This is a genomic window from Brevibacterium sp. ZH18, from assembly GCF_022748595.1.
In the GTDB taxonomy this organism is placed as follows: domain Bacteria; phylum Actinomycetota; class Actinomycetes; order Actinomycetales; family Brevibacteriaceae; genus Brevibacterium.
In genome coordinates, this window is sequence record NZ_JALDSX010000006.1 from 1 (window position 1) to 57,671 (window position 57,671).

45 protein-coding genes and 2 tRNA genes (1 of these 47 running past the window's edge) are annotated in these 57,671 nt (G+C 62.8%); 29 read left to right on the forward strand and 18 right to left on the reverse strand.

What is annotated here, in order from left to right; genetic code table 11:
* The first annotated feature begins 364 nt into the window (after positions 1-364).
* Genes MPN20_RS03695 through MPN20_RS03710 form a run of 4 tightly spaced genes read left to right on the forward strand, consistent with a single transcriptional unit; the run spans position 365 to position 6,138 of the window.
* Complete coding sequence (locus MPN20_RS03695; protein WP_242779661.1) at positions 365-1,348, forward strand: ABC transporter permease; 984 nt, start codon at positions 365-367, stop codon at positions 1,346-1,348.
* A gap of 1 nt (position 1,349) precedes the next feature.
* Positions 1,350-2,267 (forward strand): ABC transporter permease, encoded by a 918-nt coding sequence (locus tag MPN20_RS03700; protein ID WP_242779663.1) that lies wholly within the window; start codon positions 1,350-1,352, stop codon positions 2,265-2,267.
* Positions 2,260-4,401 (forward strand): ABC transporter ATP-binding protein, encoded by a 2,142-nt coding sequence (locus MPN20_RS03705; RefSeq protein WP_242779665.1) that lies wholly within the window; start codon positions 2,260-2,262, stop codon positions 4,399-4,401. The genes MPN20_RS03700 and MPN20_RS03705 overlap by 8 nt, the downstream gene beginning before the upstream one ends.
* A 39-nt stretch (positions 4,402-4,440) precedes the next feature.
* Entirely contained in the window at positions 4,441-6,138 is a 1,698-nt protein-coding gene (locus MPN20_RS03710) for an ABC transporter family substrate-binding protein (protein WP_242779667.1), read from the forward strand.
* An 80-nt stretch (positions 6,139-6,218) separates the two neighbouring features.
* Here the strand turns inward: MPN20_RS03710 and MPN20_RS03715 are convergent, their stop codons facing one another.
* On the reverse strand, positions 6,219-6,782 hold the full coding sequence (locus tag MPN20_RS03715; RefSeq protein ID WP_242779669.1) for a hypothetical protein: 564 nt from the start codon (positions 6,780-6,782) through the stop codon (positions 6,219-6,221).
* A 75-nt stretch (positions 6,783-6,857) separates the two neighbouring features.
* Here MPN20_RS03715 and MPN20_RS03720 point away from each other — a divergent pair, with 75 nt between their 5' ends.
* Positions 6,858-7,799 (forward strand): D-2-hydroxyacid dehydrogenase family protein, encoded by a 942-nt coding sequence (locus MPN20_RS03720; RefSeq protein WP_242779671.1) that lies wholly within the window; start codon positions 6,858-6,860, stop codon positions 7,797-7,799.
* Between the two features lie 163 nt (positions 7,800-7,962).
* Here the strand turns inward: MPN20_RS03720 and MPN20_RS03725 are convergent, their stop codons facing one another.
* Entirely contained in the window at positions 7,963-8,784 is an 822-nt protein-coding gene (locus MPN20_RS03725) for an aldo/keto reductase (RefSeq protein ID WP_242779673.1), read from the reverse strand.
* A gap of 248 nt (positions 8,785-9,032) precedes the next feature.
* Between MPN20_RS03725 and MPN20_RS03730 the strand changes: the two genes are divergently transcribed.
* Entirely contained in the window at positions 9,033-10,004 is a 972-nt protein-coding gene (locus MPN20_RS03730; protein ID WP_242779675.1) for a hypothetical protein, read from the forward strand.
* 87 nt (positions 10,005-10,091) lie between these two features.
* On the opposite strand, the gene MPN20_RS03735 is transcribed toward MPN20_RS03730, so the two are convergent.
* The 4 genes from MPN20_RS03735 to MPN20_RS03750 all read right to left on the reverse strand — a co-directional run bounded on the left by MPN20_RS03735 (position 10,092) and on the right by MPN20_RS03750 (position 14,795).
* Positions 10,092-10,610: an adenine phosphoribosyltransferase gene (locus MPN20_RS03735; RefSeq protein ID WP_242779677.1), complete on the reverse strand. Its 519-nt coding sequence runs from the start codon at positions 10,608-10,610 to the stop codon at positions 10,092-10,094.
* A gap of 142 nt (positions 10,611-10,752) precedes the next feature.
* The gene (locus tag MPN20_RS03740) at positions 10,753-11,109 is read right to left on the reverse strand and encodes a hypothetical protein (RefSeq protein ID WP_242779679.1); all 357 of its coding nucleotides are present in this window, start codon (positions 11,107-11,109) and stop codon (positions 10,753-10,755) included.
* Between the two features lie 117 nt (positions 11,110-11,226).
* The gene (locus MPN20_RS03745; RefSeq protein WP_242779681.1) at positions 11,227-13,077 is read right to left on the reverse strand and encodes an ABC transporter ATP-binding protein; all 1,851 of its coding nucleotides are present in this window, start codon (positions 13,075-13,077) and stop codon (positions 11,227-11,229) included.
* Positions 13,074-14,795 (reverse strand): ABC transporter ATP-binding protein, encoded by a 1,722-nt coding sequence (locus MPN20_RS03750; RefSeq protein ID WP_347566793.1) that lies wholly within the window; start codon positions 14,793-14,795, stop codon positions 13,074-13,076. The genes MPN20_RS03745 and MPN20_RS03750 overlap by 4 nt, the downstream gene beginning before the upstream one ends.
* Positions 14,796-15,237: 442 nt before the next feature.
* Here MPN20_RS03750 and MPN20_RS03755 point away from each other — a divergent pair, with 442 nt between their 5' ends.
* From MPN20_RS03755 to ilvC, 3 genes are all read left to right on the forward strand, one after another.
* Positions 15,238-17,175 (forward strand): acetolactate synthase large subunit, encoded by a 1,938-nt coding sequence (locus MPN20_RS03755; protein ID WP_242779685.1) that lies wholly within the window; start codon positions 15,238-15,240, stop codon positions 17,173-17,175.
* Positions 17,172-17,684 (forward strand): acetolactate synthase small subunit, encoded by a 513-nt coding sequence (gene ilvN / locus MPN20_RS03760; RefSeq protein ID WP_242779687.1) that lies wholly within the window; start codon positions 17,172-17,174, stop codon positions 17,682-17,684. The genes MPN20_RS03755 and ilvN overlap by 4 nt, the downstream gene beginning before the upstream one ends.
* A 128-nt stretch (positions 17,685-17,812) precedes the next feature.
* Positions 17,813-18,844 carry a ketol-acid reductoisomerase gene (ilvC, locus tag MPN20_RS03765; protein ID WP_242779689.1) on the forward strand — a complete coding sequence of 344 codons (1,032 nt, stop codon included), beginning with the start codon at positions 17,813-17,815 and terminating at the stop codon, positions 18,842-18,844.
* Positions 18,845-18,957: 113 nt separating this feature from the next.
* On the opposite strand, the gene MPN20_RS03770 is transcribed toward ilvC, so the two are convergent.
* The 4 genes from MPN20_RS03770 to MPN20_RS03785 form a co-directional block, all read right to left on the reverse strand.
* Entirely contained in the window at positions 18,958-20,706 is a 1,749-nt protein-coding gene (locus MPN20_RS03770; RefSeq protein WP_242779691.1) for an ABC transporter ATP-binding protein, read from the reverse strand.
* 3 nt (positions 20,707-20,709) lie between these two features.
* Positions 20,710-22,386 (reverse strand): ABC transporter substrate-binding protein, encoded by a 1,677-nt coding sequence (locus MPN20_RS03775; protein WP_242779693.1) that lies wholly within the window; start codon positions 22,384-22,386, stop codon positions 20,710-20,712.
* A gap of 142 nt (positions 22,387-22,528) precedes the next feature.
* Positions 22,529-23,527 (reverse strand): ABC transporter permease, encoded by a 999-nt coding sequence (locus MPN20_RS03780; RefSeq protein WP_242779695.1) that lies wholly within the window; start codon positions 23,525-23,527, stop codon positions 22,529-22,531.
* The gene (locus MPN20_RS03785) at positions 23,524-24,510 is read right to left on the reverse strand and encodes an ABC transporter permease (protein ID WP_347566794.1); all 987 of its coding nucleotides are present in this window, start codon (positions 24,508-24,510) and stop codon (positions 23,524-23,526) included. The genes MPN20_RS03780 and MPN20_RS03785 overlap by 4 nt, the downstream gene beginning before the upstream one ends.
* A 315-nt stretch (positions 24,511-24,825) precedes the next feature.
* On the opposite strand from MPN20_RS03785, the gene MPN20_RS03790 reads away from it, so the two are divergent.
* Positions 24,826-26,118, forward strand: coding sequence for a GNAT family N-acetyltransferase (locus tag MPN20_RS03790; protein WP_242779699.1), 1,293 nt, complete (start codon positions 24,826-24,828; stop codon positions 26,116-26,118).
* A gap of 111 nt (positions 26,119-26,229) precedes the next feature.
* Positions 26,230-27,822 (forward strand): phosphoglycerate dehydrogenase, encoded by a 1,593-nt coding sequence (serA, locus tag MPN20_RS03795; protein ID WP_242779701.1) that lies wholly within the window; start codon positions 26,230-26,232, stop codon positions 27,820-27,822.
* Between the two features lie 30 nt (positions 27,823-27,852).
* Here serA and MPN20_RS03800 read toward each other — a convergent pair whose 3' ends face one another.
* Positions 27,853-28,659, reverse strand: a complete 807-nt coding sequence (locus tag MPN20_RS03800; RefSeq protein ID WP_242779703.1) for a phosphatase PAP2 family protein — start codon at positions 28,657-28,659, stop codon at positions 27,853-27,855.
* 9 nt (positions 28,660-28,668) lie between these two features.
* A complete protein-coding gene (locus MPN20_RS03805; RefSeq protein ID WP_242779705.1) occupies positions 28,669-29,520 on the reverse strand; it encodes a CoA ester lyase in 852 nt (283 codons plus the stop codon).
* A gap of 189 nt (positions 29,521-29,709) precedes the next feature.
* On the opposite strand from MPN20_RS03805, the gene MPN20_RS03810 reads away from it, so the two are divergent.
* The 12 genes from MPN20_RS03810 to MPN20_RS03865 all read left to right on the forward strand — a co-directional run bounded on the left by MPN20_RS03810 (position 29,710) and on the right by MPN20_RS03865 (position 43,197).
* The gene (locus MPN20_RS03810; protein ID WP_242779706.1) at positions 29,710-30,747 is read left to right on the forward strand and encodes a 3-isopropylmalate dehydrogenase; all 1,038 of its coding nucleotides are present in this window, start codon (positions 29,710-29,712) and stop codon (positions 30,745-30,747) included.
* A gap of 183 nt (positions 30,748-30,930) precedes the next feature.
* A complete protein-coding gene (locus MPN20_RS03815) occupies positions 30,931-32,022 on the forward strand; it encodes a branched-chain amino acid aminotransferase (RefSeq protein ID WP_242779709.1) in 1,092 nt (363 codons plus the stop codon).
* Between the two features lie 190 nt (positions 32,023-32,212).
* Complete coding sequence (locus MPN20_RS03820; protein ID WP_242779711.1) at positions 32,213-33,607, forward strand: MFS transporter; 1,395 nt, start codon at positions 32,213-32,215, stop codon at positions 33,605-33,607.
* A gap of 144 nt (positions 33,608-33,751) precedes the next feature.
* Positions 33,752-35,404, forward strand: a complete 1,653-nt coding sequence (locus MPN20_RS03825) for an HNH endonuclease signature motif containing protein (RefSeq protein ID WP_242779713.1) — start codon at positions 33,752-33,754, stop codon at positions 35,402-35,404.
* A gap of 129 nt (positions 35,405-35,533) precedes the next feature.
* Positions 35,534-36,184, forward strand: coding sequence for a hypothetical protein (locus MPN20_RS03830; protein ID WP_242779715.1), 651 nt, complete (start codon positions 35,534-35,536; stop codon positions 36,182-36,184).
* Positions 36,185-36,255: 71 nt separating this feature from the next.
* Positions 36,256-38,520, forward strand: a complete 2,265-nt coding sequence (locus MPN20_RS03835; RefSeq protein WP_242779717.1) for a prolyl oligopeptidase family serine peptidase — start codon at positions 36,256-36,258, stop codon at positions 38,518-38,520.
* Positions 38,521-38,566: 46 nt separating this feature from the next.
* Complete coding sequence (locus MPN20_RS03840) at positions 38,567-39,655, forward strand: biotin/lipoate A/B protein ligase family protein (RefSeq protein ID WP_242779719.1); 1,089 nt, start codon at positions 38,567-38,569, stop codon at positions 39,653-39,655.
* Positions 39,652-40,146 carry a hypothetical protein gene (locus MPN20_RS03845; protein WP_242779721.1) on the forward strand — a complete coding sequence of 165 codons (495 nt, stop codon included), beginning with the start codon at positions 39,652-39,654 and terminating at the stop codon, positions 40,144-40,146. Before MPN20_RS03840 ends, MPN20_RS03845 begins: the two co-directional genes overlap by 4 nt.
* The gene (locus tag MPN20_RS03850; RefSeq protein ID WP_242779723.1) at positions 40,143-41,033 is read left to right on the forward strand and encodes a peptidase E; all 891 of its coding nucleotides are present in this window, start codon (positions 40,143-40,145) and stop codon (positions 41,031-41,033) included. The genes MPN20_RS03845 and MPN20_RS03850 overlap by 4 nt, the downstream gene beginning before the upstream one ends.
* A 219-nt stretch (positions 41,034-41,252) precedes the next feature.
* Positions 41,253-42,038, forward strand: a complete 786-nt coding sequence (thyX, locus tag MPN20_RS03855; RefSeq protein WP_242779725.1) for an FAD-dependent thymidylate synthase — start codon at positions 41,253-41,255, stop codon at positions 42,036-42,038.
* Between the two features lie 102 nt (positions 42,039-42,140).
* Positions 42,141-42,719 carry a hypothetical protein gene (locus MPN20_RS03860; protein WP_242779727.1) on the forward strand — a complete coding sequence of 193 codons (579 nt, stop codon included), beginning with the start codon at positions 42,141-42,143 and terminating at the stop codon, positions 42,717-42,719.
* 43 nt (positions 42,720-42,762) lie between these two features.
* The gene (locus MPN20_RS03865) at positions 42,763-43,197 is read left to right on the forward strand and encodes an HIT family protein (protein ID WP_242779729.1); all 435 of its coding nucleotides are present in this window, start codon (positions 42,763-42,765) and stop codon (positions 43,195-43,197) included.
* Between the two features lie 45 nt (positions 43,198-43,242).
* Here the strand turns inward: MPN20_RS03865 and MPN20_RS03870 are convergent, their stop codons facing one another.
* The 3 genes from MPN20_RS03870 to MPN20_RS03880 all read right to left on the reverse strand — a co-directional run bounded on the left by MPN20_RS03870 (position 43,243) and on the right by MPN20_RS03880 (position 48,295).
* Positions 43,243-44,295: an alcohol dehydrogenase catalytic domain-containing protein gene (locus MPN20_RS03870; protein WP_242779731.1), complete on the reverse strand. Its 1,053-nt coding sequence runs from the start codon at positions 44,293-44,295 to the stop codon at positions 43,243-43,245.
* Positions 44,296-44,414: 119 nt separating this feature from the next.
* A complete protein-coding gene (locus MPN20_RS03875) occupies positions 44,415-45,206 on the reverse strand; it encodes a 3-methyladenine DNA glycosylase (RefSeq protein WP_242779864.1) in 792 nt (263 codons plus the stop codon).
* A gap of 146 nt (positions 45,207-45,352) precedes the next feature.
* Positions 45,353-48,295: an ATP-dependent helicase C-terminal domain-containing protein gene (locus MPN20_RS03880; protein ID WP_242779733.1), complete on the reverse strand. Its 2,943-nt coding sequence runs from the start codon at positions 48,293-48,295 to the stop codon at positions 45,353-45,355.
* A 73-nt stretch (positions 48,296-48,368) separates the two neighbouring features.
* Between MPN20_RS03880 and MPN20_RS03885 the strand changes: the two genes are divergently transcribed.
* The 6 genes from MPN20_RS03885 to MPN20_RS03910 all read left to right on the forward strand — a co-directional run bounded on the left by MPN20_RS03885 (position 48,369) and on the right by MPN20_RS03910 (position 54,492).
* On the forward strand, positions 48,369-49,175 hold the full coding sequence (locus MPN20_RS03885) for a fumarylacetoacetate hydrolase family protein (RefSeq protein WP_242779735.1): 807 nt from the start codon (positions 48,369-48,371) through the stop codon (positions 49,173-49,175).
* 45 nt (positions 49,176-49,220) lie between these two features.
* Positions 49,221-50,687, forward strand: a complete 1,467-nt coding sequence (gene gltX / locus MPN20_RS03890; protein WP_347566795.1) for a glutamate--tRNA ligase — start codon at positions 49,221-49,223, stop codon at positions 50,685-50,687.
* Positions 50,688-50,773: 86 nt separating this feature from the next.
* On the forward strand, positions 50,774-52,054 hold the full coding sequence (locus tag MPN20_RS03895; protein WP_242779737.1) for an alpha/beta hydrolase: 1,281 nt from the start codon (positions 50,774-50,776) through the stop codon (positions 52,052-52,054).
* A gap of 160 nt (positions 52,055-52,214) precedes the next feature.
* Positions 52,215-52,286: transfer RNA gene (locus MPN20_RS03900), tRNA-Gln, on the forward strand.
* 40 nt (positions 52,287-52,326) lie between these two features.
* Positions 52,327-52,399 (forward strand) — tRNA-Glu (locus MPN20_RS03905).
* A 1,541-nt stretch (positions 52,400-53,940) separates the two neighbouring features.
* Positions 53,941-54,492, forward strand: coding sequence for a hypothetical protein (locus MPN20_RS03910; protein ID WP_242779739.1), 552 nt, complete (start codon positions 53,941-53,943; stop codon positions 54,490-54,492).
* 391 nt (positions 54,493-54,883) lie between these two features.
* Here the strand turns inward: MPN20_RS03910 and MPN20_RS03915 are convergent, their stop codons facing one another.
* The 3 genes from MPN20_RS03915 to MPN20_RS03925 form a co-directional block, all read right to left on the reverse strand.
* Complete coding sequence (locus MPN20_RS03915; protein ID WP_278189637.1) at positions 54,884-55,135, reverse strand: DUF3263 domain-containing protein; 252 nt, start codon at positions 55,133-55,135, stop codon at positions 54,884-54,886.
* A gap of 770 nt (positions 55,136-55,905) precedes the next feature.
* On the reverse strand, positions 55,906-56,883 hold the full coding sequence (locus MPN20_RS03920) for a DUF4282 domain-containing protein (RefSeq protein WP_242779742.1): 978 nt from the start codon (positions 56,881-56,883) through the stop codon (positions 55,906-55,908).
* A gap of 166 nt (positions 56,884-57,049) precedes the next feature.
* Positions 57,050-57,671: the 3' portion of an aldose 1-epimerase family protein gene (locus tag MPN20_RS03925; protein WP_242779744.1), read on the reverse strand. It continues 305 nt past the right edge of the window; the window shows 622 of its 927 coding nt (coding positions 306-927); the start codon falls outside the window, past its right edge; it ends in the stop codon at positions 57,050-57,052.

Consider the following 57,671-nt stretch of genomic DNA (forward strand, 5'->3'; position numbering starts at 1 on the left):
CCGCCTCGGCTCTTCTCTGCCTCACTGGGCGACAAGACGCCTGTTGTTACCCAAATGTAACCACGGCGTGTCGCCCGAGATTCTGCGGGTCGATCCCCGCCAATCAAAAAAATCGCACAAGGTTCTTTGTGGGGAGGGTCACAACTGGATACAGTTCAACTTACGTTCAGTCGTTTGTGATGGTCCGTTGAGGAATCACGCAAAGTCGCTGAATAACGGCACTTGACGAAAAGGAAATTTGATCGCAGATGATTCGTAAACCCCTCGAGATTCGCAAAGAGATCTATTCCCTCATCCCCGGGCCGATGCGCCAGTCTGAGAATCATCACGGAAGTCCTCGCGTCACAGTCATTTAGGTCGCGGCATGGGCAAATACGTTCTCCGGCGGTTCGTCAACTATTTCATCCTGGCCTTTATCGCCACCGTCACCGCCTACATCACCTCCAGCGCCTTCATGGATCCGGCAGCCCGGTACCGGGGACAGAATCCGCCGCTCTCAGAGGCTTCGATCAAGTCCATCCTCAATGGACACGGGACCAACCCAGATGTTCCGATCCTCGAGCGAACGTGGACCTGGCTGACGAAGATCTTCTTCCACGGAGACTTCTCTACGACGGTCCACAACAACCCGGTCTTCCACGAGATCATGACCCGCGCAGGGGTCAGCCTCAAGCTTCTGCTCATCGGTTCCATCCTCGGGGCTATCCTGGGCGTCGTCCTCGGTGTGTGGGGCGCAGTAAAGCAATACAAGGCCTCTGACCAAACCGTGACTTATGCGTCCTATCTGATCATTGCCACCCCTACATTTGTCATTGGTGTGGTGCTGATGATCATCGCCACCGCTTTCAACGGCCTCATCGGCACAAGTCTCATTCGCTTCTCCGGTGAATATACGGCGGACATACCGCCGGGCTTCTTCCCCTGGCTCACCGACCAGCTCTCACATATGTTGTTGCCGACTTTGGCATTGGTAATGATGGGCGCTGCCACATATTCGCGTTATCAGCGTTCAGTGATGCTCGACGTGCTGGCGTCCGATTTCATTCGCACCGCGCGGTCGAAGGGGCGCACCCGCAAGACCGCCTTGGTCAAACACGGCGTTCGCGTGGCGCTTATCCCGATGTCGACCTACTTCGCCTACGCGTTCGGAACTCTCGTCGCGGGATCGGCGATGCTCGAAGTGGTGTTCTCCTGGCACGGCATGGGGGAGTTCACGATCAACTCGATCCTGCAATCCGATATCAATGCCGCCGCCGGGTCCGTCCTTTTCATCGCAGTGCTGACTTTGATCTCCTCGACCCTCTCGGAGATCCTCTACGCTGCCCTCGACCCGCGAGTGAGGATCTGACATGGCGACTGACCTCCCCATCTCCACGACGCCCGACACCGAGGTTGTGCCTCGTCGATCGAAGCCCACGTCGCGTCTGTCCCTGGTCTGGCGTCGGCTGCGCTCGACTCCGCGGTTCTGGGTCGGGGGCATCATGCTGGCGTTTTTCGTCCTCTTCGCACTCTTCGGCAACACGATCAACATCTATACGCCCACCGACCAAGACATCTACGCCCTCAACAAAGCACCCAGCGCACAGCACTGGTTCGGCACGAACACCATCGGCCAGGACATCTACGCCCAAACTGTGGCGGGGCTGCAGAAGTCCCTGCTCATCGGCATCATCGCCGGGCCCGCTGCGAGTCTGCTGGCGGCGATCATCGGATCGACGGCGGGTTACTTCGGTGGTCGCGTCGAGGTGGTCATCGTGTGGTTCATCAACCTCCTGCTCGTGCTGCCCTCGTTCTTCATCCTCGTCCTCTTGGCTCCGATGCTGCGCCAGCTGTCGTGGATGGCGATCGTCGTCTTCCTCGCTCTGTTCGGGTGGATGATCATGGCGCAGGTCGTGCGGAACCAGACGAAGGCCATCAAGGACCGTGACTTCGTCAAGGCGGCGCGGTACATGGGTGTGTCCACTCCACGGATACTGAGCCGGCACATCATTCCGAACGTCGCATCGATCCTCATCGTCGATGCCACCTTGGGTGTGGTCTCGGCGATACTGACCGAAACCTCGCTGAGCTACTTCAACCTCGGAATACAGAAGCCCGATGTCTCCATCGGCACACTTCTGGCTGAGGGGTCCGGGGCGGCTGTGACCCGTCCGTGGCTCTTCGTCTTTCCCGCAGGCGTCCTCGTGCTCATGCTCTTCGCCATCAGCCTGATGGCCGATGCACTCCGCGACGCCATCGATCCCACCTCAGGAGCCAACCGTGACTGAGACTCTCAGCACCAACCAATCCAGCACCAACCAGTCCACCCCACCTGCACAGGCTCCGATCCTCGAAGTTCGGGACCTGACCGTCACGTTCCCGAACCCCAAAGGCGATGTGACGGCGGTTCGCGGCGTCAACTACGAAGTGATGCCCGGCGAGTTCCTGGGCATCGTCGGCGAATCCGGTTCTGGCAAGTCCGTGTCGTCGATGGCCGTGATGGGTCTGCTGCCCTCGACGGCCCGGATCAACGGCTCGATCAGATACCGGGGTCGTTCTCTGCTGGACATGGATGATCATGAGATGTCGAAGCTGCGTGGTTCCGAGATCGCCATGGTGTTCCAGGACCCGCTGTCGGCACTGACCCCGGTCTACACGATCGGCGAGCAGATCTCAGAGGGTCTTCTCCTCCACGATCCGCAGCTGTCGAAGGACGCCGCACACAGCAGGGCGATCGAGCTGCTGCGCGTCGTCGGCATTCCGGGACCCGAACGTCGGGTCAGGGCATACCCGCACGAGTTCTCCGGAGGTATGCGCCAACGTGCCATGATTGCAATCGCGATCGCCAACGATCCGGACCTCATCATCGCCGATGAGCCCACTACTGCCCTCGACGTCACGATTCAGGCCCAGATCCTCGACGTCCTGCAGAAGGCCCGTGAGATCACCGGAGCTGCGATTGTGCTCATCACGCACGACCTCGGCGTGGTGGCGGGCAACGCGGATCGCATCGCGGTCATGTATGCCGGTCGTCTCGTCGAGACCGGGCCCGTTGATCAGGTCTTCGCCCGCCCGCAGATGCCTTATACGACTGGGTTGCTGCGCTCGGTGCCGAACCTGGCGACAGCCGGAACTCAGCGACTTGTTCCCCTTGAAGGGAAACCGCCCTCGCTGTCGAACATGATCCCGGGGTGTCCTTTCGCACCTCGGTGCCCGATCGCCCTTGACATCTGCCATGAAGTCGAACCCGAACTGGTCTCCCATGGAACGCCGGATGTCGCCGCTGCCTGCCACCGGGCCGATGAGATCGCCTCGGGACATCTGACCGCCGGCACGATCTTCCCTCGGCCCGAACCTGTCGAGAAGCGAGTGAAGAAGGAAGACGCCGACAGAGTCCTCGAGGTCACCGGACTGCAGAAGCACTTCCCCCTGCTCAAGGGCGCCGTCTTCAAACGGCAGATCGGAACCGTGCGCGCAGTCGACGGCATCGATCTGGAGATCAGAGAGGGACAGACTCTCGGCCTGGTCGGGGAGTCGGGCTGCGGCAAGTCGACGACCATCGGCGAGGTTCTGGAGATGGTGGCGCCGCAGAAGGGCACGATCGTCATCAATGGGGTCGACGTATCCGAGCTGTCGAAGCGGGACCGTCTGGCCATGCGCAAGGACGTTCAGGTTGTGTTCCAGGATCCGATGGCCGCGATCGACCCGCGGCTGCCGATCGGAGAGGTGATCGCAGAACCTCTGACGGTCCACAAAGTTCCAGCCAGGCAGCGCAATGACACTGTGGCCGAGATGCTCGAACTGGTGGGACTCGACGCGAGTATGGCCGATCGGTATCCGCACGAGTTCTCCGGCGGTCAACGCCAGCGCATCGGCATCGCCCGAGCGCTCGTGACCAACCCAAAGCTGCTCGTCCTCGACGAACCGGTCTCCGCCCTCGACGTGTCCGTGCAGGCCGGTGTCATCAATCTGCTCGAGGACCTGCGTGATTCACTCGGACTGTCCTACCTCTTCGTCGCCCACGACCTGGCAGTCGTGAGGCAGATCGCCGATCACGTTGCGGTGATGTACCTGGGCCGAATCGTCGAATTCGGCTCCTCCGAAGATCTCTACGACAATCCTCAGCACCCCTACACCAGGGCGCTGATGTCAGCGATCCCGGTACCCGATCCGAAGGTCGAACGCTCGCGTGAGCGAGTGCTCCTCTCCGGTGACCTCCCAAGCCCGACCGACGAGATCTCCGGGTGCAGCTTCCGCACCCGGTGCCCGCTCTTCTCACTGTTGCCCGAGAGCGACCAGAGCAGATGCACTCGGGACGATCCCCAGCCTCGGCAGGTGGAGGCGACCCTGGTGGCCTGCCATTTCTCCGAACGAATCAGCGAGCTCGAGCACTCGGGGCGACCGAGGCCGACACAGCACTGACCCATCGATGACCACACAGTGAACAGGAAAGAGGAACTCATGACAATAAGGAAAAAGGCGACAATGGTTGTCGCCGCAACCGCAGCCCTGGGGCTCGCCCTCTCCGGTTGCCAACAGGACAACAAGGACTCCGCGGGAGTCGACAGCGATAAGGCGAACGAAGAAATCGCGGGCCTGCCGACCATCGACTACCAGAAGGCCGGCTACGACGAGATCGCCGATGGGGGAACTCTCACCTATCCGATGACCGAGATCCCAGCCAGTCTCAACTATTATCACGCTGACGGCGCGCATGTGGACAACAACAACCTCTACGGCACTTCGCTGGGAGGACCAATCCGCATCAAGGACGATGGCACCTGGGAAGTCGACAAGAACTACGCCGAGAGTGTGGAGATCACCACTGAAGATCCACTCGTCATCAACGTCAAACTCAACAAGGACGCAGTCTGGGAGGACGGCACTCCGATCGATGTTGAGGATTACAAAGCCTTCTGGGAGACCCGAGACGGAAAGCACAAGGAATTCGAGGTCGCCTCGACCAAAGGCTACGAGGACATTAAGAGCATCGAGTCTGGTAAAGATAAATACGACGTCAACGTGACGTTCAAGACCCCGAACATCGACTGGCCCAACTACATCGGCGCCATGGTCCCGAACGAGATCGCAGAAGACCCCAAGGTGTTCAACAAGGACTACGTCAAGAAGGTCCTGCCCTCGAACGGACCGTTCAAAGCCAAGAAAGTCGACAACAAATCGGGCGTCATCACCATGGTCAAGAACGACAAATGGTGGGGTCAGGAACCCAAACTGGACAAGGTGATTTTCAAGGTCGTCTCCCAGGCGCAGCAGGCTCAGGCCTATGCGAACAAGGAGATCGACCTCGTCGATATCGGCACGGACGGCGACTCCTATGAGACGGCCGGAAAGCGCAAAGACGGCGAGATCTACAAGTCACAAGGCATGCAGTGGACGCACGTGACCTTGAATGCTGAGAAGGGCGCCCTCAAGGAGCAGGAAGTCCGGGACGCGGTCGGTCACGCCATCAACCGCGAGGCCATCGCCCAGGCAGCCATCGGTCCCGTCGAAGCACCGGTGACACTGGTCAACAACGTCACCTTCATGCCGGGCCAGGATGGTTACCAGGACAACACGGACGGCAGCCTCGACTTCGATCCGGAAGCCGCGAAGAAGATCCTCGACGACGCGGGCTGGAAGGCAGGCGATGACGGAGTGCGTGAGAAGGACGGCGAGAAGCTGACATTCAATATCGTCGTCCCCGCCGACACCGCCTCGAATGCCCAGCGCGCGGAGCAGATCATGAAGGATCTCAACGAGATCGGCTTCAAGATCAAACTCGAGACCGTCCCGGTCGCCGCGTATTTCGCTGATCACGTGCTCAACGGCAACTTCGACATGGCCACATTCACCTGGGAGGGCACGGCATTCCCGATTTCGTCCGGGTCGAACCTGTTCTACCCGGCTGATTCCGAGCAGAACCATTCGAAGATCTCCAGCGACGCGATCGGGGAGAAGTTCAAGGCCGCAACAAAGACCCTAGACCCAGCCGAGTCGAAGAAGCTGGCGAACGAGGGAGATGCAGAAGTGCTCAAACTCAAGCCGCTCATCCCGTTCTACCCGACCCCGTACGTTTGGGGCGTCAAGTCCGACGTGATGAATCTCGGGCCGCGCCAGCTCGAGAGCCCGGATTGGACGACGATCGGGTTCAAGAAGTGATGTGATCGTCACGATCCCCCTCAGTCGCCGGCCCCGTGGACTCACGTTCTCCCACGGGGCCGGCTCCTTTTGCCCAAGCTCTACAGCCTGCTGACGATGTCGAGCAGAATGAGGACGAGACTGACGCCCACGACGCCGAGGTTCCACACCGTTGTGGTGGTGTCGGTTGAATCGGTCGCGGTGCTCGAATCCTGCTGGTGGTTCTCCCAGCGGCGGAGCAGATCGAAGGATGGGTGGTTGTCCACCGACTCCGGTCGTGTGCCACCGGTGAGGCCCGAGTCGACTTTGCGGCGGGGCATCCCGGGCGCGTTCCACGGCCGGTATGTGCGTGCAGTCCCGTTCGGTGCGATCGCCATGATGGAGACGACCGTGCTCAGCCTGATATCTGTGACATTGGAGAAGGGCACAGTGGTGGTGCGCAGGATCTCGCGGATCACGACTTGCTCGGATCCGACGATCACGGCCGGTCGCCACAGGAGGATGAAGACGAGCCATCCCGCCAGTGCCAGCGGTGGGAGGAACGTTCCGACGGTGTCCCAGGAGCCGCGCACGATCGCGTCGATCAGGAGCAGTGCGAGGAATGCCCAGACGATGATGGTGATGATGGGGCCGCTGCGTTGTCTGAGAATGATCGGTGCGCTCACCGGCCCAGCCTATCGGCTATACGATAAAAGACAGGGATCATTCCCGATTCCCGCTACCTCCGAGGAAGGATAGCCATGCGAATCATCGTGCTCGACGACTACCAGAACGTGGCGGCAGGCTACGCGAACTGGGAGGCGCTGGGGGCTGAGATCGAATTCGTCTCCCGCCCGATCCGTGACACCGAGGATCTCGTGGCGACTGTGGCCGGCGCCGAGGTTGTCGTCGCCATGCGTGAGCGCACCCTTTTCTCTGCCGACCGTTTGTCACGCCTGCGTGATCTGAAGCTGCTGGTGACCACCGGCCGGGTCAACGCCTCCATCGATCTGGACGCCGCCCGAGCGCGGGGGATCACGGTCTGCGGAACCGAGTCGACCACCTCGGCGACCCCGGAGCTGACCTGGGGGCTCATCCTCTCCGTCCTGCGCAGCATCCCGTCCGAGGATGCCGGCATGCGGGTCGGCGGTTGGCAGTCCACCGTAGGTGGTGACCTCTTCGGCCACCGACTCGGGATCATCGGTCTGGGCCGTTTGGGCACGCAGGTGGCCAGGGTCGGGGCCGCCTTCGGGATGGACGTCGTGGCTTGGAGCCAGAACCTCGATGAGGCGCGGGCCGCCGATGTCGGGGCACATGCGGTGAGCAAGGAGGAGCTCTTCGCCACCTCCGACGTGCTGAGCCTGCACTACAAGCTCAGCGAGCGCAGCCGCGGACTCGTCTCTGCCGGTGACCTGGCGCGGATGAAGCCGACGAGCATCTTCATCAATACTTCGCGAACAGGCCTCGTCGACATGGAAGCGTTGCAGGATGCATTGGCGGAAGGTCGGATTCGCGGCGCGGGAATCGACGTGTATGACACCGAACCGCTGCCAGTCGACCACCCTCTGCGCAGCACTCCGAGGACCGTGCTGACCCCGCACCTGGGCTACGTCACGGACGACACGTATCGGATCTTCTTCACCCAGGTCGTCGAAGACATCGCCGCGTGGATGGCGGGGGAGCCGGTTCGCACCCTGAAGTGACGCGCAGGAAGACAGAACTGCGTCAGCTGAATAACCACTCATGCGAGAGCCGCTGACGACGAAGCCGCCGCTGACGACGAAGCCGCCGGAGAGAAGATTCTCTCCGGCGGCTTCTCAGTCTCTTGAGCGATGAAGTCTCACATCGCTGAAGAATCTGTCAGGCTCAGTTCACCTCGGCGGGGTCGCCGGACACGCGACCGCCGTTTTCCAGCGCATCGATGGATGCCATCTCAGCATCGGTGAGTTCGAAGTCGAAGACGTCGAAGTTCTGGCCCATACGGTCACGGTTGTTCGACTTCGGGAAGACGACGTGACCCTTCTGCAGGTGCCAGCGGATGATGGCCTGTGCCCAGGACTTGTCGTGGCCTGCGGCGATCTCTCCGATGACCGTGTTCGCATAGTCGACCTGGCCCTGGCCGAGTGGACCCCAGGCTTCGATCTTGATGTCGTTCTTCTCAAGCAGCGGACGGGTCTCGATCTGCTGGAACTGCGGGTGGCATTCGATCTGGTCGACGGCCGGGATGATGCCGGTGTCGAGGATCTCGGGCAGGTAGCGGTGGTCGAAGTTCGACACACCGATCGAGGTGGTCAGGCCCTCATCGCGGTAGGAAGGGAAGGCCTCCCAAGTCTCGACCGAGTTGTTGTTCTTCGGTGTCGGCCAGTGGATGAGGTAGAGGTCGACATGGTCGAGTCCCAGCTTCTCCAGGCTCTCGCCCAGGGCGCGCTTCGATTCGTCGGCACCGTGGCGGTCATTCCACAGCTTCGTGGTGACGAAGAGTTCATCGCGGGCGATGCCGGACTTGGCGATCGCGCGGCCGACACCCTCCTCATTGCCATAGATGGCAGCTGTGTCGATGTGGCGGTAGCCGACCTCGAGAGCGTCGGTGACGATGCGCTCGGTCTCCTCGGGATCGACCTTGAAGACGCCGAAGCCCAGCTGGGGAATGGTCTTGCCGTCATTGAGTGTGAGTGTGGGAACCGTCAAGGTGCCGCCTTTCGTCACGGGTGAATGGTCTGATGTGTCGCAAGCGAAGGGCACCACGGTGGTGGTGCCCCTCCGTACCTACAACGCGGCGACCACAGAGTTGTATTCCCAGTTGCCAGGTGCGGTCCTCAGACAAGAAGCCCGAGCAACCTATCAACATGAGCGCTGGTCAAGGATCCGGACCGGGCGTGACGAGACTGCCACAGCAGGAATGCCTCGGGTGAGTGAAACACGGTTAGATTGGGACGATGCGCACCACACCTTCTGCACACAGAATCACTCTGGTCGCGATCACCCTCGCAGCGTTGATCATCGGACTGTCAGGGTGCATCGGTCGGGCAGACCTCAGCGACCGTGCAGACGAGATCGAGGCTGCGCTCTCCGCACTGCCCGGAGTCGAAAAGATCAGTGGCGAATATCAGAACGGCTTCGATTCAGGCCGGCGGCTTGTCTACAGGGTAGATATGGCACCTGGAGCGACCGACGGCGACCTGGTCAACGTGGCAGAGACTCTCAACAGTGAAGCCGGGGACGACTTCGTCAACTTTGAGCGAGATCTGACGTTGAGGTTGCCCCACATTTCTGTCGCACTCAACGGCAAACCAGACATCGGCCAGCTGAGGCAGCAATTGCCGCGACTGAGGAGCCTGACGTCAGCGCTGAGCGCAGAGACGCTGAGCTGGGAGGCCAACAACGACAATGATCTCGACGATTCGCTGACGATCCGGGATAGCGATGGGGACGCTTTCACCGTGCTGTCCGCTGTCAGAGATGTGTTCGGGTCGCAACAGATGCGAGTCAATTATGGAAACTCCGGGACCTCGGCATGGGAGGTGGAGTTTCCCTATTCTCTGCAGGCACAGAACACACTGGCTGCCGCGCTTCATTCGGGCACCAGGGAGATGAACAAGATCGAGATCGATGATGACCATGTGACCTTTGCCTCCGCGCGTCTCACCACCGAGGCGAATGCCACGACGAAGCTCACGACGCTCATCGATCAGATCAATGGCGGCACGTCAGAGCCATGGAGATTTACCTGGTTGGCGGAGCAGCCCGGCGGACGTCAGAACAATAAGACGCCGGGAGGAACGGTGAGCGTTGGTGCCTGCACCTATGACATGAAGAGCAACAGTGAACGGGAACCGGCACGCTTCCTGACGTCGAATGCGCTGAAGATTCAGGACACATTGCGCGCGAAATACGATACCTGCCCCTAGCCGACGCTTCCTGGCCAGTGATGTGTTTCAGCCTGGCAGAGTGCAGGGCAGCTGAAGTTTCGTCATTGCCGATTCAGCTGCTGAGGATCAATCTGCGAAGACGGTGTGCACATCCCCGGTCAGCGACCGACCGCTGAGAGCTGTGAGCTCGAGAACGACTGCCGAGCCGACCACTTCTGCGCCGAGCTCCTTCACGAGAGCCTGCGCAGCAGATAGGGTGCCGCCCGTGGCCAGGATGTCGTCGACGAGGAGGACGCGCTCGCCCTCTTTGAGCACATCGGGGCCTTCGATCGTTGCTGTCCCGTATTCGAGTGAGTACGACACTGCTGCTGCCGGGCGGGGGAGTTTGCCTGCTTTGCGGATCGGCAGAATGCCCACACCGGTCATCGCCGCGATCGTTCCGGCGAAGAGGAAGCCGCGAGCCTCCAGGCCGCCGACGATATCGAACTGTCCCTCAAAGGGCGCGATGAGCGCCTCGGTGACGGCACGCAGCGCGGGACCGTCAGCAATCAGTGGTGAGATATCGCGAAAGTTCACTCCCGGCTGGGGGTAGTCGGGAATCGAAGTGATCAGGGTCTGTGCGCGTTCAAGATCGGTATTCGTCACGGGTCAACGATACTCGGTGGGCAGGTCACCACGGCGAGTGCATCATCCACGATTGGAGTCGGACGTGTTGAGGGCTGTTCACGTGGGCACTGCGACGATGGCGTCACCGTCTCGGGGCACGGGCTCTACCGGGGCACGGGCTCTACCGGGACACTGCGTCAGCCGATTGCTCAGCTGTTGCCTCCAACTTTGCCCGATACCTTCTGCGCCGGAGAACCCAACCGATCGTCCCGCCGATCAATGCGCCGACGAATATTGAGACTGCGGTGCCATCAGAATTGGAAAAATCGACGTGCCACGACCACATCAGCAGAGGATGCCCAAAAGTTGCATCGAATGCGATGAGACCAGAGATCGCCACGATGATCAGAACATCGAGAACGAGGCCCAGCACTGAAGTCTCCTTGCGGGCGACGTCAGACTGCCAATAGAGATCGACCCCGCGTTTGCGGGCATAGCGCCTCGCCACCGCGCCGGGAAGCACTACCACCAGTGCCACGGCAATTGCGGTCCTCCCTACGGGCTACAGCGGCGCTCAAATGGCAACTTGTGTTGTCCCGGGACTAGGGAGATCGAACTCTTGAAGTCAAGACTGAGGCCCGCGACCGCAGCCGTCCTACGCCAGCGAGTCCCGCCACGCCTTGTGGAGTTGGGCGAACTTGCCTGCCCCAGAGATCAGCTCATCCGGTGTGCCGTCCTCGATGATGCGCCCGGCATCCATGACGAGGACACGGTCGGCGATCTCCACAGTCGACAGCCGGTGGGCAATGATGATCGCGGTCCGGCCTTCGAGGACTGTCGCCAGCGCCTTCTGCACCAGCCGTTCGGAGGGAATGTCGAGGTGGGCGGTCGCCTCGTCGAGGACGACGATGTCCGGGTTCGCCAAGAACACGCGGGCGAAGGACACGAGCTGGCGCTGTCCCGAACTCAGTCGACCGCCGCGCTTCTTGACATCCGTCTCGTAGCCGTCGGGCAGATTGCGGATATAGGGATCCAGGCCGACGGCCGTGGCCGCGGCGAGTACCTCGTCATCACCGGCATCGGGATTGCCGATCCTGATGTTGTCCGCAATCGTGCCCGCGAACAGGAACGACTCCTGGGTGACCATGACCACGCTCTGACGCAGCTGAGCATCGTCAAGATCACGCAGATCCACCTCGTCGATGGTGATCCGACCTTCGCTGGGATCGTAGAACCGCGTGACCAGCTTGACCAGGGTCGACTTGCCCGCCCCGGTGGCGCCGACGAGCGCCACGATCTCTCCTGCGGGGATGCGCAGGTCGAACCGGGGGAGGACATCGGGGCCGTCGCCGTAGGAGAAGCGGACATGGTTGAGGTCGATCGAGCGCCCGCTGGGTGCTTGAGCCGATCCCTCCGCCGAGGCGTGCGCTGACTGGCCGGAGGCATGCGCGGGCAGGGTCTTCGGTGCGTCCGGGGGAACCACCTCGGGGTCGGTGTCGAGGACTGCCGCGATCTTCTCCAGCGCCGCCGAGGCGGACTGATAGAGGTTGAACGCCTGCACGAGTTCGTCGAGCGGGCCGTAGAACCGGCGCAGATAGAGGATGAACGCAGCCAGGACGCCGATCTGCGTCCAGCCCTCGATGACGAGCCAGGCGCCGACGACGATGATCACGGTCTGCGTGACGTTGCCGACCAGCCGGGTCCAGCCGGCGAAGCGCGCGACTCCGCGCAGCGCGTCGGTATTCGCGTCCCGGTACTGGGTGTCCTCGGTGCGCAGAGTGTTCCGTCGGTCGGGCTGCCTGCGGTAGGCCTGGACGGCGCGAATGCCGCCCATGGTCTCGACGAAGTGGACGATGACTTTCGCGATCGAGGTCCGCGTGCGCCGGTAGGCATTGCGCTGGGAGGTGTGCGCGGCCTTCGTAATGAAGAACAGAGGAATGAACCCGGCGAAGACGATGAGCGCCAGTGGCACGTCGAGGACGACGAGGGTCACGGCGATGAAGACCATCTGCAGCAGCGCCAGCGCCGTGTCGAAGAGCGAATACGACAGGAACTGCTGGACCGACTCCATGTCCGAGGTCTGCCGCGACACCAGCCGACCGGATGTCGACTTCTCGTGATAGCTGAGGTCGAGCCATTGGATGTGGGTGAATACTCGGGCCCGCAGCGCATAGATGATCTTCTGCGCCGTGATGCCCACGAGCCTCGTCGAGGTGAAGGCGAACACCGCCGATGCCACCGCTGATGCGATGAACAGCACCACCGCCCGCAGCAGCGGCCCGGTGTCGCCGGCGACCGCGCGTGGGACCCCGTTGTCGAGGGCATCGGCAATGAAGATCGGGCCGATGACCAGCGCGGCCGCGGTGAGGATGACGATGACGAGCAGGAAGATCGACATGGCCATGTGCGGCCTGACTAAGGAGAACAGGAGCGATCGAGCTTTTTTGGCGATGTCGTCGGGCAGCTGTTCGACCTCGTCGTCGCGATCGAGACGTGGGATGCTCATTCCTCTCCTCCTCTCGTTGTCGTTGCGCTGCCCACGGTGGCGCTCGCCCCCATGAGTTCGCGGTAGAGCGCCGAGGTCTCAAGCAGCTCGTCATGCGTGCCGCGGGCTGCGATGCGGCCCTCATCGAGGACGGCGACGACATCAGCCAGTGCCGCAGTCGACGGTCGGTGGGCGATGATCAGGGTCGTCGAATCCGGCAGGATCTCCCGCAGCGCCCGCTGCACCCGATCCTCGGTGTCGACGTCGACTGCCGAGAGCGGATCATCGAGGACGAGGATGCGGGGTTCGCCGATGACGGCCCGGGCCAGGGCGAGACGTTGGCGCTGCCCACCGGAGAGCGACAGCCCCTGTTCGCCCACCTCGGTGTCCAGGCCCTCAGGCAGGCGGGAGACGAAGTCCTTTGCCGCGGCGATGTCGAGAGCAGCCCAGATCGCCTCGTCGTCGACGCCGGGGGAGCCCATGCCCACGTTCTCGGCCACCGAGGCGGAGAAGAGGATCGGGTCCTCAAAGGAGACGGACACGAGGTGGCGCAGCTCGTTGACGGGCAGGTCGCGGATGTCGGTGCCGTCGATGCGCACGGTCCCGCCCGTGACGTCTTGGAGTCGGGGGACGAGCGATGCCAGAGTCGTCTTGCCAGATCCGGTCGTTCCCACGAGCGCCAGAGTCTGACCCGGTTCGATGCGCAGGTCCAGACCGCTCAGCGTCTCCTGCTCTGTGTCCGCGAAGTGGAAGGAGACGTCGTCGAAGACGAGCTCACCGCGATACCGACCGACGTCAGGGTCGTCAGCGATCCCACCACTGGCATCGGTGATGTCCTGCCGAATGTCGATGACCTCCCAATAGCGGGCCGCCGCAGTCAGCGACATGAGCGCATCGGCGAGGAGGAATCCGAGCATCTCGATGGGCATGCGCAACACCATCGAGATCGTCACGCCGGCGACGACCGTGCCGATCGTCGTCCATCCCTGCACCACACCCCAGGTGCCGACTGCGACGATTGCCGCCTGCGCGAGAGTCGGTAGGAAGATGAGGAAGCTCCAGAACCACGAATCGAGCTTGGCTTTGCGGACCTCGAGTCCTTTGAACTTCGCCGACAGGAGGGAGAAGCGCTTCGCGGCCCAGGGGGAGCGGCCGAATGACTTGAGGATGCGGATGCCCTGGATCGACTCCTCGACCTCGGTTGTGATCTCACCGACCGTGTCCTGCGACAGCCGGGAGACCAGCCGGTAGTTCTTCTCGAAGATCGCCACGGATGCGATCGTCGGTACCGCCATCACGAGCATGATGAGCCCGAAGATCGGCTGGAGGACAGTGAGCATGATCGTGCCGACGACGATGACGATCGGAGTGACCATGAGGAAGGGGAGTCCGAACGCGAAGAAGCGCCGCAGCTGGGACAGGTCGTTGGTCGCGCGTGAGAGGAGCTGCCCCGACTCCCAGGAATCGTGGACGGCCACGGAGGTGTACTGCAGACGATCGAAGAGACGTGCGCGCCACACGATCTCCCAGTTCGACACCACAGGGGCAACGATCATCCGCCGCGCCCACATCGCGACCGCCTCGGCGATGCCGATGACGAGGACCCCGATGACCGGCCACCACAGGCCCGGCAGGTCGCGGTGGGCAATCGGTCCGTCGATGATGTAGCCGGTGATCAACGGCACAACGAGTTGGATCCCGTTGGCCATGAGAGTGAGGACGAGTACAAGGATGTACACGCCGATACGGGAGCGGAGATCGGGCCAGAATCGAAGAAGGGGACGCACGAATATCAACATTAGTCGTGTGGTGTGAGCTATTCCACGGTTACGGCAAACCAGCTTCCCTTTTCTCTGACTGCTGAAAATGACAGGCACCGCTGTATGCACAGGAGCACAGTCGACAACTCGTCATGTCGGCTGCCGCACAGAGGTCTCACCGCTGGTCCCAGCCAGCGAACCACCCAAGTCCCAAACTTCGAGACGATCTATTGCACCGTTTGACACCCCTGTGACGCGAGGTGAACTATTGAGGCATGACTCACCTTCTTGTCGTCGTTATTACCCAGCGCGCGGATCTTCCGTAGCCTGTCAACACGACATGTTCCGCGCGCCCCTACCGAAACCGGAGGGGCTTTTTTAATGCGGAGACGAAGAAGGATCACTAGGAAGGAATTGAACGATGGCAGCCACGCCCTCGGCCCAGTCAGCGGCCACCGGTACCGCGCCCAGCGCAGCTCCGGTCACCGCGACCCCGTCCAGCATTCGACGCAATTCGACCCCTGAGGTCCTCACCGGCGCGCAGGCGATCGTTCGCAGCCTCGAGCTCCTTGAGGTCGAGACGGTCTTCGGCCTTCCCGGCGGCACCATTCTTCCGACCTACGATCCGCTGTTCGAGACCGACAAGATCCGCCATATCCTCGTTCGGCACGAGCAGGGCGCAGGCCACGCGGCCGAAGGCTACGCGGTCGCCTCGGGCAAGCTGGGCGTGTGCATCGCGACCTCCGGGCCGGGTGCCACGAACCTCATCACGGCGCTCGCCGACGCGCATATGGACTCAGTGCCGGTGCTCGCGATCACCGGGCAGCAGAGCTCGAAGCTGCTGGGCACCGACGCCTTCCAAGAGGCTGACATCGTCGGCATGACGATGCCGGTGACCAAGCACAGCTTCCTCGTGACCAAGCCCGAGGACATCCCGGAGGCGATCCTCAACGCTCATCACATTGCGACGACAGGGCGTCCCGGACCGGTGCTCGTCGACGTCACGAAGGACGCGCAGACGGGTACGGCTCCGTTCGTGTGGCCCGAGGAGCCTCAGCTGCTGGGCTACCGCCCCATCCTCAAGCCCCATGCCAAACAGATCCGTGAGGCGGCTCGACTCATCTCCGAGGCGCAGCGCCCGGTGTTCTACATCGGCGGCGGTGTCATCCGCTCGCAGGCGGAGAAGGAACTGCTCAAACTCGCCGAGGCGACCAACATTCCCGTGGCCACGACCCTGATGGCGCGGGGTGCGTTCCCCGACTCGAATCCGCTGCACCTCGGGATGCCGGGAATGCACGGCAGTGTGCCCGCGGTGACCGCATTCCAGAAGTCCGACCTCCTCATCGCGATCGGTGCCCGCTTCGACGATCGGGTGACGGGCAACCTCGATTCGTTCGCCCCGAACGCGCAGGTCATCCACGCCGACATCGACCCGGCGGAGATCGGGAAGAACCGTGAGGTCGAGGTCGCCATCGTCGGCGACGCCCGAGAAGTCCTCGCCGAGATGCTCACCGAGTTGCGCAACAAGTTCCCCAAGGCTCTCGAGCGTCAGCGCGAACCCTGGTGGCGCTACCTCAACCGGTTGAAGACGACGTATCCGCTGGGCTACGACAAACATGGCGAGCTCTGCGATCCGCAGTACGTGATCTCCCGCATCTCAGCGTTGACCGGCCCCGAGGCGGTTTACGCCTCTGGTGTGGGACAGCACCAGATGTGGGCCGCGCAGTTCCTCGAGTTCGAACGCCCCAAGTCGTGGCTGAACTCGGGCGGACTGGGCACCATGGGCTATTCGGTGCCTGCGGCCATGGGCGCAAAGGTCGCCGAGCCCGACCGTGTGGTCTGGGCGATCGACGGTGACGGCTGCTTCCAGATGACCAATCAGGAGCTCGCCACGTGCGCGCTCAACGACATTCCGATCAAGGTCGCGATCATCAACAACTCGTCCTTGGGCATGGTCCGCCAGTGGCAGACCCTGTTCTACGACGGCCGGTACTCCAACACCGACCTCAACACGGGACACGAGACGATCCGGATCCCGGACTTCGTCAAGCTCGCTGAGGCGTACGGCTGCCTCGCACTGCGGGTAGACAGCAATGAAGACGTCGATGCGGCGATCAAGACCGCGCTCGAGACCAATGACCGCCCTGTTGTCCTCGACTTCACGGTCCCGCCTGACGCGATGGTGTGGCCGATGGTCGCCGCCGGCGTCTCCAACGACGAGATCGAATACGCCCGAGGCATCCGCCCGGAGTTCGACGGTGAGGGCGATGAGCAGGCCGAAGGCCGGATCGCCGAAGCAGGAACGGAAGAAGACGGCACGGTTCGCTCCGTGGCTCAGATCGAAGGAGGCCTGGAATGAACAGCCGGCACACACTCTCAGTCCTGGTCGAGAACAAGCCGGGCGTGCTGACCCGCTTCACCGGCCTCATCGCCCGCCGTGGCTTCAACATCCACAGCCTCGCCGTCGGTGTGACCGAGCATGATGAGCTGTCGCGCATCACGGTCGTCGTCGACGTCGAGGACGTGCCGCTCGAGCAGGTGACCAAGCAGTTGAACAAGCTCGTCAACGTCATCAAGATCGTCGAGCTCGAGCCTGCTTCCTCGGTGCGCCGGGCTCACATCATCTACAAGGTCAAGGCCAACGCTGCGACCCGGCCGCAGGTCGCAGCCGCGGTGGAGATGTTCCGCGGCAAGATCGTTGACGTCTCACCCGACTCTGTCTGCATCGAAGTGACCGGTGAGCTGGGCAAGGTCGAGGCTCTGCGGGACGTGCTCGAGCCTTTCGGGATCAAGGAAATCGTCCAGTCGGGAACCGTGGCCATCGGCCGCGGCTCGAAGTCGATCACCGACAGGGCCCTGCGGAGCTGAAGGGCTCTGCGGAGCTGGCGTCCTCACGTTCCACTTCGTGGAACGCCTTCCATCTCAATAAATGAACACCAGTACCGAACTGTGAAACAATGGGGGAGTACCCCACACCTTTTGAAGGAGCATGAATTATGGCAGCAGAACGCTATTACGATGACGACGCAGACTTGTCCGTCATCCAGGGCACGAAGGTCGCCGTCGTCGGTTACGGCAGCCAGGGCCACGCACACGCACTGAGCCTGCGCGACTCCGGCGTCGAGGTCCGCATCGGCCTCAAGGAAGGCTCCGCCAGCCGCGACAAGGCCTCGGCAGAAGGCCTCGAAGTCGGCACCCCGGCCGAGGTTGCCGAGTGGGCCGACCTCGTCGTGATCCTCGCTCCGGACCAGGTCCAGGCCGAGATCTACAACGCTGAGATCGCACCGAACCTCAAGCCCGGCAACGCGCTGCTCTTTGCTCACGGCTTCAACATCCGCTTCGACTACATCCAGGCACCAGACGGCGTCGACGTCATCATGGTCGCCCCGAAGGGTCCCGGCCACGTCGTGCGTCGCGAATACGTCGACGGCCGTGGCGTGCCCGTCCTCGTGGCTGTCGAGGCTGACGCCTCGGGCAAGGCCTGGGACCTCGTGCTCTCCTACGCCAAGGGAATCGGCGGCCTGCGTGCCGGCGGCATCAAGACGACCTTCACCGAAGAGACCGAATCCGATCTCTTCGGCGAGCAGACCGTCCTCTGCGGCGGCGTCTCCCACCTCGTGCAGTACGGCTTCGAGGTTCTCACCGAGGCCGGCTACCAGCCCGAGATCGCCTACTTCGAGGTTCTCCACGAGCTCAAGCTCATCGTGGACCTCATGGTCGAAGGCGGAATCGCCAAGCAGCGTTGGTCGATCTCCGACACCGCCGAATACGGCGACTACGTCTCCGGCCCGCGCGTCATCACTCCGGACGTCAAGAAGAACATGGAAGACGTCCTCGCGGACATCCAGAACGGCAAGTTTGCCGAGCGCTTCATGAACGACCAGAAGAACGGCGCTGCGGAGTTCAAGGAACTGCGTTCGAAGGAAGAGACACACCCAATCGAGACCACCGGCCGCGAACTACGCAAGATGTTCGCATGGCTCAAGGACTCGGACGACGACTACACCGAGGGCACTGCCGCTCGCTGATCAGTCTCTGATCAATCTCTGAGCAGAGAAAGGAGCCCCGGAAGCCAGTCGGCTTCCGGGGCTCCTTCGTGTAGGTGCGGCCGTGAGGCGGTCTCAGGTGGTGCGCTTGAGCCTCATGCGGCGAGTCTGGCGGCGCGGCGTGCTGCCTGGATCTCCGGGTCGGGCACTGGTGCAGAGTCGATGAGCTCCCGCGTGTAGGCCTGGCTAGGATGCGCGAGCACCTGAGAACTTGGTCCCTGCTCGACGATCGCCCCGTGCTGCAGAACGACGACGGTCGAGGCGAGCTGCTCGATGACTGCGAGATCGTGGCTGATGAACAGGCACGCGAACTCGTGGACCTCATGGAGCTCGGCCAAGAGACGGAGAACTCCCCGCTGAACGGAGACGTCCAGGGCTGACGTGGGCTCATCGGCGATGAGCAGCTTCGGGTCCAGCGCAAGAGCTCGGGCGATCGCGACGCGCTGACGCTGTCCGCCCGAGAGCTCATGCGGATACCGCTGTGCGAAGTTCTCAGGCAGGCGCACATCGCCGAGGAGCGCCTTTACCCGAGCTTCGATGTCGCGACGTCCGCGATCGGTGTGCACGCGCATCGGCTCGGCGATCTGTGCACCGACTGACCGGCGCGGGTTGAGCGATCCGCGCGGGTCCTGGAACACGACGCCGATCTCCGAGCGCAGTCTCCGCTGCGCTCGCGTCGGGCGTGTGCTCACGAGACCACCGTCGACGAATGCCTGGCCGGATGTCAGTCGCTGGCCTCCGGTGAGGACGTTGGCGATCGTCGACTTGCCCGAACCGGATTCGCCGACCAGACCTGTGATCGACCCGGCAGGGATGGCGAGATCGACCGAATCCATCGCAGTGACCTGCCGTCCCGAGCTGCGATGAACGACGGTGGCGGCCCTGAGTTCTGCGGCCAGAGCGGCGGGCACGGCAGCAGGTGACGATGAAGCTCCCGCCGAGCCATTCGACTGCTGCTCAGTCGAGCGCGGACGATCGGCCACCTCGGCGGATGAGGCCTCGACGACCGCATTCAGCCGGGGGACCGCGTCGAGGAGCTCACGCGTGTACTCGGACTTCGGATGATGGAAGATGTCGCGGACCGTGCCGGTCTCGACGATGCGTCCTGACTTCATCACCGCCACCCGGTCCGCGATATCGGCGACCACGCCCATGTCATGGGTGATGAGGAGCACCGCCTGTCCCTCATCGGTGGCCTGCTGTCGGAGCAGATCGAGGATCCCCGTCTGAACGGTGACGTCGAGAGCCGTCGTCGGCTCGTCGGCGAAGAGCACCTCGGGGGAGTTGATGGTCGCCAGTGCGATCATCGCCCGCTGCAGCTGCCCGCCGGAGAGCTCGTGCGGGTAGGCCCGCATGATCTGGTCTGGATTGTCCAGGCCCGACTTGAGCAGCTGCCGCCGCACTTGCGAGCCGATCGAACCGTCGGCGGAGGCGCTATGGGCACGGACCGCCTCGGCGATCTGGTGCCCGACGCGGAACATGGGATTGAACGCTCCCATCGGCTCCTGGAAGACGACGCCGATGCGTGCACCGCGAACCCGGCGCAGTGCCTTCGCCTCGAGACCGACGAGCTCCATGCTCGGATCCGCGTCTGCTCCGGCGAGATCCTCATCTGCTCCGGCGAGATGCGCGGAACCGGTCAGGCGCACGGACCCGGTCTGACCGGCAGAGCCGGCCAGACCGAGTGCCGCCAGTGCGGTCACCGACTTGCCCGAGCCCGACTCACCGACGAGGGCGAGGATCGAACCCGGCACGAGTTCGAGGGACACGCCCTCGGTGATGATCCGGGACCCGAAGGAGACCGAGTGATCCGAGAATTCGAGTGCTGCAGCAGTGTTCGCCATGGCTCAGCCCTTCAGCGAGGCCTTGAAGTAGACCGGGTAGGCGGGGAAGTCACCGATGATGAAATTCTCCACATTCGATCCGTGCAGGAAGGAATTCTTGTTATAGGTCAACGGCACCACCGGTGCATCTTCCATAATCCGCTTGTCGGCCTCGGCCCAGATCTTCTGTGCCTCTTCCGGTTTGACGGTTTCGGTCGCCTTCTTGATGAGCGCGTCGACCTCGTCGTTGGAGTAGCGGGAGATGTTGTAGTTGCCGTTGCCGATCTGCGAGGAGTCGAAGAGCGGCTGGATGTTGCCGTTGGCCGACGGGAAGTCCGGCTGCCACGAACTCAGAGCCAGATCGTAGTCGCCCTTGGCATCTGTGGCGTCAGCGGAGAACGTGTTCGTGTCCACGGACTTGATCGTCACCTTGACGTCGATGCGGGCCAGAGCCTCCTGGATCGCCTCGGCCTGCGCGACCGAAGTGGCATCGTTCTTCACCAGCAGCTTGAGCGTGCCCAGCTTGGCGCCCGACTCCTTGAGCAGGGACTTGGCCTTGTCGACGTCACCACTGGGATCGGCCTTATACAGGTTGAAGTCCTGATGTCCGGGAATTCCCGGAGTGATGAGCGTCGAAGCGTAATCGCCGGTGATCTCCCCACCGCCGGCGATGCGGTAGGTGTCCTTATTGACCGCATAGTTGATGGCCTGACGAACCTTCGTGTCGTCGAGGCCCTTGTGTTCGTTGTTCATCGCGAGATAGGACAGGGCGCCCGGGCCCGAGGTGACCAGGCGAGACTTCGCGCTCGGGTCGTTCTGCACCTGAGCCAGCTGAGAGGCCGGGACGAAGCTTGCGGAGAATCCGTTCTTCGCATCGCCGGAGTCGGAGATGAGTGCCTGGGCAGTCACCGAGGCATCCTGACCGAGCTTGAACACGACCTCATCGGGGCCTGCGGTGCGTACCGGGTCAGTCTTCTCGTCCCAATACTTGTTGCGTGTCAGCACGGCTTCGGAGCCGGACTTGTTGGACTTGACCTGGTACGGACCCGACGAAACCGGGTCGAGACCGTACTTGCCCGGATCGTCCTTGTCTTTGGGGACGGGGGAGAAGGCGGGCATCGAGGCGATCCAGGGGAAGTCGCCGAAGGCTGAGTTGAGATGGAAGACGATGGTCTTGTCATCGGGAGTCTCGACGGACTTCAGCTCGTCGCCCTTGAACGGACCTTTGTAGTCCGCGCCGCCCTTGAGCAGGGTCTTGTGGTAGCTCAGGCCGCCGGAAAGCTCAGTGGAGAAGGACCGTTCGATGCCGTATTTGATGTCCGCCGAGGTGATTGCCGAGCCGTCCTCATACTTGAGGCCGTTCTTGAGAGTGAATGTCCAGGTCTTGCCGTCATCGCTGATCTGGCCGGTGTCGGTGGCGAGGTCGGGAACGACCTTGCCCTCTTCCCCTGGCTTGATGTCCCACGTCGTCAGGCGACGATGGACGTAGGCCAGCGACGTGATCGCCAGACCCTGGCTCTTGCCCGGGTCGAAGTCGATGTCGGAGTCCTCGGAGAAGATGTTGAGGGTGCCGCCCTTGTGGGTCTCGCCCAGAGTGTTGGTGCTCTTGTCACCGTCGTTGTTGAGCTCCGGGTTGGCATTGCAACCGGTGAGGATGAGTCCCAAGGACAGTGTTGCCGCGATCAGTGCTGATCGTCTCATGGTGTGCCTTTCTCAAGCGTTCGAACCGGGGGCTGTGATGGTGGCCCGAAGGTTCGCTGTGTTCGTGTCTGTCGTGATGGTCCGATGTTGGTGTGGCTGCGCCGGTCGGCGCGTGCGCCCGTCGCGCGCGTGGAGGTGTGGGTCAGCGGCGGGCCCCGATTCGCGGGTCGAGGACCGAATAGCTGAGGTCTGCCAAGAGGTTCGCGATGATCACGATGGCTGCGGCGAAGAGAGTGACGCCGACGATGACCTGGATGTCGAGATTCGACACGGCCTCAAGCAGCAGCGTGCCGACACCGCCGAGGCCGAAGACCTTCTCCGTGATGACCGCACCGCCGAGCAGCCCGCCGATGTCGATCGCGAACAGCGTCGTCAAAGGCAGCACGAGGTTGCGCAGTCCGTGCTTGCCGATGACGATCGGTTCGCTCAATCCTTTGGCTCGGGCTGTGCGGATGTAGTCCTGGCTCATCACCTCGAGCATCTGCCCGCGGGTGAGCCGCGCATAGATCGCTCCGTTGGCGATGGCCAGGACGATCCAGGGGAGGATCAGATGGAAGGCCCACATCGCAGGGTTTTCGGTCAACGGCACGTATCCGCCGATGGGCAGGACATTGAGGGTGAACCCGAAGAGCAGGATGCCGAGGAGACCCAGCAGGTAGGTCGGCGCCGAGATTCCCGTGATGGCAGCACCCATGACCACACTGTCGGTGGCCGTCCCGCGTTTGAGGGCGGCGATGAGACCCGAGACGATTCCGCCGATGGCCCACAGGACTGCCGCTCCAAGAGTCAGCGAGATGGTTACCGGCAGACGGCTGAGGATGAGGGTCGTGACCGAGTCGCGGAGACGGAACGAGTACCCGAAGCACGGGGCGTCGCAGTGGATGGCTGCAGCACCGCTGCCGAAGTCGCGGCCGACGACGATTCCGCCGAGGAAGTCGAAGAGCTGCTTCCACCACGCCTGGTCGACGCCGAGGTACCGTTCGACCTCAGCGAGGCGGTCGGGTGAGCACGGCTTTCCACATGAGTACTGTGCGGGGTTGCTGGGCATGAGGTAGAAGATCGCGAAGCATGCGGCGGCGACGATGAAGAGCACGATGAGTGCCCCGAGCAGGCGGTAGGCGATGAACTTGGTGCGATTCACGGCTGTCCTCCTGCGCTCATCGGGTCGGCTGCTGCCGCGCTCTCGCTGCGGGCCTCAGCGGGGTCGAGCGCATCGCGGAGACCGTCGCCGAACATATTGAATCCCAGCGTCACGAGGAACAACGCCATGCCGGGGAAGATCAGGTACATCGGGTCGACTTGGACCCAGGAGATCGCATCTGAGATCGACCGACCCCACGACGGGGTGGGCGGATTGACACCGACCCCGAGGAAGGACAGGGCCGCCTCGGCGCCGATCTTGCCGGGAATCGACACTGTGGTGAAGACAATGATCGTGGCCAGGATGTTCGGGAAGATCTCGCGGACGATGATGCGCACGCTTCCGGTTCCCTGTGCCGCTGCTGCACGGACGAACCCGCGCTCTTTGAGCGAGAGTGTCTCGCTGCGCACGACGCGGGCGATCGAGGGCCACCCGAAGAAGCCGATGACGAGGATCAGGAGGAGTGTGCGGGGGACGCTCGCCGGAACAGTCGCAGACAGGGCGATTGCGAAGATGAGGAACGGGAAGCCGAAGATCACATCGGTCAGGCGGGACAGCAGACGATCTGCGAAGCCTCCGTAGAACCCGGCGACAAGGCCCACAATCACGCCGACGACGATCGACACGACAGTGGCGGCAAGACCGATCAGCAGGGACACCTGGGCGCCGTACGAGACGATCGCAAACAGGTCGCGACCAGTTCGCGGCTCGACACCGAACCAGTGCTGGGCGCTGATTCCCCCGAGAGGCCCGGCCGGTGCGGTGTCGGGCCCAAGCAGATCCGGGTTGTAGGCGAACGGACTGTTGCCGGTGAGTGCAGAGAAGACCGGAGCCAGAAGTGCGAGAAGGATGAAGACGACGACCAGGACGAGCCCGGTCATGGCTGCGCGCGAGCGCCGGAGCCGAGTCCAGACGCTGTCTCTGCGAGTGCGTTCTGCTGGAGCTCGTTCGGCAGGTCCTTGTGAGACTGCTGGCATCGCCATCCTTCGATTCTGTTCAACTGATCCGGCGCAGTGTGGTTGCAGTCAGGGTCGCTGAACTGCTCAACAATTATTGCTCCTGAACTCTTCCTGAGCAAAGTTGAAAATTTCTTTGGCAGCGAGGCTCGGTTGAGAAGACGGCGATCATTCTTTCGAATGAGAGCAGAATTACAGGTCGAGATCGAGAATGTGCTCAACCAAGGACGCCGGGATGCCGATCGGCGGTTGACGAGCCTCGCTCCTGTGGAATTCGTGGAACTTCCCTCTTTCCCCTCGTGACCGGGTGCAATGTGCGTGAGGTGAATTACTGTGGAGAACGTGACGAACTACAGATTCGAGAACTTCAAGCCCGCATTCGACGAGACGACCGGCGCGCCCGATGAGCGCACCCAGGGGTACTTCGCGTCGACGAGCGTCGGATTCCACGATGCCCGTTCGACAGACGACGCACTGAAGAACCGAGTGGAGCGTGCCATCGCCGATGGCCGGAACCTCACCGCCGTCTACGCCGACCAGGAGTACGAGCTCGCACTCGACTCCGCTGTGCCGGTTGCGACGTTCGCCTGGTTCGAGAAGCTCGTCAACGTCGGCGGCGGTCGACTGGTGCCCGGGCACCTGATCACGTGGGTGACAGTCCGACCGACTCATCGTAGGCGCGGACTGCTGCGGTCGATGATGACGACCGACCTCGCCGAGGCGAAGGCCGACGGATACCCGTTCGCGGCACTGACCGCTACCGAAGGTGGAATCTACTCCCGCTTCGGCTTCGGGGTCGCCACCTGGGCGCACTCGATCGAGGTCGACACCTCACCCGGATTCAAGATGGTCCATGAGCCCGACCGTCGCGTCGAGATGTGCCTGCCCAGCGAGCTGCGCGAACTGGCACCGAAGATCTACGGCCAGTTCATGCGGACCTCTCCCGGTGCGATGGAGCGCCAGCAGACCTATATCGAGCGGGCCACCGGAGCACTCAACACGGACACAGGGGAGGCGGATCGCGGTGTCCGCGCAGCCCTGCACTTCGACGAGTCCGGCGAGCCCGACGGCTACGTCTCCTACAAGTTCGCGGGCTGGTCGAAGAACCCGCCGACGATCGAACTCATCGACTTCGTCGCCGTCACCGACGCGGCGTACTCATCGCTGTGGTCGTTCCTCGCCGCCATCGACCTCTCGTCGCGAGTCACCTTCGGCGAATCCGCCGAAGACTCGCCGCTGCCGTGGCTGCTCACCGACTCCCGCCGGGTGCGGACGGTATCCACGGAAGACAACATCTGGATCCGGATTCTCGATGTCAAAAAGGCTCTCGAGGCCAGGCCCTGGTACGTGCCGGGCACGCTCGTCCTCGAGATCGATGACTCCCTTGATCTGGCCGGAGGCCGTTACACCATCACCTCCGACGGTGAGAACGCTGTTGTCGAAACCGCCTCGAATTCGGCTCAGGCCGATCTCAGCCTCGGCATCGCGGAACTCGGCTCCCTCTACTTCGGCGGGGCCGATCCGGTGATCCTGGCCCGAGCAGGTCGCATCGACGAAAACGTGCCGGGCGCCGCCGTGCGCGCCAGCTCGATGTTCAACCTGGGCCGCATGCCGTACTCGCCCAACGGGTTCTGAGGCTGATGCCTGAAGTGAGCCGAGACTCACTTCCCAGATTTTGAGACTTTGTGAAGGCATTCACGAAGTCTCATAAGATGGACGCGTCCCGGACGCAACAGGAGGAAATCAGTGCCCAAGCCCATCGTGCTCATCGCCGAAAAACTGTCACCGGCTACCATCGATGCCCTCGGAGGAGACTTCGAGGTCCGTCACACCGAAGGCGCTGACCGCTCCCAGCTTCTGGATGCCATCGTCGACGCCGATGCGATCCTCGTTCGCTCGGCGACCCAGGTCGATGCCGAAGCTATTTCTGCGGCCAAGAACCTCAAGGTCATTGCCCGCGCCGGAGTCGGACTCGACAATGTCGATGTCCCGGCTGCCACCTCGGCGGGTGTCATGGTCGTCAATGCGCCGACCTCGAACATCATCTCCGCAGCCGAGCTGACCATGGCCCACATCCTCGGGTCGGCCCGCTACTTCGGTGCAGGTAACACCTCGCTCAAGGCGGGGGAGTGGAAGCGCTCGAAGTACACGGGCGTCGAACTCTACGAGAAGACTCTGGGCATCGTCGGCCTCGGTCGCATCGGCGGACTCGTCGCCGAGCGCGCGAAGGCCTTCGGCATGCGCCTGGTCGGCTACGATCCCTACATCACCCAGGCGCGCGCGGCGCAGATGGGCGTCGAGGTCGTCGATCTGCCAGGACTGCTGGCTGTGTCCGACTTCGTCACCGTCCACATGCCCAAGACGCCTGAGACGGTCGGCATGATCAGCACCGAGGAATTCAAAGCCGCGAAGCCCGGTGCCCGCTTCATCAACGTCGCCCGCGGCGGAATCATCGACGAGGAGGCCCTCGCCGAGGCGATCTCCGCAGGTGAGGTCGGAGGCGCAGGCATCGACGTGTGGAGCACAGAACCGCCGGAGCACTCGGCACTCATGGATCTCGACGCCGTCAACGTCACGCCCCACCTCGGCGCCTCGACCGCCGAAGCACAGGAGAAGGCCGGTGTGGCCGTCGCGAAGTCGGTCCGCAAGGCTCTCGCCGGCGAGCTCGTCCCCGACGCGGTCAACGTGGCCGGTGGAGCAATCCACGAGGACGTGCGCCCGGGCATCCCGCTGGCCGAACGACTGGGACGCGTCGTCAATTCGCTCGCGAACGCCTCGGTCACCCATTTCAAGGTCGAGGTCAACGGTGAGATCGCGGACAAGGACGTCTCCGTCCTCAAGCTCTCCGCGCTCAAGGGCCTTTTCAAGGATGTCGTGTCCGACCAGGTCTCCTACGTCAACGCCCCGCTGCTGGCGGAGGAGCGCGGAATCGGCGTCGAGCTCGTCACCGATCCGTACTGCGAGTCGTTCCGCAACATCACTCGTTTGACGGCGACGACGAGCGAAGGGCAGCGGATCTCGGTCTCCGGCACGGTCACGGGCCCCAAGCTCGTGCAGAAGCTCACCGAGGTCAACGGCTTCGAACTCGAGATCGAGCTGACCGACAACCTGCTCATCTTCCGCTACGAGGACCGTCCGGGAATCATCGGTCAGCTGGGCCAGGCGCTCGGCGCGAATGAGATCAACATCGCCGGCATGCAGGTCTCGCCGTCGGCGACCGACAACGATGCGCTCTCGGTTCTGGCTGTCGATTCGGCAGTGTCCGACGAGGTCGTCAAGGCCGTCGCCGGAGCCGTCAACGCTTCGGCCTTCAGCGCCGTGTCACTGAGCGAGGACTGACAGCAGCTGCTTCGCAGATCGGAGACCCGTTCACCTCTCGAGATGAGGTGAGCGGGTCTTCATCGTCACTGCTGTCCACAGCTCGTCGGCCAGGACCGCCGCCGAGATGCCGATGAGGGCGCCGGCGATCGTGTCAGAAAGCCAGTGCACCTGCAGGCCGGTGCGCGACCACATCATCGTCAGGATCCACACGAGAGCGACGATCATCGACCAATGGAAGCGCAGCCTCGGCGGCTCCAGCGGTGGGGTGATCGCGGCGGGCAAGGGCTCGGCATGCGTGCCATCGGCTGAAATCGTCGGCGGTGCGGCGGCCAAGGGTGCTGCCGGCGACGCAGATGAGCTCGGGTCCATGCGCCCGGCCATCGTCGCCTGCTCCAGACGCATCATGTGCGATCGGGAGGCGATGAAGGCCAGGCCCATGGCCAGTGCGGCTGCGCCCATGGAGTGGCCGGAGGGATAGGAGTATCCCAGGGAGTCGAAGAGCTGATGACTCGGTCGAGCGCGGATGACCAGCGCCTTGAGAAGTTCGGACAGGCAGATCCCGACAAGCATGGCGGTGACAAGGAAACCGGCGGCACGGAATCGCCGGAGCAGCACGAATGCCGCCGCCAGAACCCCCGTGCAGATGGCGGCCCCTGCGCCTCCGCCCACCTCGGCGAGGACGACCGCGATCCAGTAGGGGACGGAGTCAGGGGTGAGGCCGACGAGGTTCAGCCAGTCTTGATCGAGAGTGGTGGGCCCATGAACGTCCATCCGCAGCCACATCCCGAAGGCGGCCACGAGAAGGATCGCAGGAACGGTCGCCCAGAGGAGCCATGCAGGCTGACGAACCGACATTGCTGCGGCTCAGGCGTTCCAGAGGCCGTAGGTGTCGGCGAGGGATGCGATCTTCTTCGCTCGCGCCAGACGCGGCAGGTAGGAGCCGTCGGTGATCTCGGATCCGCCCTCGGCGGCCTCGAGCATCTGGCGTGCCCAATCTCGCTCGTCCTCGCTGGGACTCATCGAATGGTTGAGCGCATTGACCTGGTCGACGTTGAGGACGAGCTTGCCGGTCATACCCATCATGTGGGTGATCTCAGCGTCCTTGCGGACCTGGTCGTCGCTGGCCTCGGCACCGGAGGGGCCGTCGATTGCGCCGGGCAGACCGCCCATGCGCGAGGCGATGGTGAGGCGGGAGCGGGCATAGGCCAGGGCCATCGGATCTCCGGAGAAGCCGGTGTCCTTGCGGAAGTCATTGGTGCCGAACGCGAGACGGAAGGTTCCCGGCGCCTCGGCGATCTTGGTGGCGTTCTCGACTCCGTGGGCGGATTCGAGCAGCGCGATGACCGGCAGGCCGGCCTTGGCCCGCATGGCGGTGTACGAGACCTGCTCGGGACGTTCGGTCTCCGGCAGCATCACTCCGCGCAGGCCGGGGAGCATGGCGATGGCGGCAAGGTCGTCGTCCCAGAACTCTGAGTCCATCTTGTTGATGCGGACCCAGGCCGACATGCCGCCTTCGAGTGCGCGAACGACATTGTCGCGGGCGCCGAGCTTCTTGTCGTCAGCGACTGAGGCCTCGAGGTCGAAGATGACGGAATCCGCTTCCGAGGCCTGAGCTGGAGCGAAGATCTCCTCCTTGGCGGCGTTGACCAGCAGCCACGAACGGGAGAGCTTGGCGGGGAGGGAGGCGGCTCGGCGATTACGGATCGTATCTGTCAATGATCGACTTTCTTTCGGGGTTCGGAGTGTTGATCCCATTTTCGCCCTTCGCGCCCGGAATTTGTACCCGGGGACGAAGATTGAGACGTGAGGTTGTGCACAGCGGCACCCGGCGTCCGGACCACGCTCAAGTCGTCCGAATAGTAGGACGGCCTAGTTGAATGGTGAGATGAGTTCTACCCTGTGACCATGAAGTTTTCAATTGCGGTCATGCCCGGAGACGGAATCGGCAACGAGGTCGTCCCCGAAGGTCTCAAGGTTCTCAAGCGCGCCATCGAGGTGTCAGGGGAGCCTGTCGAACTCGAGCTCACGGACTATGAAGTCGGCGCGAAGCGCTGGCATGAGACAGGTGAGACGCTCACCGACGATGAGCTGGAATCGCTGCGTTCGCACGATGCCATCTTCTTCGGTGCCTGCGGCGACCCGAGTGTGCCCTCGGGTGTCCTCGAGCGCGGTGTGATCCTCAAGATGCGTTTCGGCCTGAGCCACGCAGTCAACCTGCGTCCCTCGAAGCTCTTCGCCGGAGTCACCAGCCCGCTGGCCAATCCTGGAGAGATCGACTTCGTCGTCGTCCGCGAAGGCACTGAAGGCTCCTACACCGGGATGGGCGGCTCCGTCCGCACCGATACGCCCCACGAAGTTGCGACCGAGGTCTCGATCAACACCTGGTACGGCGTGGAGCGCGCGGTCCGGGATGCGTTCGAGCGTGCACAGGCCAGGAATAAGAAGCTCACCTACGTCCATAAGCACAACGTCATGGTCCACGCGGGCCACCTGTGGCGTCGCGTCGTCGAGAAGGTCGGCGCCGAGTATCCAGAGGTGACATTCAACTACGAGCACACGGACGCGTGCACGATCTACATGGTCACCGACCCGGGCCGCTATGACGTCATCGTCACCGACAACCTCTTCGGTGACATCCTCACCGATCTGGCTGCGGCTGTCACCGGCGGCATCGGTCTGGCCGCCTCGGGCAACCTCAACGTCGAAGGCACGGGGCCGAGCCTGTTCGAGCCGATCCACGGATCAGCCCCGGACATCGCCGGTCAGCAGATCGCCGATCCGACTGCGTCGATCCTCTCCGGCGCGCTGATGGCCTCCCATCTCGGACTCGATGTCGTGGCGAAGTCGATCGAGACTGCGGTCGAGGCAGACCTGGCCGACCGTGACGGAACCAAGCGTTCCACCGCCGAGGTGGGGGACGCGATCGCGGCTCGCCTGGGCTGAGTCGATCTGCAGAGGCCGAGGTCGGGCACGACCACCTCGGCGGAATCATGGTTCACTCCCCGTTCGGCAGGGCAGGAATCTCGCCTTGTTCGAGCGGACAGGGACATCACCCCGGTGCGACGTGCGCCGGGGTGATGGACTACCCTGACAGTGTTACTCATCACAAATGAGAAAAGAGTTCTGATGACTAAGTTTGCCGTTCTCAAGAATGTCCAGCCGCAACCCGAGCTGGTGCGAGAGAACATCAAGAAGGACCCCGGGTTCGGGCTCTACTTCACCGACCACATGGCCCACGTCAGGTACACCCTCGACGATGGTTGGCACGCTCACGAGGTGAAGCCGTACGGCCCGCTCGTGCTCGATCCTGCTGCTGCAGTGTTCCATTACGCGCAGGAGATCTTCGAGGGCATGAAGGTCTACCGCCATGCAGACGGCTCCGTGTGGACCTTCCGTCCCGAGCGCAACGCCGCGCGCATCAACAAGTCCGCCGAGCGTCTTGCACTGCCGCAGATCTCGGAAGAAGACTTCATCGAGTCGATCAAGTCTCTGGTCGCACTCGATCAGCAGTGGGTCCCCGCGCCGGAATCCGAAGCCGATGAGTCGAGCCTGTACCTGCGGCCGTTCATGATCGCCACAGAGCGATTCCTGGGCGTGCGGTCCAGCCATGAGGTCGACTACTACGTCATCGCCAGCCCCGCCGGCCCGTACTTCTCCGGCGGCATCAAGCCCGTCTCGATCTGGCTGTCGCAGAACTTCAACCGCGCTGGTGCCGGCGGCACCGGCTTCGCCAAGTGCGGCGGCAACTATGCAGGCTCGTTGGCAGCGCAGAACGAAGCTGCAGCCCAGGGCTGCCAGCAGGTGCTGTTCACTGATGCCGCAGAGAACAAATACATCGATGAACTCGGCGGCATGAACCTCATGCTCGTGACCAAGGACGGCCAGCTGCTCACTCCGCAGCTTGGTGATTCCATCCTCGATGGCGTCACTCGCCGGTCCCTGCTTGAGCTCGCACCGCAGCTGGGCCTCGAGCCGGTAGAACGCAAGATCACCGTCGAGGAATGGCGCGAGGGTGCTGCCAACGGCGACATCGTCGAGGCCTTCGCCTGCGGCACTGCTGCAGTCGTGACTCCGATCGGCCGTGTCGTCAGCCCCGACTTCACGATCGATCACGGTGAAGAGCCGGGAGAGAAGACCATGGAGTTCCGCAAGACTCTGCTCGACATCCAGTACGGTCGCGCCGAGGACAAGAACAACTGGATGGTTCGTCTGGCCTGATTCGCGGCTCTGCCGTTGTACGGCGCGGCTGCTGTGCACGGCCCGTTGCCGTGAAGCGGCATCTCGATCACGTCATCGGCCGGTGTCCGTCGCTCTCCTCTCAGGAGGCGACGGGCACCGGTCTTCTTGTATGTCGTACGGGTCCTCGCGGTTTTACTCAGTTGTGCGTTAAATGTTGTAGTGTGACCACGTGCCTACAACCACCTCGGCGTCCGTGCCGACCGCCTCCGACGTCATCGCCAATCTCCCGTGGAAGTGGGGGACTCAGGGCGCCATCTTCATCATCGGCGGACTGGGCTTCATGTTCGATGCCTGGGACGTGGCGCTCAACGGTTTCCTTATTCCGCTGCTCAGCGATTACTGGGATCTGAGCGTCGGACAAGCCGCCTGGATCGCCACGGCAAACCTCATCGGGATGGCGCTCGGCGCGTTCATCTGGGGCGGTATCGCCGACGTCATCGGACGCAAGAAGGCCTTCACTCTCACACTCCTGTTCTTTGCGATCTTCACCGTCGCCGGAGCCTTCTCTCCAGCATTCGGATGGTTCATCCTCTTCCGCTTCCTGGCCGGATTCGGGCTGGGTGGCTGCATCCCCGTCGACTACGCGCTCGTCGGCGAGTTCACTCCCAGCAAATACCGAGGACGAGTCCTGACCGCGATGGACGGGTGGTGGCCCATCGGTGCGTCGCTGTGCGCATTCGTCTCCGCAGCGCTGCTGGGTGTCGGGGATTGGCGCCTCATCATGCTCGTGATGATTGTTCCGGCGCTGCTGACAGTTGCAGTGCGCTTCGGAATCCCTGAATCTCCTCTCTTCCTCGCCTCGGTGGGACGTTACGACGAGGCCGACGCCGTCATCGAGAAGCTCGTCAAGCGCACCGGCGCCGAGGTGACCACGTGGACTCATGAAGAGCGTGGTCACGACGAGCGCGGTTCGGTTCCCGCCTCCGTGAGCAAGCAGCTCCGAGCCGGCAGTGGGCAGCTAGTGCAGCTGTGGCAATACTCGGCAAAGACGACGCTCGTCTCATGGGTGCTCTTCGTGTCCGTCCTCCTTGTCTACTACGCGGCACTGACATGGCTGCCCGGCATCCTCAAGAAGCAGGGGATGGCGGACCAGACGGCGTTCATGGTCACGGGGTCGATGACGGCGGTGGGCATCCTCGGTGTGATCGTGTCCGCCATGATCGTCGAACGCTTCGGACGCAAATGGGTGCTGGGAGTCACCTCGGTGCTGTCAGCAGTTCTGCTCGTCGGCACCGCTGTCTTCATCGAAGCGTCGGGTGCAGAGCTGACGTTCGCGGCGAAAGCCAGCATCATCGGCTTCGGATTCGTCGTGCAGATCGCCATTCCCACCCTCTACACGTATGTCTCTGAGCTGTACCCGACACGTCTGCGGGGCTCCGGCTTCGGATGGGCGTCAGCTGCCTCCAGGGTGGCGACCGGTGTGGCCCCGCTCGTGTTCGGTGCGTTCATGTGGCCAGTGCTCGGGCTGACTCTGACGTTCGCCCTCACCGGACTGCTGGTCGTCGTCGCCGTGATTCTGATGGGATTCCTCGCGAGAGAGACGGCTGGCGAGAAGCTGAGCTGACCGAAGAGTGTTTCTCTGGAGTCTGTGCGCTTCCTAAGCCGAACTCCCACCGGCTTTTCCACTTTGCACTCGGATATGTGCCACTGACCTGGACTGATATAGCTCAAGAGAGTCGTGTCAGTGCCTCAGGATAGTGTCTGGGGTATGGAAGCAGAGACGGTTTCAGCTACGGTCGCCGAGTTCACTCGGTGGCGCGAAGAGCTGTCCTCACTCCCTCCAGCTCAGACTGAAGAAGAAGCCATCGACCGGATCCGCGCGCTGGAGGAGCTGACTTCCGCAGCGTCGGCCGCACAGGCGCGAGAAACGCTGACTTTCGATATGCACCGCCGCAATCGTGAGGCCGAAGAAGGTGTGCCGAGTCGAAAGCAAGGGCAGGGCATCGGTGCCGAGATCGGCCTGGCACGGAAGGTCTCACGTGCTAGAGGAAGCAAGCTTCTCGGGTTTTCACGCACACTGCTCATGGACCTGCCCCGCACGTTCGCTTCCTTGAAGGACGGAGCCATTTCCGAGGAGAAGGCTCGCGTCGTGGCAAAGGAGACCGAGTGGCTGCCAAGGGAAAAGCGTCAAGAGGTCGACGACAGAATGTCCGATCGTCTTGCCGAGGTGGGCGTTGGTCGGCTCGGCAACGAAGTTCGTGCACTCGCTCAGCAGCTTGATCAGAAAGCTGCAGTCGAGCACCTGGACAGGTGCAAAGAAGAACGCGCCGTCAGCGTGCGACCGGCACCAGGCAATATGGCCTATCTGACGGCGCTTCTGCCCATGCCGCAGGCAGTCGCTGTGTATTCGAATCTGTCGAAGTCAGCGCAGTCGTTGATCGGGACTGGCCAAGCCGAGGGCCGTACTCAAAACCAGATTATGGCTGATCTGCTGGTCGAACGTGCCACCGGACAGGAGGGTGCGGAGGCGATCCCGACCGAGATCCACCTGGTGATGAACGAGGACAGTCTCATTGCCCCTGGTGACACTCCCGCATGGTTCCCCGGGTTCGGGCCGATCCCGGCGCAGTCAGCGCGCGATTTTGTAGCAGTCAACGATGCCGAGGTCTTTCTTCGCCGATTGTATTCTCGTCCCACAGACGGTCAGCTGGTCCGCATGGATTCGAAGCGGAGAGAGTTCAGCGGCCTGCTGCGGAGAATGGTCATCATCCGCGATGATGTCTGCCGATCTCCGTGGTGCGATGCGAAGATCAAACATGCTGACCATGTGCAGTCCTTCGCCTCAGGCGGAACGACCGACTGGGAGAATGCCTCAGGTCTGTGTGCTGCCTGCAATTTCGCGAAGGAACTTCCTGGCTGGCGTCACGAAGCGACGGCAGAGACGCTGACGGTCAAGACTCCGACTGGGCACAGTTATGAGACCAGGACCAAACCGATCGCCCAACCTTCCTCGTCTTCGACCCAGGCAGGAGAAGTCTGCTCGAATTCGACCGGACCTCCAAGTGAGGAGTCCTCTGCCGAACGCGATTCCGATGTTGTTACGACTAGTTCGACCGGCTCGATAGATCCACCCATTTCGACAGCCAGTGATCCGCCTGTGTCCGACGGCGAGCACGATTCTGTATCTAATGGCGAGCACGATTCTGTGTCCAACGTCGTGCACGATTCAGTGTCCGACGGCGAGCAAGATTCTGACTTCATACACGTGACGATTCCACCGGTCTTCAGACGAAAGTCCTTGACGAGCGCGGATGTCGAAATGCCGATCGCCGTCGATGTGTGGACGGCTGGGATCGAGGCACCGAGTACGGTCGAGAAATGTTTGGAGCACAGACTCCGCGCGTTGTCCCGACGGTCCTGAGCCGGCCCCTCGAGCGTGAGCTGATTGCCTAACGTCGAGCACGCCCTTTGCAGTGGACTCTTCGCAGGAGGCGAGGAAAGTTCTCCTTTCGTTCAATCTCTCGACTGCCGATGTCGTTATGGTTGACATATGAACGCTGATTCCGAGCATGGGGTCCTCAGCTCGCCGATTTCCGGGCCCGCTGTCGAGCTCGTGTGGGGTGTCCCGGGCGGGGTGGGACGAAGCTGGGAACCAGTGGGTTCGGCGTCTGGACTGCCAGGTGTGCTGCCTCCGCCGGCTGAAGTCGAAGCACTCTATGCCGCTGCCGCGGCCGAGCCACCGCTGAACGAGGACCCGAAACACGCTTCTCTGTTCGCCGACGTGTACGATGCTTCGGTCCGGAAGGGGCAGGTGCTGATTGCGCAGTCGAAATCGGACGGTCGTCTGAGGTCAATCGCCTACGGTCATTTCTGGTCCTGGGCAGAGCAGGACTATTCCTGGGCCCATGAACTTCACGCGTCTTTGGGCGATGCCGCTCCGACGCTCGAGTGGAGCTTCGCGCTCAACCTCCTGGCTCGTGACCCGACCATGAGGGCGACCGGCATCGGACGCACGACATTGGAAGCCTGGCTGGGCGCAATCGTCGGCTACGGCAGTTGGCTCCAAACCAATGACATCGACAGCCCTGCCCGTCGCCTGTACACGAGCCTCGGCTACTACGAGCTCGGGCACGGACCCGAGGCGCCCAACGGAGAACCGGGCCTGGTGATGTACCGGCCCCCGAGCGCAATCGCGGTGTGAAACAGATCTGCGAGGAGTATCGGGCAGCGTCCAGGCATTCTCGAGTCAGTGCAGATCACTAGGATGGTGGCATGCGCAGAGAAGCTCCGACGAACTCCACGAAGATCGACACCACGCTCCACGATGAGAACCTATGGCTCGAAGACATCCATGGCGGCGAACAGATCGCCTGGGTCGAAGCGCAGAACGCCAAGACCCTCGACCGCTTCCACGATGACCTGTTCGATTCGATTGCGCTGGACATCCGTACGGCCTTGGACTCCGACGACAGAATTCCGATGGCAGCCAAACGCGGCGAGCACTATTACAACTACTGGCGCGACAAGTCGAACCCCAAAGGCATCTGGCGGCGCACGACGTGGGACAGCTACGTCACCGAATCACCGGAGTGGGAAGTCCTACTCGACCTCGATGAGCTCGCCGCCGCCGAGGGAACCCCCTGGGTCTGGGCCGGAGCCGCGGTGCGCCGCTCCGACAATGCTCGCGCTCTGGTCTCGCTGTCGCCTGATGGGGGAGACGCGCAGCGGATCCGCGAGTTCGATCTGGTGACCAAGACGTTCGTCGCTGACGGATTCGACCTTCCTGTTGCGAAGACACGCTTTGCCTGGCTCGATGACGAGACGATCATCGTCGCCACCGATACAGGCGAGGACTCATTGACAACCTCGTCCTACTCGCGGCAGGCACGGCTGCTCACACGCGGAACCGCCATCGCCGATGCCCCGATCGTCGCCGAGGTTCCCCGCGATCACGTCGCGATCTTCGTCGGCAGTGAAGTCGGGTCCCCGGAAGCTGGTTCCACCGACCGGGTCTTTGCCATCGACGCGTTCGACTTCTTCAACACGAGGCTGAGTTTCCTCGACCTCGACGACATCCGGGGAGACGATGGCACGATCCCCACCGTCGCCTCGGCGTGGGACAGTGCATGGACTGCAGTCGATGTGCCGACCGATGTCGAGGTCGGGTTCGAACGGAACTTCGTCCTCTTCCGGCCGCAGTCTGAATGGCATCACGGTGAAGTCGCTGTGCCTGCGGGCGGACTCGCCGTGTCCTCAGCCGCTGAGGTGAAGCGTGGCATCACAGAGCCGACGGTCATCTTCGCCCCGGATGCCCGCACTGCCTTGCAGTCTTGGACTTGGACACGCGACTTCCTCATCCTCGAGCTGCTCGCCGATGTGCAGTCTGAACTGCTGGTGCTCGATCCCGCCGACGGCTTTTCGGCTACACCGCTGCCGGGAGTGCCAGCCAACCACATGGTTGGTCTTGGCGCCGTCGACAAATACGACGATGCGACCGCCAACGACTATTGGATGGTCACCACTGGGTTCCTGACTCCGTCGACGCTGTCGTACGGCCGGCTTGAGGGAAGGAACACCGCTGGCGACAACGACGGCTCCGACGGCGGGCGCGCGTCCACCCGGACGGCGGAAGTCATCAAATCAGCACCTGCATTGTTCCCGGGCGAAGGCTTGACCGTCGAGCAGCACTTTGCCACCAGCGATGATGGTACTCAGATCCCGTATTTCCAGATCGCCGACAGCGACTTGGTACTCGACGGACGCAACCCCACGCTCCTCGACGGCTACGGGGGCTTCGAAGTCAGCCGGACTCCCGGCTATTCGCCTGTCGTCGGAATCGGCTGGTTGGGGCGCGAGACCACCGGCGCTGGGGCCTCGGGAGCGGGGGCCATCGGCTCCGAGACAAGCGGCCCAGTTCCAGCCGGCCGCAGCGGAGTCTATGTTCTGGCCAACATCAGAGGCGGCGGCGAATATGGGCCCGAATGGCACACTTCGGCGATGCGAGAGAACCGGATGCGCGCGTACGAAGATTTTTCGGCAGTTGCTCGAGACCTGATTGAGCGCCGAGTCACCAGTCCGAAGACGCTGGCGTGCGCGGGCGGGTCGAACGGTGGTCTGCTGGTGGGCAACATGCTCACCCAGTACCCCGAGCTCTTCGGCGCGATCTCATGTGGAGTGCCGCTTCTGGATATGCGCCGCTATACCAAGCTCAGCGCAGGGTATTCGTGGAAGGCCGAATACGGCGACCCTGATGTGGCCGAGGACTGGGAGTTCATCAGGAAATTCTCTCCCTATCACCTCGTGGAAGAGCGGGCCGACTATCCGCCGGTGCTGTTCTGGACCGCGACGTCGGACGACAGGGTCGGACCCGTCCAAGCGAGGAAGATGGCTGCTCGGATGCAGTCGACGGGCCATGAGAACGTGTGGTTCTTCGAAGACACGGAAGGCGGACACTCCGCCGCGTCGGACAACAAGCAGGCCGCGTTCACCCGCGCGTTGAGCTATCGATTCCTCTGGAACTCGCTGACAGGGGAGTGAGCAAGTTCATAGCTTCTGCGTGGAGCCCGAGAGTAGGTTTGGAAGCATGACAAACGAGAATCAGGAACCCCAGCGCTTTCACGCCGAATACAAGGTCATCGGCGGGAAACTCGTGGTCGCCGATGTGGAGACCGACGGGAAGACCATCACCGAGGTCAAGATCTCCGGCGACTTCTTCCTCGAGCCCGAGGAGGCGTACTTCGACCTTGCTCCAGCTCTCGTAGGCGCAAGCGTCACCGCCGACAATGCGGCTCTGCGCAACAGGCTGGACGAGGTGCTGGCCGGATACGGTTCAGAACTGGCGATGCACGGCTTCTCCACGTCGGACATCGCCACCGTCGTTCGCCGAGCACTGGGTTCGGCTGCGAACTTCACCGACTTCGACTGGCAGGTCATTCGCGGCGAGGTGCTTCCGACGCAGGTCAATGTCGCTCTCGACCAGGTGCTCCTCGAGGAGGTAGCAGCCGGACGGCGGAAGCCGACGCTGCGGTTCTGGGAGTGGGAGGACACCGCGACGGTCATCGGAGCGTTCCAGTCGTACGTCAATGAACTGCGCCCTGAGGGCGTGGAGAAGTACGGCGTGCAGGTCGTCCGGCGCATCTCCGGCGGTGGAGCAATGTTCATGGAAGGCGGGAACTGCATCACCTACTCGATGTTCGTTCCGCCTGCACTGGTCGCCGGTCTCGACTATGAGGAGTCCTACGTCTTCCTCGACCAATGGGTGCTGGCAGCACTGAAGAGCCTCGGTGTCGAAGCCTTCTACAAGCCCATCAACGACATCTCCTCGACCGGCGGCAAGATCGGCGGTGCGGCACAGAAGCGTCTGCGCGACGGTACTCTGCTTCACCACGCGACGATGAGCTACGACATCGACGCCGACAAGATGGTCGAAGTTCTGCGCATCGGCGAGGCGAAGATCTCCGACAAGGGAGTCTCCAGTGCCAAGAAGCGCGTCGACCCCCTGCGCAGCCAGACCGGCGAAGCCCGCAAGGACATCATCGACGTCATGGCCGACACGTTCGCCGACCGCTACGGCGCGAGCTTCGACACCTTCACCGCCGATGAGATGGAGAAGGCACACAGCCTCGTCGCCGAGAAGTTCGGAACCGAGAAGTGGACACACCGAGTGCCATGAGTATGCCCCGAGATGATCGCGCCCGGTGGTGGGAAGCCCAAGCTTGGGCGCTCTCTGCCGAAGCAGATCGCCGCCGGCGACGTCAGGGAACCGCGGTCATCATCGTCTCTGCGGCGTTCGTGCTGATTTCAGTGTTCTGCTTGTTCGTCGGGGCGCTCGTACTCATCGGACTGGTTGGCCTGATGTTCTTCGGCGGATGCCTTCTGGCTGGGATTCTGATGCGCGGAGACCCGGATTCGCAGACCACGCTTGTGCTCTCGCTGTGCGTCTCACTGCTCCTGGGCCTCGGCTGTGCGCTGCTATTCACCTTCACTCTCCTGTCAGCGCAGACGTACGGGCTGCGCGGTGCACAGCTCGCGCCGCTTGCCGTCTCTGCAATCGGGATCGTCTTCTTCGGAATCGGCGGGGTCGTGGCTTTGGTCTGGAGACGCCGGCAGCGCCGCGCGCGATTGCAGTATGAGCGAGCTCCTCGGCGGACAGAGCGATCATGAGTGCGCAATCGGAACAATCCACGATCGTCGCCATCGGCGGTGGCGGGTTCTCGATGTCGGAGACGGGTGAATCGGCGATCGACGATTGCCTGCTGGACATGGCGACCGTTGTCCGGGAACAGCGCAATGCAGAACCTCACCACCGCCGAGGTACCGGTGTCCCTTCGCTGCTGCCTCGGGTGTGTTTCGTTCCGACCGCCTCTGCTGACAGTACCGACTACTGCCGGCGATTCGAAGCCGCTTTCGCTGGGCGTGCGCGCACCGACGTGCTCTCACTGTTTGGCCAAGGCCCATGGGACTATCGAGACCCGCAGCTGCTGCTGGACATGGACCTGATCTATGTCGGTGGTGGATCGACGGTCAATCTCCTGGCCCTGTGGCGACGTCACGGAGTCGACGAGATCATGGCTCGCGCTGCTGCCAACGGCACGATCCTCGCCGGGATCAGTGCCGGTGCCAACTGCTGGTTCGAGGCCTCGTCGACTGATTCGTTCGGACCACTGGCGCCGTTGAACGACGGCCTGGGCTTCATCGCGGGCAGCGCCTGCCCCCACTATCACGGAGAGCAGGGCCGGGTGGAGACCTTTCGCGACTGGATCGGTTCGGAGGCGCTTCCCGGCCCAGGCATCGGCATCGACGACCACGCGGCGGTCGTGTTCGAGGACGGGACAGCCACCTCGGTGCTGGTGGAGAGACCGGGCGCTCACGCATACTTGATCGACCGTGACCGTGACCGTGACCGCGACCGCGACCGCGACCACGACCACGACCACGACCACGACCACGACCGCGACCATAGTGGTGGCGGTTCAACAGTCCAGGCAGCCGAGAATCGGTTGGCTGTCGAGGAACGTCAGCTCAGCCTCGGAACGAAACTGCTTGAATAGAGTTTGAAAGCCCCGACCGGCACTCCAGGGAAATCGCGGGTCGTGGTGGCGATGGCCGCAATCGTGGGCGTCTGCTTCAGCCACCTCGGGCATATTAGGGTCCCGTTCCGAACCTGTCTGACCGAATAACGACGGGCCGGTTGGGCAGTAGCGGATCGAATGTAGGATTGGGAATCAAACTCCAGTACCGACAGAACTGCACCCTGCACGAGGAGAACCATGCGCCAGGTCGAACCATCCGTAGAACTGCTCGCTAAGCCCAGCATCGACTGGGAATCGATGAGGACATACCTCGACGAGGTGGGCGGATCTACCTGGGCAGAGCGCGTCGAAGACGCAGAATCCCCGGACGCCGAAGATCTGGTCGAGTTCTCCGGTCGCATGTGCTATCGCTCGTGGGAGCCGGGACTGAATCCGAACGTGTCCCGCGTGCGCACCGACTCGGCTTCGTACCTTGGAAACGTCATCAAGTCCCAGCACGGTTCAGTCCTCGAACACGCGAACTTCACGTTCGTTCTCCACAATGTCTCGCGAGTGCTCACCCACGAACTCATCCGCCACCGCGCAGGCTCGGCTTTCTCTCAGGAGTCCCTGCGCTACGTGCGCCTGGCCGACATTCCGTTCTGGTTCCCCGAGTGGGCTCGTGAGGATTCAGAGCTCATGGAGCGCTCACTCAAGGTCCTCGACACCCTCGAAGAGCACCAGAAGTGGATGGCCGAGCACTTCGAACTCGACGAGGAGGGCACCAAGTTCTCCCACAAGAAGCACATGACCTCTTTCATGCGCCGCTTCGCACCCGAGGGCCTGGCCACCGGCATCGTGTACACCGCGAACCTGCGCTCCCTGCGCCACGTCATCGAGATGCGTACCGCGAAGGGTGCCGAGGAAGAGATCCGTCTCGTGTTCAACAAGATCGGCGAGGCCATGCGTGAGGAAGCTCCGGCAATCTTCGCCGACTACGAAGTCGTCGACGGGGAATGGATCCCCGGGACGCGGAAGGCCTGACCGCAGACCGCGCAGTCACAACGCACGGCGCAGTCACAACCAGCCGCGCAGCCGCAACACACCACACACTCAGAACGCACCGCTCACGCAGAGAGGCATGACATGGCAGACATCTACAACGCCGAGCTGACCCCCGGAAAGCTCGACGTCATCTCCGAATGGCTGACCAAGCAGGATTGGGCGGCCGGGACCGACGTGGCACCGGAGGCTCTGACGAAGCTCAGCGCGTATCGTTTCGACGATCCCGCTGGAGAGGTCGGGATCGAAATCCACATCGTGGGTGCCGGTGACCGTGTCTTCCAGGTGCCTGTGACGTATCGCGGCGCCCCGCTGGCAGGTGCCGACAAGCATCTGATCGCGACGATGGATCATTCCGTCCTCGGCAAGCGCTGGGTCTACGCCGGGATGGGCGACCCTCTATTCCAGCAGCGACTCGATCACACGATCGCCACCGCTGGAACATCGGCGCAGCAGCATCGCGTCGACGATGAGGGCAACAGGATCGAAGAGATCACCGATGTGGCACATGTGTGGGGCACGGGCCCCTTGGCTGGTGCCGAAGATGTTCAGATGCTGTTTGAGCTCACCCTCGACTCGCCCGCCGAGAAGTCCGACGCGGGACTGCTGCTGGGCCGCTGGACCGGCCAGGAGGCTCCGATCGTTCTCGCCGTGATGGTGTGACGGGCTGTGATGGTGTGACTGTCCGTATTGGTGTGACGGTCTGATGAGTCAGGATTGCCTGTTCTGCGGGATCATCGCAGGTGATGTGCCAGGCGCGAAGGTCGCAGAAACCGAGACGACCTTCGCGTTCATGGACATCCAACCGGGTTCGGACGGGCATCTGCTCGTCGTTCCGAAGCGCCACAGCACTGATCTGCGTGACATTCCACCAGAGGATCTTGCCGACGTCGCCATTGAATCGAAGCGCATCGCCACACATGCCTTCGAAGCGTGGGGAGCCGAAGGAGTGAACCTGCTCAACTGCTGCGGCGAAGCCGCATGGCAGTCGGTTTTCCACTTCCACATGCACGTCATTCCGCGCTACCGGGACAAAAGCAGGGACCGTCTCCGGCTGCCGTTCGAACCCGGGGTCCGCGGTGATGCCGCCCTCATTGAAGATCTCGCGGCGTCGATGCGTTCGGCGTTGGACGCGGGCTGACCCAGCGAACTACAGGTCGACCCAGCGACGTTTTGAGCCGACAGATCACCGGCTCATGTCGATGATCGTCATCCCCGATCCGGTGTTCGAGCCCAGTGCCTCCATCGCGGCGGGAGCGTCCTCGAGACCGATGACATTCGTGACCAGATCCTGCGGGCGGAGCTTGCCCTGAACCACCAGCTCGACCATCTCCGGATACTCGGCCGCGGCCATCCCATGGGAGCCGAGCATGCTGAGCTCGAGACCGATGACACGGCCCATGTCGACGACCGGCGGTGCAGCCAGAAGGCCGATCTGCACGTGGCGACCCAGCGGCGCCAGCGAAGCGACAGCGGCAGCGATCGTCTCTTCGCGACCGAGCGCGTCCACAGTCACTGCCACACCGTCGGGACTCTGATCCGAGAACTGCGCGACCACCTCGGCGGCGGTGGCCTCAGGACTGAGGCCGGACACGTTGACCGTTCGCGCGGCACCGTGTTCGCGCGCCTTGGCGAGGGCTGCGTCGTTGACGTCGATCGCGACGACCTCGGCACCGATGGCGCGGGCGATCATGATCGCCGACAGCCCGACTCCGCCGCATCCGAACACAGCGACGGTCTCACCCGCGCGCAGTTCGGCTCGGACCCGAAGGCCGTGGAACGCGGTGGCGAATCGACATCCGAGACCGACCATCGCCGAGGCGGGAAGGTCGTCCGGGACCGCGACGAGGTTGGCATCGGCGTGGTGGATGACCACCTGATCGGCCCATGATCCGAAGTGGGTGAAGCCGGGCTGGGTCTGCTCCGGGCAGACCTGAGCATTGCCGCTGAGGCACCACCGGCATTGGCCGCAGCCGCAGACGAAGGGCACGGTCACCCGCTGACCGACGCGGAACTTCGTGACACCGGCCCCCGCCGAGGCGATCCGACCCACCAGCTCATGCCCGGGAACGTGGGGCAAGGTGATCGTTGGATCGTGGCCAGCCCAGGCATGGTGGTCACTGCGGCAGACTCCGGTGGCTTCGACGTCGATGACCACGCCGGACTCGGGAGCCGTTGGATCGGTGATGTCCCGCAACTGGGGGAGGGCAGAGAATTCGTCATAGATGATTGCGCGCACGGTGTCAGTGTAAATGCAGTCTCATTCTCTATTCGGCACCGTCTCACTGGGTGTTTGCATCTCACAGTGCTGCACGGTTGTGCCGACCTTGGGCGGTCTGCTGAGGTGCCTGTACTGCGCTAGCGAGGGTGAACTCCGACGCTCGACAGAGCATCGAGCAGGCGTCGGCGAATGTCCTGCGCTCGGCGCGAGAACGACTCCTGCCGCCGCATGTACTCGGCCTTGCCCTCGGCGGTCTCGATGGCGACGACCCCGTAACCCCAGCCTCGCAGGTCGTAGGGAGAGGCCTCCATGTCGAGAGTCCGGATGTCGAGAGCGAGATCGAAGCTGTCGACGACGAGGTCTGAGGGCGCGATCGGGCCGACCTTCATCGCCCATTTGTAAAGGTCCATGCCCGCGTGCAGGCAGCCGGGCTGCTCATTGGAGACCATGCCCTCCCGCGTCGGCTGGAGGGTATTGAGCGGACGAGCCGGCTCGGTGAAGAACCGGAATGCGTCGTGGTGCGAGCATTGGATTCGGTGGCGTTCGACGACTGCGTCGGTCTGTTCGGGACTCAAGCGCAGCGGCACCTGCTGGTGGCGGCGCTGCTCGTCGGTGAGCTGGTAGACCATCGCCCACTCGTGGATGCCGAAGCAGCCGAAGTTGGCCTCCCGATGGAGAGTGGACTGCAGCAGTGAGGCGATGAACTTGGCGCCGTCGCCGCGATCATGGCGCCAGGACTCGACGTCCACCTCGGCGACGTTCTCAGCCTCGTCGAGGCGGTACCAGCGCCGGTCGAAATAGGCGGTGTCGGCTTCGGTGCCCAGCTCGAGACGAACTCCCGGGCCGGGATTCCATTTGGCCAGCTGTCCGACTTTGAACGGATAGTAGGTGAAGAGGAAGTCCTCGACCGGGTGCTTCTCACCCTTCATCCGCCGCGCGATGTGAGCATCGGTGCGGGCAGCGATCCGTGCCTCGTGCGCATCCCGCTGTTCGTGCCAGGCGTCCACAGGAAGGCAATCAGCACCGAGGCGAGAGCTGGGGCCGGTCTCGGCAGCGGTCATTGAGGCGGTGGAAGTCACCTCTTCATTGTCCCAGACCGCTTGGTGCCGCGCATCGCGGGCGCGGTCAGCGGATCCTCGGGCCAGGGATGCTTCGGGTAGCGTCCTCGATTCTCGGCTCTGACCTGGGAGTACGCATTGGCCCAGAATGAGGCGAGGTCGCTCGTGACGGCCAAAGGCCTGCGAGCGGGGGAGAGGAGGTGGACGACCACGGGGACCCTGCCCTCGCACACGGCAGGCACGCTCTGCCAGCCGAAGCACTCTTGCAGCTTCACCGCGAGAACGGGGCCCTGCATCTCGGCGGCACGAGTTTTGTCCGGGACTGGGCGATCCGTCTTCGAACTGTCCGCCTCCGAACTAGTCGTCTCCGAATTACACGTCTCCGACTGATCCATTTCCGAACTATCCGTCTCCAAACTGTCCGTCTCCAGGAGATCGGGATCGGGGTAGTCGAGGCGGATGCGCGAGCCGCTGGGCACCTCGATGCTGGCCGGCACCAATTCGTCGAGGCGACCGGCCTGGGGCCACGGCAGGAGAGTCCGCAGTGCAGAGACAAGATCGACTTTGCCGGGATCCGAACCCTTCGCGATCCGGTCCAGTGCCGCCGGGCACCAGTCGGTCAGCGACTGCGACAGTCGGCTCCACCGCACGTCGGGCCACGGTGAGCCGAAGACTGCGTGGAGAAGTCCCAGCCGCGCTCGCAGCTCTTCGAAGCTTTCGCTGGGGCGCAGCACCTCGCGGGCACCACGCTCACGTACCGACGCTGCGATCGCCGACCGAGCCAGCTCCACGCTGGCCCTGATCGGGGTGGCGGAGAGCTCGATGCCGCCGAGGCGGCTCCGGCGCACCGCACGCACCTTCCCTTGGTCGAACGTCGCGGTCTCCTCGGTGGCCAGAAGACCTGCTCCGGCGAGTTCCGCGGTGTCCTCCTCGATCGCGACCGCCGCACGGATCACGCCGCGGCCCCCGGCCAGTCCGACTTCGGAGATCGCCAGCCACGGGCTTCCCTGCAGGGAGGAGTCGCGCGGCAGAGAGGCGGCAGTCCCCGATGCCAAGAGGTACTCGGAGGCAGATGAACTGCGCAGACGAGCGATCTGCAGCGGGTAGGACAGTGCGACGACGAGGCCGAGATCGTCGGGGCTGAGAGAAGAGCGCTGCCCGGAGCGACCAGAACCGGAGAATTCAGCGGCCAGTCCCGCGAATCGTCTGACGTCCTGGGTGAAGCGTCGGTCGTTGCTGCGGCGCAGATTCCGCAGGGTCGCGACCAGATCCGCACCCGGGGCGCGCTGGTCGGACTCGATGACGGCGATGGCCTCGGCTGCGGCCCCCGGGGATAGCATGGCCGCACCGTCGAAGAGTCCACGTGCCGACCACACGGAAGCCGGGATCCGCGCGATCGCCCGGCCCAAATCGGTGACTGTGATCTGCTCCGGCCCACGGCCGCCACCGCCACCGGTACCGCCACCGCCACCTTCACCGCCACTGGTACCGAGTTCGACCGCCGGATCCGGCACTTCAACCGCGCCGAGGGCCACGAGGTTGTCGAGTGCCAGCTGCTTCGGCCCCTCCGGCATGGGATCGGGCAGCAGTCCCGGGTCCCCGCCCCAGACCGCGAGCGCGAGGACGGCGGACGTAAGATCCGAGGTCGCGACCTCCGCGGCGGTGTGCTCGGGCAGGCTTGCCCAATCCGCTTCGGACAGGCAGCGATAGACCGTGCCCGGCCCCAACCTGGACGCGCGGCCCGCCCGCTGAGTTCCCGATGCTTTGGATTCGCGCGTGGTGACCAGGCCGGACATGCGTCGGCGGGTGTCGAGACGGGGTCCCCTTGAGAGCCCGGAATCGATGACGATGCGCACACCGGGCACCGTCAGCGCAGACTCCGCCACCGAGGTTGAGACGATCACTCGGCGCTCGCCGGACACGTGCGGACGCAGGATCGCATCCTGCTCCTTCGCCGGAGTGCGACCGGTGAGAGTGTGCACCTCAGCCCCACCCGACCCGCTGCCAGGCAGCAGGCGGGTGATGCGTGCAGCCACCTCGTCGACCTCCCGCGCACCGGGCGCGAACACGAGCACGTCTCCGCTCGCCTGCCGGTCGAGTGCTTCGACCGTGGTCCGAGCCATATGGTCGAGGAAGTCCCAGGTCACCCCGCGGGCGTCGAGCGACCGTTTCTGCGGTGGGGCCCACCGGACGTCGAGCGGATGCACCTCGGCGGCGATGGACAGCTGCGTCGCCTCAGCACCGGGCCCAGCGCCCAGTCGCCTCGCCCAGATCGCAGCGTCAAGGGTCGCGGACATGACGACGAGGCTGAGATCGTCACGCAGATCGATGAGTTCGCGGCACAACGCGAAGGTCAGATCGGTGTCGAGCTGACGCTCGTGCACCTCGTCGAGGATGACCGCCGAGACTCCGTCCAGTTCGGGATCGCGCAGCAGTCGGTTGAGCAGCACACCGGTGGTCACGAATTCGACGCGTGTGGCTGCCGAAGTCCGGGATTCGCCCTTCACTGTGAAGCCGACAACCTCGCCGAGGCGGGTCCCAGTCAGTCCTGCCAGTCGCCTGGCCGCGGCGCGGGCTGCCATCCGCCGGGGCTGGGTGACGATGACCCGGCCGAGGTGAGATGCCCGAGACGTCGGCGAATCGGTCCTGCGGCTGTCCTGTCCCCGGCCATCCTGTCCCCGGCGGGCGAGGGCACCGGCGATGTGCTCGGCGATGTGCTCGGCGATGAGCGGAGGAACGATTGTGGTCTTGCCCGTTCCGGGTGGGGCTTCGACGACGATGCGGGGAAATGCGCCCACAGCCGCCTCGGCGAGGTCATCGATGAGGGCTGCCGCAGGCAGACCTGCGGCGATCGCGTCCAAATCGAACGTGCGCGCAGCAGTCAACGTGCGCGCAGCAGTCGCGGTGGGATGGGTCGAACCAGCTGGCTGCGGCGCGGATGGGGAATGCGAATCGGGCATGCTCCCAGTGTCTCAGCCGCAGCTCGGAATGCCCGCGTGCCAGGCGCGCATTGCACTGACTAGACTGGGCCACATGCGTATTGCGAGATTTGTGCACCAGGATGAGCCCAAATACGGCGTCGTCGAAGGCGAAGCTCCGCAGATCGAGAACGGCACATGGGACACTTCGGGTCTCAGCCTCGCCGTTCTCGACCAGGATCCCTTCTTCGCTCCGGCCCAATCGACGGGGGAGCGGCTGAAGTTCGACGACGTTCGCCTCGTCAGTCCGATCCTGCCGCGGTCCAAGGTCATCGGCGTCGGCCGCAACTTCGCCGACCACGCGGCCGAACTCGGCAACGAAGTTCCCGTCAGCCCGCTGACCTTCTTCAAGCCCAACACTTCGGTCATCGGTCCCGGCGATCCGATCCGCCTGCCCTCCATCAGCGAATACGTCTCCTACGAGGCGGAGCTCGCCGTCGTCATCGGGCGCGTGGCCAAGGGCGTCAAGGCCGAGAACGCCTACGACCACGTCCTCGGCTACACCGCCGGCAACGACGTGACCATGCGCGACATCCAGAAGGCCGACAAGCAGTGGTCGCGGGCCAAGGGCTTCGACACTTCCTGCCCACTGGGTCCCTGGATCGAAACCGAGATGGACGTCGACAGTCTGGGCATCCGCTCGTGGGTCGACGGAGATCTCAAGCAGGACGGCAACACTGAGGACTTCATCTTCGACATCCCGACTCTCATCGAACACCTCAGCGAGACCATCACGCTGCTGCCTGGCGACGTCATCCTCACCGGCACCCCAGCGGGTGTCGGCCAGATCGTGGCCGGCAACCGGGTCGACATCGCCATCGACGGACTCGGCGTGCTGTCGAACCCCGTCATGGACGCCTGAGCCACCGCACGACATTCAGCACCACCTAACGACATAAGGACTACCGTGAGCGTCAAAGTTCGTTTCTGCCCATCACCCACCGGCACCCCGCACGTCGGAATGGTCCGCACCGCCCTGTTCAACTGGGCGTATGCGAAGCACACCGGCGGAAAGTTCGTCTTCCGCATCGAGGACACCGACGCGGCTCGCGACTCCGAGGAGAGCTTCGGTCAGGTCGTCGAAGCCATGAAGTGGCTCGGCCTCGACTGGGACGAGGGCATCGACGTGGGCGGACCCGACGGGCCCTACCGCCAGTCCGAGCGCGGCGAGATCTACCAGGGCGTCATCGAGAAGCTCAAGGCTGCCGGCCACATCTACGAGTCCTACTCGACGAACGAAGAGGTCGAAGCCCGCCACAAAGCTGCAGGCCGCGACCCGAAACTCGGCTACGACGGCTACGACCGCGACCTGACCCCTGAGCAGATCGCCGGTTTCAAGGCTGAGGGCCGCGAACCCGTATGGCGTGTGCGCATGCCCGCCGAGGACGTCACCTTCACCGACCTCGTGCGCGGGGAGATTACCTTCCGCCCCGGCACCATCCCTGACTACGTCGTCGTCCGCGCGAACGGGCAGCCGCTGTACACCCTGGTCAACCCCGTCGACGACGCACTCATGGGCATCACCCATGTGCTGCGCGGCGAGGACCTGCTGTCGTCGACCCCGCGCCAGGTCGTGCTCTACGAAGCACTCAAGGACATCGGCATCGCCGAGGCGACCCCCGAGTTCGGTCACCTGCCCTACGTCATGGGTGACGGCAACAAGAAGCTGTCCAAGCGCGATCCGCAGTCGAACCTGTTCCTCCACCGCGACAACGGCTTCATCCCCGAAGGCATGATCAATTACCTCGGCCTGCTCGGCTGGTCGATCGGCCCCGACCGTGACGTGTTCAGCGTCAAGGAGTTCGTCGAGGCCTTCGACATCCACGACGTCCTGCCCAACCCGGCCCGCTTCGACGTGAAGAAGGCCACGGCCATCAACGCCGACCACATCCGCCTCCTCGAGGCCGATGACTTCCGCGACCGTCTGGTGCCCTATCTCCAGGCCGCCGAGGTGCTTCCCGAGAAGCCATCGGATGCTCAGCTGGAGATCCTCAACCAGGCCGCACCCCTCGTCCAGACGCGGATGAACCTCCTCGCTGAGGCTCCTGATCTGCTCGCGTTCCTGTTCACGCCCGATTCCGAGCTGACCATGGCAGAGGACGGGCTGAAGACGCTCAGGGATTCGGCTCCCGAGGTGCTGGCTGCCTCGATCGAGGTCCTCGAAGGAGTCGAGGACTGGACGACCGATACGCTGCATTCTGTGCTCCAGGCGAAGCTCGTCGATGACATGGAGATCAAGCCGCGACTGGCCTTTGGTCCGTTGCGCGTGGCCGTGTCCGGACGCAAGGTCTCACCGCCGCTGTTCGAGTCCATGGAGATCCTCGGGAAGGAATCCTCACTCACGCGTCTGCGTGCGCTGGCGGCCTCACTGTGACAAGTCCGAAGCAGTCGGCGGGCGGGAACCAATGGTCGGGTCTGAGGCAGCAGAGCTGGAGGCGTGGGGGACTGCACTTCAGAGATGTGACCCTCGACGTTCCCTTCGACCATTTCGGTGGGGGACAGGCGAAGTCTGCAGCTGCCTCGTTGGCGGCACCGCTGAGTGCCAAGCCCAAGGGCGGCCCCGCCAGCATTGAGGTCTTCGCGCGGATCGCCGCCACCGAGGCGGACAGTCAGAAGCCGTACCTCGTCTTCCTCCAGGGCGGACCCGGGGTGGAAGCACCCCGACCGACGACCCCCGTGGGCGGGTCCACGTGGCTGGCCCGTGCACTCGAAGAGTTCCAGGTCGTCATGTTCGACCAGCGCGGCACCGGGAAGTCGAGTCCCATCGGCTCCGTCGAGGGTCGGATCACCGGCCTCGACGCAGTCGGAGACGATCCCGCGGACATCGCCGAGGCGCTCAGTCACTATCGAGCCGACTCGATCGTCGAGGACGCTGAGATCCTGCGTGAGGCACTCGGTGTGGACACCTGGTCGCTGCTGGGTCAGTCGTTCGGCGGCTTCACCGCTCTGCGCTATGTCTCCGCACACTCGAAATCGCTCGATGAGGTCTACTTCACCGGCGGTCTGCCGGCGGTCGACACCGATCCGGTCACCGTGTACGCGAGAACCTGGGAGGGGATGAAGCGCAAGTCGGAGCAGTACTACCGTGCCTTCCCCGGCGACCGTGCCAAGCTCGCAAACCTCATCGACCTCGCCGAGGCTGAGGGCGGCGTTACGCTGCCCGGTGGGGCGCGTGCGACAGCCGAGCGCATCCGACTGCTCGGGCACTTCCTTGGGGCCTCCGACGGTCCCGAGAAGCTGCACTATCTTCTCGACCAGGACCCCGCCTCGGCGGCATTCCGGCATGATCTGGCGGCGGCTCTGCCGTTCTCCGGACGCAACCCGCTCTACGCGATCGTGCATGAATCCTGCTGGGCCGACGGCACTGTCACCGATTGGGCTGCCAGGCGGGCGATGCCCGACGAGGTGCGGGCCGACCCGACACTGTTGGCCGGTGAGCACGCCGGACCGGAGTCTATGTCCGAGGACCCTGAACTGATGCCCTTCGCCGAGGTGGCTCAACTGGTGGCACAGCACGAATGGCCCCAGCTCTACGATGTTGATGCCCTGCGGGCGTCGACGGTGCGCGGCGCGGCAGCGGTGTACTTCGAGGATGCGTATGTCCCACCCGAGTTCTCGCTGGCCACGGCCGACCTCCTCGGCGGGGTCAAGCCGTGGGTGACGAATGAGTACGAGCACAACGGACTTCGCGCCGACGGATACCGGGTGCTCGACCGTCTCATCTCCCTGGCTCGAGGTTGAATTCGCCCCGGGTGGGGCTGTGTTCGCCGCTGCAGGGGCTGAGTGTTAAGAAGGTCACACCGAAAATGAGCCCCTCTGATTTGGAGTCGGGCGGGGGGTTTGTGTAGAGTTATATCTCGTTGCTCAGGGTAATTCCTCCGGGGATTGGCTTGAAAAACATTGGGGTATGGTGTAATTGGCAGCACGAGTGTTTCTGGTACATTTAGTCTAGGTTCAAGTCCTGGTACCCCAGCGAACAGCATCGGGTCTATGACTCTGAGCTGTTTATATTGGCCCCCGTCGTCTAGTGGCCTAGGACGCTGCCCTCTCAAGGCGGAAACGGCAGTTCGAACCTGCTCGGGGGTACGGTTGAGTCCCGCATCGAGGAATCGGTGTGGGGCTCGCTCTAATTCACAGGGGTTTTTCGCAGGCTTTGGGTTATAGGGGTTATAGGCCAAAATGTGTGTATAGGTAGGGCATATCCCATCGAGCACTCCTGCCTCTTTCGCCGTGATTCGCCACCCCACGCCTTCTGAAGCCCGTTGCCCTCCTCGATGCTGAATGACGACGAATACATCAGTGACGTTGTTTCCCGACGACCAGTCTCTGGCCCCTCGATGACGCGGTCGGGTTTCTTCTCCCACGCAGCGGCTGTGACGAATGGCCAGCGATCCTTGGTCGCCTGGGTCTGCCGGTAGAGCGGCCAGTCGACTCCCCGGCAGGCATGATCGATGGGCAGAGCCCTGTGGTGGCGGAGGAAGTCCTTGATTATCTTGTTCGGGTCTCCTTCTAGCGCATTCGCCGTCCACGAGATGTCGTAACGGTCCAGGCCGAGTGTCAGCTAGGCAAGGAGCTAACCGTCACGGATGAGCCCGGCGTGGAGTTTATGGTCCCGACGGGTACGCAGACGTGTACCAGCAGTGTTGATCTGGTCTGACGTATGGATCGCCCCCGGTTTGCTATCCAACTTCCGGAAATTCACCGCCCGCCACGTGTCGAGGCGGCGTTCCCTTTCGCGGCTTTCGAGCTGAGCGCGTTCGGTCAGGATCGCGGCGCCCAGCGCAACTAGCACGATGAAGGCCGAAGTGACCGCAATGAAGTCCTAGGTTTCCACGAACTCATCCAAGCAAGAACTCGGTAGCCATAAGGAGAACGCATGAGTTGGGACGACAAAGCAGCAGCGAAAGCCTACGAACTCGGCTCAAGTGAGAAACAAAGCAGATGGTTCTAGGAAAGCGCAACACAGCAACGATCAACCCTGGAAACGCCGGAATCAGTGGAACGAGCAGCTGAGGTGATTTGGGATCGCAACCACGGGCCCGCAGAGAAGCCCGTCACGTGGGAAATGCCGCCCGAAGAGATCCGTGAACTGTGGCGCGACGATGCACGCGCCGTGATTGCCGCACTTAACCGCAAAAAGAGGTGACTAGGAACGACGACATCACCCGCATCTACGGGCCAGGCGCGAACCGCAACTGGTGGGGCGTCGCGCGCTGGCGTTGGCTGCTCAGTAGCGGCCAATACGTGCGGTCAGGAGAACAGTGCAGCGCACGTGCCGTGATGCCGCTGGGGCTTCGTGTCGTCGGGGAGGCTGGGCCGGGAGTAGTCGACTTCAACCGCAAGCGCCCGGGGAATAGACTGCGGGAGAAGGGCTGATCAGGCTCGAAGCCCGGCAGCGCATCATCATTTCTGTTACACAACTGCGATAGTTACCACAATTTGAGTGCAAGTAGCCGCCACTCTTCGTCGCGTCCTAGCGGATCGAGCAGTCAACCCAGAAAGATTGCGCTTTTGCAACATCTGACATTGCCGGAAAGATCGGTTGCAGAGACGAAAGACTATCGATAGCGTGACTGGCGTCATATCCCCTAAAGAAGGTGACAGGTCAAAAAGAAGGTGACAGGTCAATGAGGATCCTTAAAGCAACGAACGTTGGTGTCGCTGCCGCACTAGCACTCTCTCTCACCCTCGGCGCGGGCGGTGCGGCCTCAGCAACGCCAACAGACTCGGGCGCAAACAACTCCGTGAGCATTGATACTAAACCGACGAGTCATCAAGAGTTCTACGACGAACTCAAGGCATCAGACCTCCCCTCGAAGGACGTCAAAATCGACGGCCAAGCCGCGACTGAGTTCGACCTCGGTGAAGGCATTTCGATTACAGTCCCGAAGCCACAGTCCGGGCTATCGCCTCAACTGAGTGGCAAGATGAACAGCAAGGGCGAGCCGATAATTTACTTCAATCAGTCGGATCAGAAGAAGATCAAGAAGGTCGGTAAAGCCGCTTTCTCAGCACTCGGCGTCTTCCTGAAAGGGAAGCTCCTCACGAAATTCCTTGGTACGACCGCGCTTAGCTCTATCGCGTCGTTCCTCGAGGACGATGGAATTTGCAAAGGTGGAAAGACACTTAGAGTCACAGGTACCGCCGACGGAGCGCTGAAGGAGATCAAATGCGTGTAAGTGACGAACTGACCGCGGATCCGACTGTGTCAGAAATCAAGGCACGGCGAGTCAAATGGTTCCTCATAAACTCCGGAATCGTGGCCCTCGCAGCTGCGGTGCTATGGGCGCTTGGCGGGGCTGGGACACAATTCGTGTTGCCTCTCCCGTTGCTCCTACTGATCGTCGGAGTCTTGGTGTTCGCTGTCTGGGAAACCGTCGCTTACTACCTGGATAAGCGCAAACATCTAGGCAACACTTCATAGGACGGCTGGGGCGAACGCATAATTCAGCTAGCCCTCGCAGTAGGGGGCCGTGCAGTGCCCGATCGTAGAAGCATGGGGATTCCGATTCAACAGATCGAGATCCCTTCTTCTATGCGGCCTCAGAGTCACCATGCATTGCAGTTCTTCTACCGCCCCTGCTGTCGCTCAAACGCGAACTGTTCCGCACGTACCTGACTGACCCGCTCTACAACATCCGGGCTACACCTGTAAGCGGCATCCGTGTCGACCAACCCCTCCAGTACGACGGCGTACTTCTCTGGTGGAAGGTCGATGCGTCGGCACAACGCGTCACGGGCTGCAGAGGTGTGCGCAGTCTTCTCCAGGTCGAGGATCATCCGATCATGCTCGGAGGGTTCGTTCACGGTGCCAGGGACCATACGGGCCAGTGTGGCGTGGGGGACTGAGTTTCATGCTTTCGTGCGATGTGGAGCTGACTCGTGACTCAGTAGTCTCAAAGCCTCTCCTCACGATGAGCGATATTTTGATATGAGAATTAAGGGCTTGACGATGAAACTACTGAGCTCCAAGGCCAGGGCGCTGTGCGCAGTTCCTCTTGCCTGCGCCATCGCGCTCACTGGAGTGGGTCCCGCGTCCGCGATTGATGATCAATCAGTGCAATCGGCGCCAGTTTCCCCGACAGAACTAGCCGAGGAGCGACCTGATGATGCGGTCGTCTGCACCGAGGGCCAGGCTTTAGTCAAAGTTCTTGATTCCGAGAACTTAAAGATCGAGTCCACCGTACCGCAAGCCGCGGGTCGCGACATTGATTGCAACCGCGACGCACCCGCCAAGACTCCGTATTGCTTCCGGGTGGGAATTCCTAGAGTCAAGGCGGTGCTGAGCTAGACAGATCTGTCAACGATTGCGCCATACCGGTAGGCAGATTTGTTGAGCTGCGTATACTGCATAGGCACTCGATGCTGCTACAACAGCACTCACCTATTGCTTGACGGATGAGCAAGTCCTCAAGAACTCCAAATTGAGACCTTCTGATGCTTGGGTGTGCGGACCCTCTCCTGCTGATCAGCGGCTTCCTATGTTGCAGTGTGTTCCACGTCTGTGCGCTGGTTCATACCAGTGCCCTCAATCTTTGCCTCATCCGAGGGGAGCAAGGCTGGTTTATATCCCGCAACGCTGGCTGTCCGCGTCAGCGGTTGATGGAGTCCGCAATCCTCTTCGTGTTCTCGGCGGTCTTGACGCTCGACACAATGAGCTCGAGAGCCAGGCGGACGAAGATCACCCACAGTGCGGGTACGATCCACCCGAAGATGATCGCCAGGATCAGCGGCCACGGGCTGAAGCTCGGTCCGCCTACCATGTAACTGTTGGCGGCACCCGCAGCGGCGCCTGCGGCAATGCTGGCGACGATGGTGGCCAGCCAGGACAGGCCTGCCACGACGATGACGATGATGTAGATGAAACCGGCCCAGCGAATCGCAATGAAATTGTCGAACCGGAAGTCAAACAGCGATTTGAAGAAGCCGCTGCCCTGGTGTGTGCCGGGCTGAGGAGCACCTGCGTGCTGGCCCGGCTGACCGTAGTGTCCCTGCTGGCCCGGCTGACCGTAGTGTCCCTGCTGGTTGTAGGCCGCGGGCTGGCCGTAACCGGTCTGGGGGTTCTGTGAACCGGCGTAACCGGCCTGGGGGTTCTGTGAACCGGCGTAGGCGGCCTGAGGATTCTGTGAACCGGCGAAGTCGCCCTGCGGATACTGCGAGTATGCCTGGTTCTGGTCGTACTGACCGGACTGATGGTTCTGCGCGTATCCCTGCTGGCTGCCCTGATCATATTGTGCAGTCTGTTCAGGCTGGCTGAACTGGGCACCCTGCCCGTATTGGGCGGATCCGGCATACGACTGGTCGGAGTCGAATCGGCGTGTATCGCCTTGGCCTTGATCGCCCTGCCCGGAAGCTCCAAGCCCTGAATCGCCCAACCCCGAATCGCCCAGCCCCGACTGGTCCTGAGCCTGCGGCGAATCTGGGTGAATGTGCTCATCGGGGGCATCGAAGTCGGGGGAGACGTGCTGTTCCTCGGCGGCGAGATGATCGCCTGAGATGCCCTGATCGGGAGTGGTGTTCTGGTTGTTCTCTGCGTCCGAATCGAAATTCGGGTTCTGTGGTGTCGACATATCCATCCTCCATGCGAATTGAGAACCAGTAGTCGCAACCTATCAGGGCAAACAGTGCTGTCGCTGAGCACTCACAGTCGGACGTAACAGTCGGACTTCATGGTCGGACGTCATGGTCGGCAGTGGTTGAGTTCGTCATGGTCGGCAGTGGTTGAGTTCAGACGGATCAGTGCAGGCCGATGGTCCATTCGACGCTGAGCTCGTCGTGCGGATCGATGACGTCAAAGTCCGCGCCAGTGGCGAAGGCATTCGGCGCACATGTCATCGGTTCGATGGCGATGGCGCGACGTCGACGCTCCCCGGGGAGTTCGTCTCCGGTGCAGACTTGCCATGTTCGGAAGTGCTCGTCCATGCCAACCTGGATGGTTCGTCCGTCCGCCCCCTTCAGCCGTGCCCGAGACCAGCCGTCCGCGCCGCGCTGTGGAGATCCGAACGCATCGTCGAGGACAGTTGACGCGACCGTCCGCAGTGAACGGAAGTCCTTGCACACGATGCACGGAGTTTCGTCGTGCTCATGGTCAGTGGGAATGAGGGAGCCGGTGTCGAAGGTCTTCTCTTCGACAGGGATCAGCCGCTCGTCGGTCTCGAACCAGGTTTCGGCAGGCAGGCTCAGCTGTGACTGGTCGATCTCTGCAGAGCCCGGATGGAACCAGGGGTGGAATCCGAAACCGAATGGAACGGAGTGTGACCCGGGGTTCTGCGCCCGTGCGCGGACTATGATTCCGTCGTCGCTGAGACTGTACTTCGCGTCGAGAATCAGTTCGAAGGGATACCCCTCAGAACTGGGG

Excerpts from the sequence above, each read along its gene's own strand:
- MPN20_RS03700 (WP_242779663.1), top strand. The coding sequence starts at position 1,350 with ATGGCGACTGACCTCCCCATCTCCACGACGCCCGACACCGAGGTTGTG.
- MPN20_RS03745 (WP_242779681.1), bottom strand. The coding sequence starts at position 13,077 with ATGAGCATCCCACGTCTCGATCGCGACGACGAGGTCGAACAGCTGCCC.
- MPN20_RS03825 (WP_242779713.1), top strand. The coding sequence starts at position 33,752 with ATGGAAGCAGAGACGGTTTCAGCTACGGTCGCCGAGTTCACTCGGTGG.
- MPN20_RS03800 (WP_242779703.1), bottom strand. The coding sequence starts at position 28,659 with ATGTCGGTTCGTCAGCCTGCATGGCTCCTCTGGGCGACCGTTCCTGCG.
- MPN20_RS03710 (WP_242779667.1), top strand. The coding sequence starts at position 4,441 with ATGACAATAAGGAAAAAGGCGACAATGGTTGTCGCCGCAACCGCAGCC.
- MPN20_RS03810 (WP_242779706.1), top strand. The coding sequence starts at position 29,710 with ATGAAGTTTTCAATTGCGGTCATGCCCGGAGACGGAATCGGCAACGAG.
- MPN20_RS03850 (WP_242779723.1), top strand. The coding sequence starts at position 40,143 with ATGAGTGCGCAATCGGAACAATCCACGATCGTCGCCATCGGCGGTGGC.
- MPN20_RS03815 (WP_242779709.1), top strand. The coding sequence starts at position 30,931 with ATGACTAAGTTTGCCGTTCTCAAGAATGTCCAGCCGCAACCCGAGCTG.
- MPN20_RS03835 (WP_242779717.1), top strand. The coding sequence starts at position 36,256 with ATGCGCAGAGAAGCTCCGACGAACTCCACGAAGATCGACACCACGCTC.
- MPN20_RS03785 (WP_347566794.1), bottom strand. The coding sequence starts at position 24,510 with ATGGCGATGCCAGCAGTCTCACAAGGACCTGCCGAACGAGCTCCAGCA.
- MPN20_RS03770 (WP_242779691.1), bottom strand. The coding sequence starts at position 20,706 with ATGGCGAACACTGCTGCAGCACTCGAATTCTCGGATCACTCGGTCTCC.
- thyX (WP_242779725.1), top strand. The coding sequence starts at position 41,253 with ATGCGCCAGGTCGAACCATCCGTAGAACTGCTCGCTAAGCCCAGCATC.
- MPN20_RS03880 (WP_242779733.1), bottom strand. The coding sequence starts at position 48,295 with ATGCCCGATTCGCATTCCCCATCCGCGCCGCAGCCAGCTGGTTCGACC.
- MPN20_RS03920 (WP_242779742.1), bottom strand. The coding sequence starts at position 56,883 with ATGTCGACACCACAGAACCCGAATTTCGATTCGGACGCAGAGAACAAC.
- MPN20_RS03695 (WP_242779661.1), top strand. The coding sequence starts at position 365 with ATGGGCAAATACGTTCTCCGGCGGTTCGTCAACTATTTCATCCTGGCC.
- MPN20_RS03755 (WP_242779685.1), top strand. The coding sequence starts at position 15,238 with ATGGCAGCCACGCCCTCGGCCCAGTCAGCGGCCACCGGTACCGCGCCC.
- MPN20_RS03775 (WP_242779693.1), bottom strand. The coding sequence starts at position 22,386 with ATGAGACGATCAGCACTGATCGCGGCAACACTGTCCTTGGGACTCATC.
- MPN20_RS03730 (WP_242779675.1), top strand. The coding sequence starts at position 9,033 with ATGCGCACCACACCTTCTGCACACAGAATCACTCTGGTCGCGATCACC.
- MPN20_RS03840 (WP_242779719.1), top strand. The coding sequence starts at position 38,567 with ATGACAAACGAGAATCAGGAACCCCAGCGCTTTCACGCCGAATACAAG.
- MPN20_RS03830 (WP_242779715.1), top strand. The coding sequence starts at position 35,534 with ATGAACGCTGATTCCGAGCATGGGGTCCTCAGCTCGCCGATTTCCGGG.
- MPN20_RS03845 (WP_242779721.1), top strand. The coding sequence starts at position 39,652 with ATGAGTATGCCCCGAGATGATCGCGCCCGGTGGTGGGAAGCCCAAGCT.
- MPN20_RS03910 (WP_242779739.1), top strand. The coding sequence starts at position 53,941 with ATGAGGATCCTTAAAGCAACGAACGTTGGTGTCGCTGCCGCACTAGCA.
- MPN20_RS03885 (WP_242779735.1), top strand. The coding sequence starts at position 48,369 with ATGCGTATTGCGAGATTTGTGCACCAGGATGAGCCCAAATACGGCGTC.
- MPN20_RS03865 (WP_242779729.1), top strand. The coding sequence starts at position 42,763 with ATGAGTCAGGATTGCCTGTTCTGCGGGATCATCGCAGGTGATGTGCCA.
- ilvN (WP_242779687.1), top strand. The coding sequence starts at position 17,172 with ATGAACAGCCGGCACACACTCTCAGTCCTGGTCGAGAACAAGCCGGGC.
- MPN20_RS03720 (WP_242779671.1), top strand. The coding sequence starts at position 6,858 with ATGCGAATCATCGTGCTCGACGACTACCAGAACGTGGCGGCAGGCTAC.
- MPN20_RS03875 (WP_242779864.1), bottom strand. The coding sequence starts at position 45,206 with ATGAAGGGTGAGAAGCACCCGGTCGAGGACTTCCTCTTCACCTACTAT.
- MPN20_RS03915 (WP_278189637.1), bottom strand. The coding sequence starts at position 55,135 with ATGGTCCCTGGCACCGTGAACGAACCCTCCGAGCATGATCGGATGATC.
- MPN20_RS03860 (WP_242779727.1), top strand. The coding sequence starts at position 42,141 with ATGGCAGACATCTACAACGCCGAGCTGACCCCCGGAAAGCTCGACGTC.
- ilvC (WP_242779689.1), top strand. The coding sequence starts at position 17,813 with ATGGCAGCAGAACGCTATTACGATGACGACGCAGACTTGTCCGTCATC.